Annotated in this window: 41 protein-coding genes, 3 pseudogenes and 1 riboswitch (1 of these 45 running past the window's edge); of the genes and pseudogenes, 22 read left to right on the top strand and 22 right to left on the bottom strand. The window is 70.1% G+C overall.

The window, feature by feature from the left end:
- The 9 genes and pseudogenes from ACIQRL_RS18330 to ACIQRL_RS18290 form a co-directional block, all read right to left on the bottom strand.
- Nucleotides 1-100, bottom strand: a 100-nt coding sequence (locus ACIQRL_RS18330) for a hypothetical protein (RefSeq protein ID WP_401332433.1), incomplete at its 3' end; no start/stop codon positions are given.
- A gap of 99 nt (nt 101-199) precedes the next feature.
- On the bottom strand, nt 200-883 hold the full coding sequence (locus ACIQRL_RS18325) for a response regulator (protein WP_401332383.1): 684 nt from the start codon (nt 881-883) through the stop codon (nt 200-202).
- Nucleotides 884-1,007: 124 nt separating this feature from the next.
- A complete protein-coding gene (locus tag ACIQRL_RS18320) occupies nt 1,008-1,676 on the bottom strand; it encodes a potassium-transporting ATPase subunit C (RefSeq protein ID WP_401332381.1) in 669 nt (222 codons plus the stop codon).
- 24 nt (nt 1,677-1,700) lie between these two features.
- Nucleotides 1,701-3,833, bottom strand: a complete 2,133-nt coding sequence (kdpB, locus tag ACIQRL_RS18315; RefSeq protein WP_401332379.1) for a potassium-transporting ATPase subunit KdpB — start codon at nt 3,831-3,833, stop codon at nt 1,701-1,703.
- A complete protein-coding gene (gene kdpA / locus ACIQRL_RS18310) occupies nt 3,830-5,494 on the bottom strand; it encodes a potassium-transporting ATPase subunit KdpA (RefSeq protein ID WP_401332377.1) in 1,665 nt (554 codons plus the stop codon). Before kdpA ends, kdpB begins: the two co-directional genes overlap by 4 nt.
- Before the next feature lie 8 nt (nt 5,495-5,502).
- On the bottom strand, nt 5,503-5,592 hold the full coding sequence (gene kdpF, locus ACIQRL_RS18305; RefSeq protein ID WP_033264828.1) for a K(+)-transporting ATPase subunit F: 90 nt from the start codon (nt 5,590-5,592) through the stop codon (nt 5,503-5,505).
- Entirely contained in the window at nt 5,589-5,831 is a 243-nt protein-coding gene (locus ACIQRL_RS18300; protein WP_401332375.1) for a hypothetical protein, read from the bottom strand. The genes kdpF and ACIQRL_RS18300 overlap by 4 nt, the downstream gene beginning before the upstream one ends.
- 175 nt (nt 5,832-6,006) lie before the next feature.
- Nucleotides 6,007-6,271, bottom strand: a pseudogene (locus tag ACIQRL_RS18295) (potassium transporter TrkA); the annotation flags it as partial.
- Between the two features lie 99 nt (nt 6,272-6,370).
- Complete coding sequence (locus ACIQRL_RS18290) at nt 6,371-8,872, bottom strand: ATP-binding protein (protein WP_401332431.1); 2,502 nt, start codon at nt 8,870-8,872, stop codon at nt 6,371-6,373.
- 319 nt (nt 8,873-9,191) lie between these two features.
- Here ACIQRL_RS18290 and ACIQRL_RS18285 point away from each other — a divergent pair, with 319 nt between their 5' ends.
- Nucleotides 9,192-10,784: a Na+/H+ antiporter gene (locus ACIQRL_RS18285; RefSeq protein ID WP_401332373.1), complete on the top strand. Its 1,593-nt coding sequence runs from the start codon at nt 9,192-9,194 to the stop codon at nt 10,782-10,784.
- Nucleotides 10,785-10,862: 78 nt separating this feature from the next.
- On the opposite strand, the gene ACIQRL_RS18280 is transcribed toward ACIQRL_RS18285, so the two are convergent.
- Nucleotides 10,863-12,275, bottom strand: coding sequence for a hypothetical protein (locus tag ACIQRL_RS18280; protein WP_401332371.1), 1,413 nt, complete (start codon nt 12,273-12,275; stop codon nt 10,863-10,865).
- A gap of 1,096 nt (nt 12,276-13,371) precedes the next feature.
- Between ACIQRL_RS18280 and ACIQRL_RS18275 the strand changes: the two genes are divergently transcribed.
- The 6 genes and pseudogenes from ACIQRL_RS18275 to ACIQRL_RS18250 all read left to right on the top strand — a co-directional run bounded on the left by ACIQRL_RS18275 (nt 13,372) and on the right by ACIQRL_RS18250 (nt 16,392).
- Nucleotides 13,372-14,181, top strand: a complete 810-nt coding sequence (locus ACIQRL_RS18275) for an SDR family NAD(P)-dependent oxidoreductase (RefSeq protein ID WP_401332370.1) — start codon at nt 13,372-13,374, stop codon at nt 14,179-14,181.
- Between the two features lie 25 nt (nt 14,182-14,206).
- A complete protein-coding gene (locus ACIQRL_RS18270; protein ID WP_401332429.1) occupies nt 14,207-14,290 on the top strand; it encodes a 50S ribosomal protein bL37 in 84 nt (27 codons plus the stop codon).
- Between the two features lie 73 nt (nt 14,291-14,363).
- A pseudogene (locus ACIQRL_RS18265) lies at nt 14,364-14,533 on the top strand (transposase family protein); the annotation flags it as partial.
- A 106-nt stretch (nt 14,534-14,639) separates the two neighbouring features.
- Complete coding sequence (locus tag ACIQRL_RS18260) at nt 14,640-15,638, top strand: RNA polymerase subunit sigma-70 (protein WP_401332368.1); 999 nt, start codon at nt 14,640-14,642, stop codon at nt 15,636-15,638.
- A gap of 5 nt (nt 15,639-15,643) precedes the next feature.
- On the top strand, nt 15,644-15,940 hold the full coding sequence (locus ACIQRL_RS18255) for a hypothetical protein (RefSeq protein WP_401332367.1): 297 nt from the start codon (nt 15,644-15,646) through the stop codon (nt 15,938-15,940).
- Complete coding sequence (locus tag ACIQRL_RS18250) at nt 15,937-16,392, top strand: DUF6069 family protein (protein WP_401332365.1); 456 nt, start codon at nt 15,937-15,939, stop codon at nt 16,390-16,392. Before ACIQRL_RS18255 ends, ACIQRL_RS18250 begins: the two co-directional genes overlap by 4 nt.
- Before the next feature lie 553 nt (nt 16,393-16,945).
- Here ACIQRL_RS18250 and ACIQRL_RS18245 read toward each other — a convergent pair.
- Complete coding sequence (locus ACIQRL_RS18245; RefSeq protein ID WP_401332363.1) at nt 16,946-18,082, bottom strand: FAD-dependent oxidoreductase; 1,137 nt, start codon at nt 18,080-18,082, stop codon at nt 16,946-16,948.
- A gap of 439 nt (nt 18,083-18,521) precedes the next feature.
- Between ACIQRL_RS18245 and ACIQRL_RS18240 the strand changes: the two are divergent.
- Nucleotides 18,522-19,135 (top strand): annotated as a pseudogene (locus tag ACIQRL_RS18240) (substrate-binding domain-containing protein); the annotation flags it as partial.
- 10 nt (nt 19,136-19,145) lie between these two features.
- Here the strand turns inward: ACIQRL_RS18240 and ACIQRL_RS18235 are convergent.
- Together ACIQRL_RS18235 and ACIQRL_RS18230 are read right to left on the bottom strand one after the other, a co-directional pair.
- Nucleotides 19,146-20,372: an MFS transporter gene (locus ACIQRL_RS18235; RefSeq protein WP_401332361.1), complete on the bottom strand. Its 1,227-nt coding sequence runs from the start codon at nt 20,370-20,372 to the stop codon at nt 19,146-19,148.
- 259 nt (nt 20,373-20,631) lie between these two features.
- On the bottom strand, nt 20,632-21,543 hold the full coding sequence (locus ACIQRL_RS18230) for a LysR family transcriptional regulator (RefSeq protein ID WP_401332359.1): 912 nt from the start codon (nt 21,541-21,543) through the stop codon (nt 20,632-20,634).
- A 126-nt stretch (nt 21,544-21,669) separates the two neighbouring features.
- Between ACIQRL_RS18230 and ACIQRL_RS18225 the strand changes: the two genes are divergently transcribed.
- The 8 genes from ACIQRL_RS18225 (at nt 21,670) to ACIQRL_RS18190 (ending at nt 29,132) form a co-directional block, all read left to right on the top strand.
- On the top strand, nt 21,670-22,671 hold the full coding sequence (locus ACIQRL_RS18225) for a fumarylacetoacetate hydrolase family protein (protein ID WP_401332358.1): 1,002 nt from the start codon (nt 21,670-21,672) through the stop codon (nt 22,669-22,671).
- Complete coding sequence (locus ACIQRL_RS18220) at nt 22,668-23,633, top strand: cyclase family protein (protein ID WP_401332356.1); 966 nt, start codon at nt 22,668-22,670, stop codon at nt 23,631-23,633. Before ACIQRL_RS18225 ends, ACIQRL_RS18220 begins: the two co-directional genes overlap by 4 nt.
- A gap of 23 nt (nt 23,634-23,656) precedes the next feature.
- Nucleotides 23,657-24,787: an FAD-dependent oxidoreductase gene (locus ACIQRL_RS18215; RefSeq protein WP_401332355.1), complete on the top strand. Its 1,131-nt coding sequence runs from the start codon at nt 23,657-23,659 to the stop codon at nt 24,785-24,787.
- Nucleotides 24,784-25,788, top strand: a complete 1,005-nt coding sequence (locus ACIQRL_RS18210) for an amidohydrolase family protein (RefSeq protein ID WP_401332353.1) — start codon at nt 24,784-24,786, stop codon at nt 25,786-25,788. Before ACIQRL_RS18215 ends, ACIQRL_RS18210 begins: the two co-directional genes overlap by 4 nt.
- Before the next feature lie 12 nt (nt 25,789-25,800).
- Nucleotides 25,801-26,739, top strand: coding sequence for a VOC family protein (locus ACIQRL_RS18205; RefSeq protein WP_328455748.1), 939 nt, complete (start codon nt 25,801-25,803; stop codon nt 26,737-26,739).
- A 91-nt stretch (nt 26,740-26,830) separates the two neighbouring features.
- Nucleotides 26,831-27,802 (top strand): fumarylacetoacetate hydrolase family protein, encoded by a 972-nt coding sequence (locus ACIQRL_RS18200; RefSeq protein ID WP_401332351.1) that lies wholly within the window; start codon nt 26,831-26,833, stop codon nt 27,800-27,802.
- A complete protein-coding gene (locus ACIQRL_RS18195) occupies nt 27,799-28,554 on the top strand; it encodes an SDR family NAD(P)-dependent oxidoreductase (RefSeq protein WP_401332349.1) in 756 nt (251 codons plus the stop codon). The genes ACIQRL_RS18200 and ACIQRL_RS18195 overlap by 4 nt, the downstream gene beginning before the upstream one ends.
- Nucleotides 28,551-29,132 carry an SDR family NAD(P)-dependent oxidoreductase gene (locus ACIQRL_RS18190; RefSeq protein WP_401332347.1) on the top strand — a complete coding sequence of 194 codons (582 nt, stop codon included), beginning with the start codon at nt 28,551-28,553 and terminating at the stop codon, nt 29,130-29,132. Before ACIQRL_RS18195 ends, ACIQRL_RS18190 begins: the two co-directional genes overlap by 4 nt.
- 221 nt (nt 29,133-29,353) lie before the next feature.
- Here ACIQRL_RS18190 and ACIQRL_RS18185 read toward each other — a convergent pair whose 3' ends face one another.
- The 3 genes from ACIQRL_RS18185 to ACIQRL_RS18175 all read right to left on the bottom strand — a co-directional run bounded on the left by ACIQRL_RS18185 (nt 29,354) and on the right by ACIQRL_RS18175 (nt 31,358).
- Nucleotides 29,354-29,479, bottom strand: a complete 126-nt coding sequence (locus tag ACIQRL_RS18185; RefSeq protein ID WP_401332346.1) for a hypothetical protein — start codon at nt 29,477-29,479, stop codon at nt 29,354-29,356.
- Between the two features lie 395 nt (nt 29,480-29,874).
- Nucleotides 29,875-30,483, bottom strand: a complete 609-nt coding sequence (locus tag ACIQRL_RS18180) for a hypothetical protein (protein WP_401332344.1) — start codon at nt 30,481-30,483, stop codon at nt 29,875-29,877.
- Between the two features lie 185 nt (nt 30,484-30,668).
- Nucleotides 30,669-31,358, bottom strand: coding sequence for a hypothetical protein (locus ACIQRL_RS18175; protein WP_401332342.1), 690 nt, complete (start codon nt 31,356-31,358; stop codon nt 30,669-30,671).
- Nucleotides 31,359-31,758: 400 nt separating this feature from the next.
- On the opposite strand from ACIQRL_RS18175, the gene ACIQRL_RS18170 reads away from it, so the two are divergent.
- Nucleotides 31,759-32,397 (top strand): hypothetical protein, encoded by a 639-nt coding sequence (locus ACIQRL_RS18170; RefSeq protein WP_401332340.1) that lies wholly within the window; start codon nt 31,759-31,761, stop codon nt 32,395-32,397.
- A gap of 184 nt (nt 32,398-32,581) precedes the next feature.
- Here ACIQRL_RS18170 and ACIQRL_RS18165 read toward each other — a convergent pair whose 3' ends face one another.
- From ACIQRL_RS18165 to ACIQRL_RS18155, 3 genes are all read right to left on the bottom strand, one after another.
- The gene (locus ACIQRL_RS18165; protein WP_401332428.1) at nt 32,582-33,382 is read right to left on the bottom strand and encodes an IS5 family transposase; all 801 of its coding nucleotides are present in this window, start codon (nt 33,380-33,382) and stop codon (nt 32,582-32,584) included.
- A 122-nt stretch (nt 33,383-33,504) separates the two neighbouring features.
- A complete protein-coding gene (locus ACIQRL_RS18160; RefSeq protein ID WP_401332338.1) occupies nt 33,505-34,695 on the bottom strand; it encodes an acyl-CoA dehydrogenase family protein in 1,191 nt (396 codons plus the stop codon).
- A gap of 255 nt (nt 34,696-34,950) precedes the next feature.
- Nucleotides 34,951-35,172 carry a CbtB-domain containing protein gene (locus tag ACIQRL_RS18155; RefSeq protein WP_355853992.1) on the bottom strand — a complete coding sequence of 74 codons (222 nt, stop codon included), beginning with the start codon at nt 35,170-35,172 and terminating at the stop codon, nt 34,951-34,953.
- 62 nt (nt 35,173-35,234) lie between these two features.
- Nucleotides 35,235-35,326: riboswitch (cobalamin riboswitch) on the bottom strand.
- A gap of 199 nt (nt 35,327-35,525) precedes the next feature.
- On the opposite strand from ACIQRL_RS18155, the gene ACIQRL_RS18150 reads away from it, so the two are divergent.
- Entirely contained in the window at nt 35,526-36,110 is a 585-nt protein-coding gene (locus ACIQRL_RS18150) for a histidine phosphatase family protein (RefSeq protein ID WP_401332336.1), read from the top strand.
- Nucleotides 36,111-36,440: 330 nt separating this feature from the next.
- Here the strand turns inward: ACIQRL_RS18150 and ACIQRL_RS18145 are convergent, their stop codons facing one another.
- Together ACIQRL_RS18145 and ACIQRL_RS18140 are read right to left on the bottom strand one after the other, a co-directional pair.
- Complete coding sequence (locus ACIQRL_RS18145) at nt 36,441-36,815, bottom strand: ferredoxin (RefSeq protein ID WP_401332334.1); 375 nt, start codon at nt 36,813-36,815, stop codon at nt 36,441-36,443.
- Nucleotides 36,816-36,866: 51 nt separating this feature from the next.
- Nucleotides 36,867-37,259 (bottom strand): nuclear transport factor 2 family protein, encoded by a 393-nt coding sequence (locus tag ACIQRL_RS18140; RefSeq protein WP_401332332.1) that lies wholly within the window; start codon nt 37,257-37,259, stop codon nt 36,867-36,869.
- 82 nt (nt 37,260-37,341) lie between these two features.
- Between ACIQRL_RS18140 and ACIQRL_RS18135 the strand changes: the two genes are divergently transcribed.
- From ACIQRL_RS18135 to ACIQRL_RS18125, 3 genes are all read left to right on the top strand, one after another.
- Complete coding sequence (locus ACIQRL_RS18135) at nt 37,342-37,905, top strand: PadR family transcriptional regulator (RefSeq protein ID WP_401332330.1); 564 nt, start codon at nt 37,342-37,344, stop codon at nt 37,903-37,905.
- Nucleotides 37,906-38,121: 216 nt separating this feature from the next.
- Nucleotides 38,122-38,817, top strand: coding sequence for a type 1 glutamine amidotransferase domain-containing protein (locus ACIQRL_RS18130; protein WP_401332329.1), 696 nt, complete (start codon nt 38,122-38,124; stop codon nt 38,815-38,817).
- A gap of 226 nt (nt 38,818-39,043) precedes the next feature.
- Nucleotides 39,044-40,204 (top strand): Gfo/Idh/MocA family protein, encoded by a 1,161-nt coding sequence (locus ACIQRL_RS18125; RefSeq protein WP_401332327.1) that lies wholly within the window; start codon nt 39,044-39,046, stop codon nt 40,202-40,204.
- A 23-nt stretch (nt 40,205-40,227) separates the two neighbouring features.
- Here the strand turns inward: ACIQRL_RS18125 and ACIQRL_RS18120 are convergent, their stop codons facing one another.
- Entirely contained in the window at nt 40,228-41,112 is an 885-nt protein-coding gene (locus tag ACIQRL_RS18120; protein WP_401332325.1) for a deoxyribose-phosphate aldolase, read from the bottom strand.
- A gap of 416 nt (nt 41,113-41,528) precedes the next feature.
- Between ACIQRL_RS18120 and ACIQRL_RS18115 the strand changes: the two genes are divergently transcribed.
- On the top strand, nt 41,529-42,268 hold the 5' portion of the coding sequence (locus ACIQRL_RS18115) for a sugar ABC transporter substrate-binding protein (RefSeq protein WP_401332323.1). Its footprint extends 280 nt past the window's final position; 740 of the gene's 1,020 nt are visible here — the first part of the coding sequence; the start codon lies at nt 41,529-41,531; the stop codon falls past the right edge of the window.

Raw genomic sequence — 42,268 nt, 5'->3', positions numbered from 1 at the left:
TCCCCCGCTCGACGCGGCGATGCGCCTCGGAGAGCATCGCGTACGTCTTGCCGACACCCGGTGCCGCACCGAGATAGATCCGAAGCTTGCCGCGTGCCATCTTCTCGTCTCTTCGTCTCTACGGGCGGGGCCGTAAGGTTCCGGGGGTGGTCGCGAAAGAGATCCGGTCGGGAATCCGGTCGGGATCTCAGCCAGGGACTCAGCGTTCGAAGCGGTAACCCATGCCGGGTTCGGTGATGAGGTATCGGGGGTGGGCGGGGTCCGCCTCCAGCTTGCGGCGGAGTTGGGCCATGTAGACCCGCAGGTAGTTGGTCTTGTCGCTCTGGCTGGCTCCCCACACCTCCTGCAACAGGTGCTTCTGCGTGACGAGCCGGCCGGGGTTGGTGACCAGGATCTCCATCAGATGCCACTCGGTGGGCGTGAGGCGTACGTCGTGCCCGGCGCGGGTGGCCTTTTTGGCGAGCAGGTCGAGGGTGAAGACGTCCGTCGTGACGAATGTCGTCTCGGGGGTGAGGGGAATGTCCTCGGTGCGGCGGACGGCGGCGCGCAGCCGGGCCAGCAGTTCGTCCATGCTGAACGGCTTGGTGATGTAGTCGTCGGCGCCCGCGTCGAGCGCGGCGACCTTCTCGTCGGAGGCCCGGCGCGCGGACAGCACCAGGATCGGTACGCGGGTCCAGCCGCGCAGGGCTTTGATGACGTCCGTGCCGTCCATGTCGGGCAGCCCGAGGTCGAGCAGCACCACGTCGGGCTGCCGGGCGGCGGCGATGCGCAGGGCGGTGGTGCCGTCGGGGGCCGCGTCCACTCCGTACTTGCGGGCCCGCAGGTTGATCACGAGGGCCCGGACGAGCTGAGGGTCGTCCTCCACCACCAGTACCCGGGTCATCGGTGTGCGCCTTCCCTGTGGGACGGAGGGCCGGATCCCGTGGAACCGGCCTCGTGAACGCGGGAGTCGACGAGCCGGGGTGTCTTCCCCGGTCGCCAACTCCCGCACGGTGCGCATAACGCCATCAGTTCTTCGCCACAAGCGCCTTGAGCGCGGTGTTGAGTTCGAGGACGTTGACCCGGGGTTCGCCGATGAAGCCGAGGGTCCGGCCGTCGGTGTGCTCGTCGACCAGCTTCTGCACCTGGGCGACGGGCAGGCCGTTCTTCTCCGCGATCCGGTGCACCTGGATGTCGGCGTACTTCGGGGAGATGTCCGGGTCGAGGCCGGAGCCGGAGGAGGTGACCGCCTCGGCGGGCACGTCCGCGGGCTTGACCGTGTAGCCGGGGACCGAGTTGTCCTTGATGACGGCGGCCTTGGCGTCCTTGACCCACTTGATCAGGTCGGCGTTGTCACCGGAACGGTTGGTGGCGCCGGACAGGATCAGCTTGTACTGGGTGTTGACGCTGTTGGTGCCGAGGCCGTTCTGCGGGCGGCCCTGGAACCACTTCAGGTCGGGCTCCGGGGTCTGCTGGCCCTTCTTCAGCGGCAGGTTGTAGGCCTGCCCGATGAGCGAGGAGCCGACCACCTTGCCGTCCGCCTTGATCTCCGAGCCGTTCGCCTGATGGGAGAACAGGCCCTGGGCGATACCGGTGACGGCCAGCGGGTAGATCACGCCGCACACGACGGTCAGCACGAGCAGGGCGCGCAGGCCGGCCCAGAGCAACCGGCCTGTGTTGGTTACCGAGTTGTTCATGAGGATCAGCACGCTTTCGAGGAGTTACAGGCCGGGGATGAGGGAGATGAGCAGGTCGATGATCTTGATGCCGATGAACGGGGCGACCAGGCCGCCGAGGCCGTAGATCCCGAGGTTGCGCCGCAGCAGCTTGTCGGCGCTGACCGGGCGGTAGCGCACGCCCCGCAGGGCGAGGGGCACCAGCGCGATGATGATCAGCGCGTTGAAGATGACCGCGGAGAGGATCGCGGAGTCGGGCGAGGACAGGTGCATGATGTTGAGCTTGTCCAGGCCCGGGTAGACCGCGGCGAACAGCGCCGGGATGATCGCGAAGTACTTGGCGACGTCGTTGGCGATGGAGAACGTCGTCAACGCGCCCCGGGTGATCAGCAGTTGCTTGCCGATCTCGACGATCTCGATGAGCTTGGTGGGGTTGGAGTCCAGGTCCACCATGTTCCCGGCCTCCTTGGCGGCCGAGGTGCCGGTGTTCATGGCCACGCCCACGTCCGCCTGCGCCAGCGCGGGGGCGTCGTTGGTGCCGTCGCCGGTCATCGCGACGAGCTTGCCGCCCGCCTGCTCCCGCTTGATGAGCGCCATCTTGTCCTCGGGGGTCGCCTCCGCGAGGAAGTCGTCGACGCCCGCCTCCTCGGCGATCGCCTTCGCGGTCAGCGGGTTGTCGCCCGTGATCATGATGGTCTTGATGCCCATGCGGCGCAGCTCGTCGAACCGCTCGCGCATGCCGTCCTTGACGACGTCCTTGAGGTGGATCACCCCCAGGACCCGTGCGCCGCGTGCATCCTGGACGGCGACGAGGAGCGGGGTGCCGCCCGACTCGGAGATCCGGTTGGCCAAGATGTCGGCGTCGGCGGACACCTCACCGCCCTGTTCCTGGACCCAGGTGATGACCGAACCGGCCGCGCCCTTGCGGATCTTCCGGCCGTCGACGTTCACACCCGACATGCGGGTCTGGGCGGTGAAGGTGATCCACTCGGCGTCCGCGAGTTCGCCCTGGTGGCGTTCGCGCAGCCCGTACTTCTCCTTCGCGAGGACCACGATGGAGCGGCCCTCGGGGGTCTCGTCGGCCAGCGAGGAGAGCTGGGCGGCGTCCGCGACCTCGGCCTCGGTCGTCCCGGTCACCGGTACGAACTCCGACGCCTGCCGGTTGCCCAGCGTGATGGTGCCGGTCTTGTCGAGAAGAAGGGTGGAGACGTCACCGGCGGCCTCGACGGCCCTTCCGGACATGGCCAGGACGTTGCGCTGGACCAGCCGGTCCATGCCCGCGATGCCGATCGCGGAGAGCAGGGCGCCGATGGTCGTCGGGATCAGGCAGACCAGGAGGGCCACCAGCACGACCATGGTGAGGTGCGTGCCGGCGTAGTCGGCGAACGGCGGCAGGGTGGCCACCGCGAGCAGGAAGACGATCGTGAGCGACGCGAGAAGGATGTTCAGCGCGATCTCGTTGGGCGTCTTCTGCCGGGCCGCGCCCTCGACCAGGGCGATCATCCGGTCGATGAAGGTCTCGCCGGGCTTCGTCGTGATCTTGATGACGATCCGGTCGGAGAGGACCTTCGTGCCGCCGGTGACCGCCGACCGGTCGCCGCCGGACTCCCGGATGACCGGGGCCGACTCGCCGGTGATGGCCGACTCGTCGACCGACGCGACCCCCTCGACGACGTCACCGTCGCCGGGGATGATGTCGCCCGCCTCGCAGACCACCAGGTCACCGACGCGCAGCTCGGTGCCGGGCACCTGCTCCTCGGACCTGCCGTCCTCGGAGAGCCGACGCGCGACCGTGTCCGTCTTCGCCTTCCTGAGGGTGTCCGCCTGCGCCTTGCCGCGGCCTTCGGCCACCGCCTCCGCCAGGTTGGCGAAGACGACGGTGAGCCACAGCCAGGCGCTGATCGCCCAGCCGAACCAGTCGCCCGGGTCCTTGAAGGAGAACACCGTCGTCAGAACGGAGCCGACCAGGACGACGAACATCACGGGCGACTTGACCATCACCCGCGGGTCGAGCTTGCGGACGGCGTCCGGCAGCGACCTGAGCAGCTGCCTGGCGTCGAACAGGCCCGCGCCGACCTTTCCTTCGTCCTTGTGGCCGGTCGGCACATCACTGTGCGGCGCCCGAGTGGGAACAGTCGTGGACACGGCGTCCTCTTGATTGTCTGTGCGAGTGGTCATGACGCCAGCCCCTCGGCCAGCGGGCCCAGGGCGAGGGCCGGGAAGTAGGTCAGGCCGGTGATGATCAGGATCGCGCCCACCAGCAGACCGGTGAACAGCGGTTTCTCGGTGCGCAGGGTGCCCGCGGTCGCCGGGACCGGCTGCTGCCCGGCCAGCGAACCGGCCAGCGCGAGGACGAACACCATCGGCACGAACCGGCCGAGCAGCATGACCAGCCCGATCGTGCTGTTGAACCACTGGGTGTCCGCGTTCAGACCGGCGAAGGCCGAACCGTTGTTGTTGGCGCCCGAGGTGTAGGCGTAGAGGATCTCGGAGAATCCGTGCGCGCCGGAGTTGGTCATCGAGTGGCCCGGGGTGGGCAGGGCCATCGCCGCGGCGGTGAAGACGAGCACCAGCGCCGGGGTGATCAGGATGTAGAGGGCCGCGAACTTGATCTCGCGGGTACCGATCTTCTTGCCCAGGTATTCCGGTGTACGCCCGACCATCAGACCCGCGATGAACACCGCGATGATCGCCATGATCAGCATGCCGTAGAGGCCGGAGCCGGTACCACCGGGCGCGATCTCGCCGAGCTGCATGCCCAGCATGGTGATGCCGCCGCCGAGTCCGGTGAACGAGGAGTGGAAGGAGTCCACCGCGCCCGTCGAGGTCAGCGTGGTCGCCACCGCGAAGATCGACGAGGCGCCGACACCGAAGCGGGTCTCCTTGCCCTCCATCGCCCCGCCCGCGATGTCGAACGCGGGACCGTGGTGGTGGAACTCGGTGGCCATCATCAGCGCGGTGAAACCGATCCAGATGGTGACCATCGTGGCGAGGATCGCGTAGCCCTGCCGGACGCTGCCGACCATCTGGCCGAAGGTGCGGGTCAGCGCGAACGGGATCACCAGCAGCAGGAAGATCTCGAACAGGTTCGAGAACGGCGTCGGGTTCTCGAAGGGATGCGCGGAGTTGGCGTTGAAGTAACCGCCGCCGTTCGTGCCCACCTCCTTGATCGCCTCCTGCGAGGCCACCGCACCACCGTTCCACTGCTGCGAACCACCGAAGAACTGGCCCACCTCGTGGATGCCGGCGAAGTTCTGGATGGCACCGCACGCCACCAGCACGACCGCGGCGACCACTGACAGCGGCAGCAGGATGCGGACCGTGCCGCGCACCAGGTCGGACCAGAAGTTGCCCAGCTCACCGGTGCGCGAGCGGGCGAAGCCGCGGACGAGAGCCACCGCCACCGCGATGCCGACGGCCGCCGAGACGAAGTTCTGCACGGCCAGACCGGCGGTCTGCACGACGTGGCCCATGGCCTGCTCGCCGTAGTACGACTGCCAGTTGGTGTTCGTGACGAAGGACGCGGCGGTGTTGAACGCCTGGTCCGGGTCGATCGCCGTGAAGCCCAGCGAGCCGGGCAGGTGGCCCTGCACACGCTGGAGGACGTACAGGAAGAGGACGCTGACGGCGGAGAAGGCCAGGACACCGCGCAGGTAGGCGGGCCAGCGCATCTCCGTGTCCGGGTCGGCGCCGATGCCCTTGTAGATCCACTTCTCGACCCGCAGGTGCTTGTCGGAGGAGTAGACCCGGGCCATGTAGTCGCCCAGGGGACGGTAGGCGAGTGCCAGTGCCGCTATGAGCGCGAGCAGCTGGAGCACGCCGGCGAGAACGGGACTCATGGCGAGGCTCAGAACCTCTCCGGGAAGACAAGGGCGAGGACGAGATAGCCCAGCAGGGCGACGGCCACGACCAGGCCGACGATGTTCTCGGCGGTCACAGCTTCGTCACCCCCTTGGCGACGAGAGCCACCAGCGCGAACACCGCGATCGTGGTGACGACGAAGGCCACGTCGGCCATCGGAACTCCTAGAACAGGTTCGGAATTGAACTGACGGTTAGAGGAAACCGTCTCTCTGGCCGGATCCGAGCGCCGTTGACGGCTCCCATACGGAGGCTCGGGCGCCTTTGACGGAACCCTTACGGCCGGCTCATCCATCTGCCGGAACGGATCCCCCATCCGCCTGAATCGTCGACGGCCCGCGTGCCCGCGCCATCCAGGTGCGGGCCGTCGAGGCGAGGCGTCAGAAGACGCGGAACCGCAGCCGGCGGATCACCACGCGGCGGGCTGCGGGCCGGGCTCGGCACGCTCCTCTTCCGGGTGCTAAGGACTCGGGATGCGCCATGGCGGAGCCGACGGCCAGGACCCGCCACTCGTGCTCGCGGAACGCCTCAGGGACCGAGCGTCCGTTCGGGGTGACCGGCCACATCGACCACCGTGAACAACAGCGAAACCCGCTCGACCGGCATCACTCCCAGCACGTGGCGGCCCATCATCGCGGCGAAGGAGGGCGCCGCGAGCGCCGAAACACTGCGGCTGCGGGTGGGCGCGTCGGGGCAGGAGGCGCGCAGGGTGGCGGCGAAGTCGTCGTCATACAGCCGTATCACCACCCCCGTATCGGATATCCGGTCAGCACGCCGTCCCCTCCCGCGCTCGTCACGACGACTCCGGCCCCCGTGTCCTGGCGCACACGAGTCCTGGTGTGCCGTATTCGGAGCTCATAGGCCGCCTCCTACGCTCTGCGTGTCTCCGGGTTGCTCGGCCCGCTCGGCGACGGGCAGCGACAGGACCATCGTCAGACCGCCGCCGGGAGTGTCCTCCGGAGTGAGCGTGCCGTCCATCGCCTCGGTCAGCCCCCGGGACAGGGCCAGGCCCAGCCCGAGGCCGGTGGTGTTGTCGGTGTCGCCCTGTCGCTGGAAGGGTTCGAAGAGCCGGTCGCGGTCGGTGGCCGGAAGGCCCGGCCCGCGGTCGACGACACGCACTTCGACGCGGCCCGCGTGCGCGCTGGCGGTCAGCAGCACCTGGCGGTCCACCGGGCTGTGCCGGGCGGCGTTGGCGACGAGGTTGGCGATCACCCGCTCCAGCAGGGGCGGGTCGGCCAGCACGGCCGGAACCTCCTCCAGGTCCGCCACCTCGACCTCGGGGGTGTCCGCCAGCGCGGCCGGCAGGACCTCCTCCAGCGTGGTGGCCCGCACCTTGAGGGTGAGGACGCCGGCCTGGAGGCGGCTGAGGTCGAGGAGGTTCTCCACCAGCCGGTTCAGTCTGGCCATGGACTCGTCCGCGGTGGCGAGGAGTTCGTCCCGGTCCTCGTCGGAGAAGGCGATGTCCCGGCTGCGCAGCGAGGAGACCGCGGCCCAGCCCGCCGCGAGAGGCGTACGGAGGTCGTGACCGACCGCCCGCAGCAGCGCCGTACGCATCCGGTCGGCGGCCTTGACCGGTTCGACCTCGGCGGCGGCCTCGGCGAGCCTGGCCCGTTCGACGGCCGATCCCACGTGCGCGGCGAACGCGGCGAGGACGCGCCGCTCCGACGACGGAAGGATGCGACCGCGCAGGACCAGGAAGGCGCCGGGTCCCGCGGGCACGACCGTCGCGCCGTCGTCTCCGGGCGGCTCGTCCACCAGCTCCACGGAGTCCATGCCGAAGGTCTCGCGGGTCCGTTCCACCAGCGCCGGGATCGTTGCTCCGCCCCGCACGATGCTCCCGGCGAGCGAGGACATCGTCTCCGCCTCCGCCGTGGCCCGCGCCGAGCGCCGCGACAGGCGCAGCGAGCGGTCCACGACCGTGGCCACGACGGCGGCGACCACCGCGAAGACCGCCAGGGCCAGCAGCGCGTTCGGGTCGTTCAGCGTGAACCGGCCGATGGGCGGGATGAACCAGTAGTTGAGCAGCAGGGACGCCGTGACCGAGGCGATCACCGCCGACACGACCCCGCCTATGCAGGCCACGCCGACCACGGTGAGCAGGAAGAGCAGCGCCTCGCTGGTGAGGTTGAGCCGCTCCCGGGCCGTGTCCGGATTCAGCAGGAGGGTGAGTGCCACGGGCAGCAGCAGTCCGGCGACCGGGCCCGCGATCCTGCGTACGGTCGAGAGGGTACGGCGGCGGGAAGGCAGCAGGGTGCCGCGCCCGGCGCGTTCGTGGGTGACCGTGTGGACGTCGATGTCGCCGGAGAGCTCGACGACGGTCTCGCCGGTGCCGCGTCCGGTGACGAAGCGTTCGATGCGTCCGCGGCGGCTGGTGCCGAGGACGAGCTGGGTGGCGTTCTCGGCGCGGGCGAAGTCCACCAGGGCCGTGGCGACGTCGTCGCCGACGACCGAGTGGTAGCTGCCGCCGAGGTCCTCGATCAGCCGCCGTTGCCGGGCTAGGGAGGCGTGCGAGGCACCCGCGGCGAGACCGTCGCTGCGGGTCACGTGCACGGCGAGCAGGTCACCGCCGGCCGACCTGTCCGCGATCCGTGCGGCCCGCCGGACGAGGGTGTCTCCCTCGGGCCCGCCGGTGAGTGCCACGACGACTCGTTCCCTCGTCTCCCACACCCCGCCGATGCCGTGCTCGGAGCGGTAGGACTGGAGCGCCTCGTCCACCCGGTCGGCCACCCACAGCAGGGCGAGCTGGCGCAGGGCGGTGAGGTTGCCGGGGCGGAAGTAGTTGGCGAGAGCGGCGTCGATCTTCTCTGGGGCGTAGATGTTTCCGTGCGCCATCCGGCGCCGCAGTCCCTCCGGCGGGATGTCGACGAACTCGATCTGCCGGGCCCGTCGTACGACCTCGTCGGGCACGGTCTCGCGCTGCGGCACCCGCGTGATCTTCTCGACGACGTCGTTGAGGGACTCCAGGTGCTGGATGTTCAGCGCCGTGATGACGTCGATCCCGGCGGCGAGCAGTTCCTCGATGTCCTGCCACCGCTTGGGATTGCGGCCGCCGCCCGGCACGTTGCTGTGGGCGATCTCGTCCACCAGCGCGACCTGCGGGCGACGCGCGAGGACCGCGGCCAGGTCCATCTCCTCGAAGTCCCCGCCGCGATAGGAGCAGGGCGCACGTCCGATGACCTCCAGGCCGTCGAGCATCAGCTCCGTGCCGGGGCGCCCGTGGCACTCCACGAATCCCACCACCACGTCCGCGCCGCGTGCCGCCCGGCGTCGCCCCTCGTCGAGCATGCGGTAGGTCTTGCCGACACCAGGGGCGGCGCCGAGGTAGACCTTCAGCCGTCCGGGCCGCACCTCGCCCACATCAGGGGGTACGCCCCCCGCGACGGGCCGAACCTCGCCCTCGCTGGTCCGTACGTCGCTCATACCGGTCCGTACGTCACTCATCGCAGCCGACGTGCTCCGCTCACTGGCGATCGATTCCCGGGAGGGAAGGGTTGCTTCCCCTACGGAACCGCCTGCGCGCGTCGCTCGGCGCGCTCCCTGACGCATCCTTGGCGTCGGTCACGTGGACGTTGACACCGCCTTGACGGGTGCCGGCCCGATAGGGTGAAGGCGGTGTGCCGGGAAGTCTGGTCGGCGGGGAGCCACAAGGTCTCCTCCTCATGACCAGAGGGATGCCATGCGCGCGGTAGGGACAGTTCTGGCTCTCGTGGTCCTCGCCACCGTGGTGGCCACCTTCGCTCGCCACTGGCGTATCCCCGCACCCTCCCTGCTCGTGATCGCGGGCCTGGCCGTCGCCCTGCTGCCGGGCACCCCGGAGATCCAGGTCAGCCCCGAGATCATCGGCCTCGTCGTCCTGCCGCCCCTTCTGTACGCGAGCGCCGAGGAACTGCCCTGGCGCGACCTGCGCGCCGTGTGGAAACCGGTCGGAGTCCTGTCGACGGGCCTGGTCCTGGCCTCGGCGGCCGCGGTCGGGGCGGTCGCCTCCCTGATCACGCCACTGTCGTGGCAGATGGCGTTCGTGCTGGGCGCCGTGCTGGCGAGCACCGACCCGGTGGCGGTGACCGCGCTCGGCAGACGGCTGGCGCTGCCGCCCAGGGTGCAGGTGCTGGTGCAGGCCGAGAGCCTCTTCAACGACGCGACCTCCCTCGTCCTCTTCCGGGTCGCGGTGAGCGTCGCCGTGGCTTCGGCGGCGGTCGGCTGGGGTTCGGCGGCGGGAGAGTTCGCGCTGCTGGCGGGGGGCGGCATGGTCATCGGCGCCGCGGTCGCGGGCGTGGTGACGCTGATCCGGCGCCGAACCGAGGACCCGGTCCTGGAGACCGTGATCGCCCTGGTCACGCCCTACGCGGCCTACGTCCTGGCCGAGGCCGCGCACGCCTCGGGCGTCACCTCGGTGGTGGTCGCCGGAGTCGTCCTGGGCGGCCGGGGCGACGGCCTCACCAACGCCCGTATCCGCCTCCAGCTCCACGCCGTCTACGGCACGGTGGTCTTCCTGCTGGAGAGCGTGGTGTTCGCGCTCATCGGACTGGCTCTGCCGGCCCAGGTGCGGGCCCTGTCCGACGGCAGCCAGGCCTGGCCCCTGTACGCGCTCGCCGTCGCCGCCACGCTCATCGCCATGCGCCTGTTGTGGCTGGCGCCGCTGTCCGCGGTGGTGCAGCGCAAGGGCGGGATCCAGCCGATGAACTGGCGGGTGCCGGTCGTCCTGACCTGGGCCGGCACCCGTGGTGTGGTCCCCCTGGCCGCCGCCCTGTCCATCCCGGTGACCATGGAGGACGGGTCCACGCTCTCGGAACGCCCCCTCGTCCTCGTCCTGACCACCTCGGTCGTGGTCGTCACCCTCGTCGTCCAGGGCTTCACACTGGCTCCCGTGGTCCGCCGTTCGGGCATCGCCCTCGAACCCGACCACACCGAACGCGAGGAGGCCGCGGCCCGCTGCAGCCTGGCCAACGCGGGCCTGAGCCGACTGGACGAGATATCCGAACTGGAAGCCGTCCCCGACGTCGTCCTCGACCGGCTGCGCCGCGGCTTGACGGCCCGCCTCGACGACGCGAGCGATCGCCTCGGGCAGGCCGACGGCGACGGCACTCCGACGGAATCCGCCGACCTCACCTACCGCCAGCTGCGACGCGACCTGATCACGGTGGAGGAGGCCGAACTCCAGCGCCTCTACGACCGGCACCGCATCAGCGACACGACCCGCCGCCGACTGCAACGCTCGCTGGACCTGGAGGAGGCGCGACTCGCGGACGCCCACGGACTGCCCAGCGATTGAGGCCGGGCGCCGGCAGTCGATCCCGGGGCGGCCTGCCAGGGTCGTGCCCCTACGCCGGCGCCGAACGCTCCGAGCGCCTCAGCGGAACTCGGTGAGCCGTGGCCGCAGCCCCAGGGCGGTGAGCGCGGCCACCGAGGCCAAGGCTCCCAGGGCCCCCGGCAGCAGATCCCCCAGTGAGGAGCGGCCTGCCTGGACCGAGGCGGTGAAGTGCCGGCGATTAATGTCGGTCACCTTGTCCAGCGCCGTCATCCAGGCCCCGAAGTGCGCGTTCGACGTGCCCGCCTGCCAGCCCATGCAGAACGCGACGGCCTCGCGTTCCTTGCCCAGTGCGAGCAGGGCGCGGATCTTTCCGTCGTCGCGCTGGTATACGGCGTATGTCTCGACAGTCTTCTCCGCCGCGGTCCGCTCGCCGTCGAAGGTGACGTTGTCGAGTTCGCGCCGGAACTCGCCGGTGAAGCGCAGGTCGCCGTGGTCGGAGCGGTATGCCCGCCACGTCGTGGCGAGCTCGTCGTCGTACGTGGCGGGGGTCGCGTCCTTGAGCCCGTACAGCTCCTGCGACTTGGTGAAGAAGGTCCGCGCGTACTGCTCCCGGCGCTCGGGGTCGAGGAGATGGCGGCTCTCGTCGGCGTTCGCGTCGTAGGCGATCGCGCGGGCGCGGGAGAGCGCGACGACGGAGTCGAACGCGTCACGCCGTGCTCCGCGCAGATGCTCGGCGGTGGCCGACAGCGCCTGGATACCCAGGAGGACGGCGAGCAGCGCGCAGACCGTGGCGGCCAGGACGCCCGGGTTGAGGATCCGGTGGAAACGGCGGGCCAGGTACCACTGGAGGACGCCGAGGGAGACGAGGAGCAGTACGCCGAGGACGACGGCGAGGACGAGTTGGCCGGCCAGGGCCGAACGGGCTTGTGCGTAGCGCGTGTTGAACGCGCTGTCGTTGGAGTCCACCAGCTTCCGCGCGTCCGGGAGAAGTTGATTCCGCAGCAGGTCGGTGGCCTTGCGGTAGTCCACGAGGGCGGCCGGCTTGCCCCCGGTGCGGCCGTCGTTCTCCAGGGCGCGGCCTATGAGTTCTTGGTACTCGGCGAAGTCGTCGGTCAGGGACTCGACGGTGTGCTCGTCGGTGCGGTCGCCCTGGGCGGCGACGGCGAGTGTACGCAGGTCGTGGCCGATCGTGCGGCGGGCGTCCCCGTAGAAGCCGACCGCCTTCGCGTACGGCGTCGCCAGGCGCCCTTGGCCCGCGTCACCGCTGGACAGAAGGATGTTGGCGGCCTGCGCGTCCATGTCGTTCAGGGCGAGGTCGAGGTCGGCGGCGCTGGTGGTGCGCGGCGCGTCCCGTCCCGCGACGGCGTCCCAGGTGCCGAGGGCGGCGAGCCCGGCCGACGCGAGCAGCAGGACCAGGGCGGCGGCGAGCGAGACCACGGCCATGCGCAGGAGACGCAGCCGCGCGGGCAGGGTGGCCCAGTAGCGGCGGCGCAGAACGGCCCACGCGGCCACGGCCGCGCGACGAAGCCGACGACGACCCGGGACGCCCGGACCCGGCCCCCCTCCGGGCCGCGGGCCGGGTCCACCACCGGGCCGGGCGACAGGTCCGTGCTGGGGCTGTGCGCCGGTCCCGGCCACCGCCTCCGGACTGCGCGTGGTGACGGCCATGGGAGTCCCCCTGTTCAGCGAAGCCGCAACCCTGGGGGAGGCCACAGCCCTCCGGCGTCACGCCACGGACGACCGCCCGTGTCCCCGGTGCCGCTCAGTCTGGGACCGGTCTCGGCCCCCTGCGTCGTTCGTTGACGATGTCCTGACGCTTTCTCAGGTGGCTTTGACGACGCCTTGACGCCACCCACCGGCCGGCCGTAAGAGAGGCGCAAAATCCTTGCTCGGAAGGACAGTTCAAGGGTGCGGCCGGGCTAGATTTCCCTTCGGTCGCCGGAGAGGCCTCGGACGTCAGTGGCCTGCCCGCTTCCATCCTGGAAGCACCCGCGGACGCCTTCCTCGCCCGAGGGCGTCCGAACGGCCTCCCGACGGCCGAGCACGCGGCGGCGTTGTCGTCGTCATCGCGCCGCCGCTGCCCGTGCGCAGCTCTGCGGTGCCGGGATCCAGGCACCGCAGAGCCCGGCGGCCACCAGATCCCGTGCCGGCACGCCTGCCACGGCGCAACCTGATGCTGTACGGCCTCGGCGGGCTCGTCCTGTCCTTGGTCGGCATCGACCTGATCGATCTGATCGATCTGATCGATCTCCGGGGTGCCGGGCCTTGGCCGAGCCGCGCACGCTCCCGCACCCCGGCCGTCAAGGACGTGTATGCGCACGTCAGAAGCACATCAGAGAACGGCCTTCCGGCTTGCCCGGGGCATGCGCAACCGCTTCCATGGAGTCTGTGAACAGCGCCTGGCTCCTCTTCGACCGGCCGCCGAGTCCCGCTCGGCCGCTCCGTCGTGCGCCGCGCTGCGCGGAGACGTACGCGTCCTTCTGACGCGCTCGTCCGCGAACCGAGGGGCGTCGTGATCCGATCCGACGCCCCTTTCCCTCCTCACCTGCCCGCACGTGCACCGCCCCCTCGCCGGGGCTGTGCGCGTGCTCGTACCCCTGGACGAACCATGCCCGACTCCACCCTTTTCCCCCGTACCGTCCTCGTCACCGGCGCCACCTCAGGCATCGGCTACGAGACCGCCCGGCAGCTCGCCGAACGCGGTGCCACCGTGCTGCTGCACGGCCGTACCGCCGAGGAGGCGAGCGCAGCCGCCGACCGTCTCATCGCCACGGCCGGCATCGACGCGGGCCGACTGCGCACGTACGCCGCCGACTTCACACACCTCGACGAGGTCGAGTCCCTGGCGCGCCGTGTCGTTGCCGAGCACCCGCGCCTCGACGTCCTCGTGAACAACGCGGGCATCGCGGCGCCCGAGCGGCACACCGTCACCACGGACGGCAACGAGATCGCCCTCCAGGTCAACTTCCTCGCCCACTATCTCCTGACGTGCCTGCTGGAACCGGCGCTCACCACCGACCCCGGTGGGCGGGTCGTCAACGTCTCCTCCTCCCTGCACCGCACCGCGAACATCCAGTGGAACGACCCCAACCGCGCCCGCCGCTACTCCCGGCTCGCCGCCTACGCCCAGTCGCAGCTGGCGCTCACCGTCTTCGCCGCCGACCCGCGCGTGACCGCGGTCTCCGTCCACCCCGGCATCTGTGACACGGCTCTGCTGTCCCTGTACGCGCACGAAGGCGTCACGCCGGCCGAGGGCGCGGCGAACGTGGTCCGCCTGTGTGACCCGGCCGTCGAGATCGTCAACGGCGCCTACTACGACCGTGCCGAACGCGTCGAACCGGCCTCGGCCGCCACCGAGGACCGCACGATCAAGCGCCTCAACAAACTCGCCGACCTGCTCGTCGGTCGCACCGCTTGAACCTCCCCTCCAGACAACGGAGTTGATGCCCGTGTCGAAGCGCGCCCGCAAGAAGAGGGCCCGCCGCAAGAAGAAGGCGAACCACGGCCGCAAGGCGGGTCAGCGCTGAGCCCCAGGGGCGACCCGGCACCATGCCGGGGTCGCCCCACTCCCAGTAGGCCCTCGCAGGAATCCGGCTGTAGGCCTACGTCATCCCCGACGGCACGCCGATCCCGATCGACAGCGTGCACGATCAGAAGCCGTACCACTCCGGAAAGCACCGACGGCGCGGGAGGAACGTGCAGGTAATCGCGATGCGAAAGAACGCCTGGTCCGGGCGTCGACGGCACTTCCCGGCTCGGCACACGACCTGCCTGGATGAGAAGCGCTCAGCCATGCCGCCCGACCCTGGTGATGAGTTTTCGCGCCCGTACCCGTCACACCTACGACGGGGCACGGCAAGACGGAAGGATGGCGTGATGAGTGCGGACACGCGGGTGGAGGAGCTGGGTGTGAGCGGGCTGGGCGAGGTCGACGAGGCGGCGTTCTCGGGGCTGGCGGAGCGGCACCGGCGGGAGCTGCACGTGCACTGCTACCGGATGCTCGGGTCGTTCGAGGACGCCGAGGACACCGTGCAGGAGACGTTCCTCCGTGCCTGGCGGCGGCGGGAGACCTTCGAGGGACGGTCGACGTTCCGGGCCTGGCTGTACCGGATCGCCACCAACGCCTGCCTGGATCTGCTCGCCAAGTGCCGCCCGGAGCCCGCGACCGGCGGCGAGGTGCTGTGGCTGCAGCCCTACCCGGACCGGCTGCTCGACGAGCTGCCCGCGGGCGACGCGGACGAGCCGGAGACCGTCGCCGTCGCGCGGGAGACGATCGAGCTGGCGTACCTGGTCGCAGTCCAGCACCTCGCGCCGCGCCCACGGGCCGTGCTGATCCTGCGGGACGTCCTCGGCTGGCCGGCGAGGGACGTCGCGGAGCTCCTCGGGGACTCCGTCAACTCCGTGAACAGCGCGCTGCAGCGGGCCCGCGCCGGCATGCGGAAGCACCTGCCCGCCGAGCGGCAGGACTGGACCGACGGCGAACAGGACGCCGGGACGCGCGAGCTGGTGCGCCGCTATACCGACGCCAGCGTGGCCACGGACGTCGACGGGCTCGCCGCACTGCTGCGCGACGACGTCCGCTGCTCGATGCCGCCCACGCCGGGCCTGTACGTCGGCCGCGACGCGGTGGTGAACGACTGGGTCGAGAGCGGCTTCGAGGACATGAAGGGCCTGCGCACCGTCCTCACCTCCGTGAACCGGCAGCCCGCCGTCGCCTTCTACCTCTGGCGGGAGCGGCAGGGCGCGTACCTGCCGCTGACGATCGACGTCCTGCGCGTCACCGGCGGGGCGATCACCGAGATCGTCACGTTCCACGACGACCGGTTCCCGCGGCTCGGACTGCCGGAGCGCCTGCCGGCGGACGGCACGGAGTAGTCCCGGTGTGGACGCTCGCGCTGCGCGGTGGCGCGCGCGTCGCGGTGGTCGCGGCGGAGTGGCGCGACGCGTTCGGCGTCGTCACCCGCGGGCGGGTGCAGTTGGAGCTGCGCGACGGCGAGCCCGGGCCTGTCCTCGGACGCGACGCCGGATTCTGGCTCCGCGGCACCGGCGTCCGCGCCCTGCGGAACCCCGGCCGTCGCACGGCGAGGGTGCGCATCGTCACCCCCAGGTCCAGGACCGGCACATGCCAGTCGACACACCCCGTACCCCAGTTGCCGAATGACGGAGGAACGACATGAACGGCATGAATGACACCGGGGTCGGGGCCGACCCGACATCGGGCCGGACCAGTCACGCCCACCGACTCCGCGGGCTCGCCGGCACCGGCTTCATCGCCACGCTCGCGTCGATGGCGGCCACCACCCTCGCCGCTGCGCTTGCCCAGGCCGTCGGCGTCGACTTCGAGGTCCCCGATGGTGGCGAGACGATCCCGTTGTCCGGGTTCGCCGTGGTGACCGGAATCTTCTCGGTCGTGGGCATCGTCATCGCCGTCGCTCTTCTACGTTGGAGCGCTCACCCCGCCGAGCGATTCATGTGGACGGCCGTGTCGCTGACCGCGATCTCGTGGGTCCCGCCCCTCCTCTCCGGGGCGAACACCGCCACCACCACCGCCCTCCTCGGGCTGCACCTCGTCCCTGCGACGGTGATGATCCCCACCCTGGCGCGGAGCCTCCGCACCCGGACCGTTTGACGATCCCGCAACGGGACGACACGCCCGCAACCGAGCCCTGGCACCTACGCCTGCGGGAGGCGGTCACGCCGTAGCCATTCATCCAGCCTAGGTGCCAACTAAAATGCCTGGTCACACGCGCTGTGACCAGGCTCGGTAGTTGGAACCGGGTCACGTTCGTGACCTGCACCGATGCCAAGTGGCTTGAGCGGCTGGCCGCATGAAATCAGCAAGATAGTCGGCACTTGGGTACACCGCAGGTCACAACGCGTGTCGCCGTGGCTGGACTCCATGACGATCAGCCACCCTTCCCACCGGACGCCGACACAGCCGCCGAGGGTGACCGGGCGCGCCAGGAACGGGCCGGGGCGCGCCAGGTCGATCAGTTCGACGATCTCCGGCACGTCCGCCGGGCCCAGCGCCGGGTAGCCGGCGGCGCGGGCACCGGGGCCGGCGCCCACTGCCGGCGCGGCCTGCGGACCAGTCGACACCGATCGCACCGGGTTGTCGAGCGAGAGCAGATCCTCGGTGCGCGGTGAGAATTGGTGGGGGGTGCCCCTTCTTCGGGGACGGCTCAGTGACTCGTGGGACGCGGGCGTCCGAGCGCGAACCGGCTCGGTCCGGGCTCTCCGCGTACCAGCGCGGCCGCCAGCTCGCCGATGACCGACGCGAACTTGAAGCCGTGCCCGGAGAACCCTCCCAGCACGGTGACCGGGCCCTGCCGGTCGATGACGAAGTCATGGTCGGGGGTGGTGGTGTACAGGCAGGTCACGGCCTCGGGCGCGGTGTGGTCCACGCCGGGGAGCCAGCGCTCGGCGTACGCCGCCAGCTCTTGCAGGATCGCGGCGTCCGGGGTGCGGTCGCGCCGGTCGGGGTCGACGACCGGGCCGACGCCGTGGAAGCCCGCCTTGACGCCGTCGGTGCTGCCGAGTCCGTACACCCCGTCAGCGGCGAGGCCGTCCACGGGCAGCGCGGCGCCCGGGTGGTGAATGTAGCTGGGCCAGGTGAGCGCGTCCGCCGCGGGGAAGTGCGCGGGCTGCTCCTGGGTGACACGCAGCACCGGCACGCCGCCGACCAGCGGAGCGGTACCGCCGCCCAGCATTCCGGGCGCCCAGCCGCCGACGGCGACCACGACCGCATCGGCGCGCAGTTCCTCCTCCGTGTCCGTGACCACCCGGACCTCGGCGTCGCCGTGCACCGACAGCCCGGTCACCCGGACGCCGTGCCGGACCTCCGCGCCGTGCGCCCGCGCCCCCTGCTGGAAGGCGGTGACCGCCTCGTCGGCGTGCAGGCGTCCGGCCTCCGGGTGGAAGACCGCACCGGTGTCGGCGCGCAGCCCCGGCCAGCGCTCGGCGACCTCCTCCGGGGCCAGCCGCTCGGCAGGGTGTCCGGCGACGGTCAGCGCCTCGTACAGTGCCTCGGTCGTGGCGGCCGGGCCGTGGTCGACGGCTCCGGTGAGGGTGAGCACCTGCCGTCCCGTCTCCTCCTCCAGCTGCCGCCACAGCGGCAGCGACCGCACGGCGAGACCGACGTAGAAGGGGTCCGTGTAGGCCAGCCGGAAGATCCGCGAGGTGCCGTGCGAGCTGCCCCGGTCGTGGCCGGGCGGGAAGCGCTCCAGCAGGGTGACGCGGTCACCCTGGGCAGCAAGCCGCCACGCGGCGGACGAGCCCATGACCCCGCCACCGATGACGACGACTCGACGAGAAGACACGATGCTCGATCCTTTGGTGAACGATCCGGACCGACCGGGCAACCGGACGCCCCGAGGTTGTCTGGTGCGACCTGCAACTTTCTATCAGCCGTCAGCCCGGAGCGAACCGGCCGGGTCGCCGCCGCCCGCCCTCTGTGCCCGTCGACACGCTGGACCGTGCTCCAACTCCCCTTTCCCAGGCTGGTTTGCGAGCGAACCAGGACCATTCGGACCGCAAGGCCCATACGTTGCAGCCAGGGGCTGATGTCGCGGTCGGCTCGATGTACCTCTTCGCCCCTACGATCCAGAACGCGGAGCGTTCGACGTGACATGGCAGAGGCCCGGAGAGGCGCCCGGCACGCTGGTCACTGTCGCCGAGTCGAGTCGGGTCGGGTCGGGTCGGGTAGCAAGTCGTGGGACCTGCTGGCCAACTGCCACCCCCGAGCACGGCCCACGCCCCCGCCGCAACGGGGTGCCGTTCGTCATCGCGGACCAGAACGCACCTCAGCCGGGCGCCTGTTCGGTCGGCATCGACGACGTCGCGGGAGGACAGGCCGCCGTGCGCCACCTGATCCAGCAGGGACACCGGTCGATCGGCTACGTCAGCGGACCCGACTGTCTCCAGCAGGTTCGGGACCGGCGCCGGGGAGCGGCCATCGCCGTCAACCTGGCCGGACTCCCGGCGGAGTCCCTTCGGGACCTGCCGTGTCCGGCGCTCACCGTGGGCGCCGGCAGGGACGCCGGGCACAGGATCCTCGGCCTCAGAAAGCGCCCCACCGCCGTCTTCTGCGCGAACGACCTGCTTGCACTCGGCGTGATGCAGGCACTGTACGAGGCCGGTCTGCGGGTGCCGGAAGACATCGGAGTGGTCGGGTACGACGACATCGAGTTCGCCGCGTCCGCGCTGTTGTTCCGCTCACCTCTGTGCGACGACCGACCCTCACGTTGGGCCGGGAGGCAGGCCGACTGCTGCTTGAGGACACCGCCGAACCTGCCGCGCACGAGCGCACCCACGTGGTGCTGCAGCCGGAACTGGTCGTGCGCCGGTCGACCATGCGGACGCCGGCGCGGTGACCCGAGTGAGTCAGATGCTTTCGGGAACATGCTGGGGCAGCGTCTTCGGTGATCGGCGGGTCAGGGGAAGCAGCGCGGCCGAGACCAGCATCGTGAGCAGGCCGAGCAGCACGACGGCCGAGGCCAGCGTGCCCAGCATGCCCTTCGCGGCCAGCAGGGCGAGCGGGCAGGCGAATTCACCCAGGAAGAAGGCCGCCGTCCACAGACCGGTGCCACGCCCGCGATCGGCGAAATCGAGCCGGGACAGCGCCAGCGTCAGCAGGGAGGGAAGAAGCAGCCCCGTACCGACGCAGTTGACGACGGCGCCGACGATGACAAGGGCGACGTGGTCCGTCGCCCCCATCAGCAGAAAGCCCACGGCGCACAGGAGGAAGAGGGCCGGCATACGGCGGCGTGGCCGATCGGTGAGCCTGGTGAAGAGCACCGAGCCCAGGACGGTGGCCGCGCTGGCCAGCGCCGTGACCGCACCCACCACTCCGGTGGACCGCACGCCCAGGTCGTCCATGAGATACGCCATCTCCACGGGCACGGTGTAGAAGACCACCGCGCCGAAGACGGTCAGCAGACAGATCCCCGCCATGCGCCGCAGCGGGAAGGGGTGTTGGCCGGCTGTTGCAGACTCAGCCGTCGGATTCGGAGTGGGCAGCACCCTGGCCATGGCCGGAGCGAGCAGCAGGCCGACGGCGTACAGCCAGAAGGGCGCCCTCCAGCCGATCGAGCCGAGGGCCCCGCCAAGGACGAAGAAGAGTGTGGCGGACGCCGATGCGCACATGGTCTGCAGGGCGAGGTACCGGTCACGGGTCCGTCCGCTGTAGTAGTCGCCGATCAGCGTGGTGCAGCACGTCATGATGGCCGCTTCGGCGACGCCCACCAGGACACGGCTGAGCAGGATGCCCACGAGCGAGCCCAGCCACAGTGGGGCGGTGCCGAACAGCGCGTACAGCACGGTGGCTACGACCAGCAGGCGCTTGCGGCCGAGCCGGTCGACGAGGACACCGGCGAACGGGGCGAGCACGGCCAGGGAGAGGGCCGGGACGGTGAGCACGAGCGGGACGAGAGCGGCGCTGCCCGGGACGTGTTGGAATGCGTCCTGCATGCGTGGCAGGACCGGAGCGATGAGGACAGCTCCCAGGATCGGCAGGCAGCTGCCGGCCATCAGCAGCACGGCGGGCAGCCTGCCCCAGACGGCCGGGTCCCCCGTACGTTCGTGAGCGGGCAGGGCGGCGGAAGCGGGCATGGCGGCACTCCGTGGGACGTGAGGAAGGGAGGAGCGCCGTGTAGCGGACCGGGCCGAATCGGCTGTGCAGGCGGCCCCCGCAGTCGGCTCACGGGCGCGGTGGTGTCCCACGACTATGCGTTCCGGGTCTCGGCCTGCCCACCCCTCACGTCATCCAAGTTGCCGATGCCTTCGATCCATCGTGTGGATAGTGATGTCATGGGCTGCGGCGGGCTTCAGCGACTTCCCGCCCAGTGGGCCGCTACAGCCGGCTCGCCGCTCAGCCCCGGGGGCCCAGACGGGCTCCGACGCGCGCGGCGGTCTCACGCAGCCAGATGTGTGCCGCGTCATGCGTGTGCACCGGGTGCCACCACAGTGCCTCTCTCAGCGGTACGGCTTCATAGGGCGGCTCCACCACCTTGACGGCGGCGATGGGTGCCATCAACTGGGCCATACGTGCCTGGACCAGCGCGATGCGCCGGGTGCCCGCGACCAGCAGCGGCAGCGACTGGAAGCTGTCGACGGAGACTTCGACCCGCGGTTCGATCCCCAGCATGCCGAGCTGGCGTACCGCTGGGGCGTCGTACGTTCGCTGGTACGTCACCCAGGGAAGCCGGGCAAGGTCCTTGCGGGTGAGCCGGTCGTCGACGCTCGGGTGGTCCCGCGCGACGAGAAAGACCCAGCGGTCGTCATAGAGGTCGGTGGCGGGGAAGTCGCTGATGACGCCGTGCGGCATGAACAGACCGTCGCTGGCGCTCAGCAGGGTGGCGGTGTCGTCCACCACGGTCGTCGGGGTCTGGGAGAAGCGCAGCCGGATCCCGGGAGCCTCCTCATGGATCACGCGAGCCAGCTCGGTGCCGAAGATCGCCACGGCGTAGTCGGACGCCATCAGCTTGAATTCCCGGTTCTCCTTGGCCGGGTCGAAGTAGGCCTGGCTGGCGAAGAGGCGTTCCAGCACGTCATAGGCGGTCGAGGTCCGGTCCAGAAGGACCTGCCCCAGCGCGGTCAGCTCGTAGTGGCCGCCGACGCGGACGAGCAGGTCGTCGTCGAAGTGCCGGCGCAGCCGGGAGAGGGCAGCACTCATCGCCGGCTGGCTGAGGCCGACACGCTGCCCGGCACGGGTGACGTTGCGCTCCTCCAGCAGGGCGCGCAGAGCGACGACGAGGTTGAGATCCAAGCGGGCCAGGTTCATGAAAGTCCCTCTACAGAGCGATGCCGACCCGGAGCAATCCATGACATGGATGTAGTTCATCCACGGAATCGATTTCCCTGATCGATGGTGCGGGGTCCAGATTAGTCCCACCGCAATCAGGAGGACATGTCCGTGAAACCTGAATCCGCGTCCGCACTCTTCGCCGGACCGTTCGCCCTCGCGACTCTCTCGGCCCCCGACGGGCCCCGCTTCCCCGCTCTCGTCATGCCGGACGGCAACGCTCTCGACCTTCGGTCCGCACTGGGTGACGAACAGCTGACCGTGCTGAGCCTGCTGGATCGCTGGGACAGGGCCCTGCCGCAGCTGCGTGCCCTGGCCGCCGACACCGGCGTCAGCCGCACGCCGATCACGGACTATCACGTCCATGCCCCGGTCGAACCGCGCCAGGTCTTCCAGTCGGGTGCGAACTACCGGCAGCACGTGATCGACCTGCACGTCGCCCACCGTGCCCCCGGCGACGACCGGTCCGAGGCCGAACGGCGAGCGGAAGCGGCCGAGATCATGGACCGGCGGGCTACCGAGGACCTGCCGTACGTGTTCATCGGCCTGCCCAGTGCGATCACGGGTCCCTACGACGACGTCGTGCTGCCCGCCTGGGCCGAGAAGCCGGACTGGGAACTGGAACTGGCGGTCGTGATCGGCCGCCCCGCGTACCAGGTGTCCGTCGCGGAGGCATCCGCGCACGTCGCGGGCTACACGATCGCCAACGATCTGACCGACCGGTCGACCGTCTTCCGCAGGGACATGCCGCAGATCGGCACCGACTGGCTGCGCAGCAAGAACGCGCCCGGCTTCACACCGCTCGGCCCGTGGATCGTGCCCGCCGAGTCCATCGCCGACCCTGACGACCTGCGGGTGACGCTGAAGCTCAACGGCGAGACCATGCAGGACGAGTCCACCAAGGACATGATCTTCAAGGTCGCGCGGATGGTGTCGTACGCCTCGCAGACGGCGCGTCTCCTCCCGGGTGACCTTGTACTCACGGGCAGCCCGGCCGGCAACGGCATGCACTGGGGCCGCCTCCTGCGTGACGGTGATGTGATGGAGGGCTCGGTCACCGGGCTCGGCGTCCAGAGCACCCGGTGTGTGGCGGAGGCGAAGGCATGACGGCCGTCGATCCCCGCGATCCGGAAGGCGCGATCGCGCTGGCGGCCAAGATGTACTCCAACTGGGGCCGCTGGGGCGAGGACGACCGGCTCGGCACACTGAACTTCCTGGACGAGGGGAAGCGCCGCGAAGGTGCCGGTCTCGTCCGGCGCGGGACCAGTTTCTCCCTGTCGCAGTCCTTCGACATGAACGGCCCGCAGAAGGGCTGGCGGCGGCGCACCAACCCGGTGCACACCATGCTGGACACCGGCACCGACGCCGCGCTCGGCCACCAGGGCTTCCCGCACGGCATCGGCGGCGCCGACGACGTGATCGCCATGCCGCTCCAGTGCTCCACGCAATGGGACGGGCTCGGGCACATCTTCGATCACGGCAAGGCGTGGAACGGTCGCGCGGCCGAGAAGGTCGTCACCTCCGACGGCGACCTGGTCACCGGCATCGAGCACATGGCTCCCCATGTCGCCGGACGCGGCGTGCTCCTGGACGTGGGACGGGTCGTGGGCACCGCCGGCGAGCTGCCCGACGGATTCGCCATCACCGAGGAGCACCTGGCCGCCACCGCGGAAGCTCACGGTGTGAGCGTGGGACGCGGTGACATCGTGCTGATACGCACCGGTCAACTGACCCGCGTACGCCGAGACGGGTGGGGCGACTACGCCGGCGGACCCGCGCCGGGGCTTTCCTTCACCACGGCCGGCTGGCTCCACGGCACCGAGATCGCGGCGATCGCCACGGACACCTGGGGCTTCGAGGTCCGTCCCAACGAGTTCGAGAACGCCTTCCAGCCCCTGCACCAGGTCGCGATCCCCAATATCGGCCTCCTCATCGGGGAGATGTGGGACCTGGAAGCCCTGGCCGAGGACTGCGCGGCGGACGGGGTGTACGAGTTCCTGCTCGCCGCCGCGCCCCTGCGCATCACCGGCGCCGTCGGTTCCCCCGTCAACCCGATCGCGATCAAGTGACGCGCTCAGCAAGGGAGTCCTCCATGAGCACAGCCCGCACGGTCCTGGTGATCGGTGGTGGCGCTGCCGGAAACGCCATGACGATTCTGCTGCGCCGGGCCGGTCTGACCGTTGACCTGATCGAGGCGAAGGACGACTGGAACGCCACCGCCGGTTCAGGCATCACCCTGCAGGGCAACGCCTTGCGTGTGCTGCGCGAACTGGGCGTGTGGGAGGAGGTCAGCGCGTCCGGTTTCGGTTTCGGTTCCGTCGGCATCACCGCTCCCGACGGAACGGTCCTGCACATCGCACGCGACATTCGAACCGGCGGCGACGACCTGCCCGCCACCGTCGGCATGCAGCGCCCCCGGCTGCAGCGCATCCTGATCGACGCCGTCCGTGCCAGCGGCGCATCGGTGCGCCTCGGCACCCGGGTCGAGCAGCTGGAGCAGGACGTCACAGGGGTGAGCGTGCGCTTCACCGACGGCACCGAGGGCCGCTACGACCTGGTGATCGCCGCCGACGGACTGGGTTCCACCACCCGTGCGGCCATCGGCATCACCGCCAAGCCGGAACCCACCGGCATGGCCATCTGGCGCGTCGCCGTCCCCCGGCCGGCCGGCGTCACCCGCACGGATCTCGCCTACGGCGGTCCGGCCTACATCGCCGGTTACTGTCCGACGAGCGACACCACGATCTACGCCTACGTGGTCGAGGCCCATCGCGACCGGGCGTCGATCCCGCCGGATTCCTACGCCGACGAAATGCGGGGCCTCGCCGCCGCCTACGGAGGATGCTGGCCGGAGATCACCGAGCACATCACCGATCCGGCGAAGGTCAACTACACCTGGTTCGACCGGATGCTGGTCGAGGGCTCCTGGCACCGGGGCCGTGTGGTCCTCGTCGGTGACGCCGCCCACTGCTGTCCGCCCACTCTCGCGCAGGGCGCCGCCCTGTCCCTGGAAGACGCGTGGGTGCTCTCGCGTCTGCTGACCAGCACCGAGGTCTGGGACGACGCGCTCTTCCAGGCGTACTACGACCGGCGTATCACCCGCGTCCGTCCGGTGGTCGAGGCGTCCGTGCAGATCGGGCAGTGGCAGCTCGACGGCGTACGCGACGCGGACGTACCCGGTCTGATGGGTCGCACGATGACGATGCTCAGGGAGCTGCCGTGACCTCACCGACCGTCGACATCCACGCTCACGTGCTGCTGCCCGAAGTCGAGTCCCTCGTCGACGGCCTGCCCGGACTGGCGATGGCGAGAGCGCTGGATGCCCGGCGCAACGGCCCCGCGGCCCTCGCGGTCAGCGGCCCCATGGTGCGCGAGCGCATCCCGCGGCTCACCGACCCGGCCGCACGGCTGGCCGCGATGGACGCACAGGGCGTGGACGTCCAGCTCGTCAGCCCCTCACCCTCGCACTACCACTACTGGACGGACGAGGAGACGGCCGAGAAGCTGTACCGGCTGGCCAACGAGGCGACAGCCAGGCACTGTTCAGCCGCTCCGCACAGGCTGCGCGGCCTCGGGTTGGTGCCGCTCCAGCACCCGGACCACACGGTGGGGGCGCTCGATCACGCGCTGGAGCAGGGCCTGGCCGGGGTGGAGATCTCGAGCCACGCCCCGGGCCTGGAACTGTCCGACCCGGCCTACGAGCCGTTCTGGTCGCGAGCGGAGGAAACCGGCGCCGTCATCTTCCTGCACCCCTTCGGATGCACGCTGGACGAGCGCCTGGACCAGTGGTACCTGTCCAACACCGTCGGCCAGCCCACGGAGAACGCCGTGGCACTGTCGCACCTGATCTTCTCGGGAGTGCTCGACCGTCACCCGGGGCTGAAGGTGATCGCCGCCCACGGCGGTGGCTACCTGCCGACGCACATCGGCCGCTCCGACCACGCCTGGTCCGCCCGCACCGACGCGGCCGCCGGCTGCGCTCACCCGCCCAGCAGCTATCTGAAGCGCCTGTACTTCGACTCGCTCGTCCACGACCCGTCCGTCCTGGGGGAGCTGATCCGGGTCGCCGGGCCCGACCGTGTCCTGCTCGGCTCCGACTTCCCCTTCGACATGGGCACGAAGGACCCCGTGGGCGCTCTGCGCGCCGCACGTGTCTCCGAGGCCGACTTCGAGGCCATCCGGGGCGGTACCGCCTCCGCCCTGCTCAACCTGACCCTGTCCTGAGGAGGAACCCTCATGAGCGCACGACTGCTCACCCATCTGCGGCACGTCGACCTGGCCGTGCCCGACTACGACAAGCAGCTCGACTTCTACGCGGGTGTCTGGGGTCTGACCAAGGTCGCCGAGGACTCCGGGATCTCCTTCCTCGCCGCCGAGGGCTCCCCCGAGCAGTACGTCATCAGGCTGCGCAAGGCCGAGGAGAAGCGCCTCGACCTCGTCTCCTACGGTGCCGCTTCGCCGGCTGACGTGGACACTCTCGCCGAACAACTCCTCTCCGGTGGCGTGCGGTTGATCACGCAACCGGGCAAGGTGGACACACCCGGCGGGGGTTACGGCTTCCGCTTCTTCGACGTGGACGGCCGGACCATCGAGGTCTCTGCCGACGTGGCGGTACGGCAGCACCGCAAGATCGAGGAGAAGGAGTCGATCCCGGTCAAGCTGTCCCACGTCGTGCTCAACTCCCCGGATCTGGACCGGACGAAGGAGTGGTACGAGCAGCACCTCGGCTTCCGGCTCTCCGACACCCTGAGCTCGCCGCACATGGGCGAGGTCATGCACTTCATGCGGATCTCCAACCAGCACCACTCGATGGCACTGGCGAAGGGACCGCACGCCTCCCTGCACCACGTGTCGTTCGAGATGCGCGGCATCGACGAGTACATGCGCGGCTCCGGCCGTGTGATCCGGGCCGGATTCAAGAAGATCTGGGGCCCCGGCCGCCACATGGCCGGCGACAACACCTTCACGTACTTCCTCGACCCGCACGGCAACACCGTCGAGTACACGACCGAGCTGGAATGCCTGGACGAGGACACCTGGCACCCGCACGTCTACGACTTCTCCCAGCCCGAGGTCACCGACCAGTGGGGCACCGCCAACCCGATGAACGAGCTCGTCGCCAAGGAGTCCTTCAACGACCCCGACCGCGGCTGCTTCGTCGCCCCGCCGGTCTGATCCCTCTCCGAACTCCCGGGGCGCGGCAGCCTGTCACCTGCCCAGACACACGGCGCCGCGCCCCGGGCCCAGCCCCAGCCAGGAGCTGCTCATGCGCTTCGCCGCCTACGAACACCGGCATCAACCCCGCGTCGCCGTGGTCGACGCCGATGGCGTGCTGTATCCCGTGCCCGGCCTCCGCTCGTTGACCGAGGTCATCAGCGCCGGCGGCGGTCTCCCCGCACTCCTCGATCTCGGTGCCGCCACCCTCGACGTCCCGGCCGGCCCCCACGTCTCCCAGGTACGCCTGCTGCCACCGCTTCGGCCCGCCTCCGTACGGGACTTCGTCACGTTCGAGGAGCATGTCGAAGGCGTACGACGCTCGGTGGAGGGAACAGGCGGCGTGCCCGAACAGTGGTACACCGCGCCCACCTTCTACTTCACCAACCCGCACGCGATCTACGCGTCCGGCGACGACATTCCGATGCCGCCGGGCTCCTCAGTCCTGGACTTCGAGCTGGAGGTTGCCGCGGTCATCGGCCGCGAAGGCCGTGACCTCACTCCCGACCTGGCACGCGATCACATCATCGGTTACACGGTCTTCAACGACTGGTCCGCACGGGACCTTCAGTCCGCCGAGATGAAGGTGGGTCTCGGCCCGTGCAAGGGAAAGGACACCGCCACCACCCTCGGCCCGTACCTGGTCACCGCCGACGAGCTCGAGCGGCATCGGGACGACGACGGCTTCCTGAGACTGGCCCTTACCGCCGAAGTCAACGGCGAGGTCGTCGGCAGGGATCTGCTGTCCAACATGAGCTGGACGTTCGAGGAAATGGTCGCGTACGCCTCCCGCGGCACCCGGGTCGTCCCGGGCGACGTGCTCGGCTCCGGCACCTGCGGAAACGGCGGCTGCCTCGCCGAACTGTGGGGCATACGCGGAGAACAGACCCCGCCGCCGCTCAAGCCCGGCGACACCGTCACGCTCACGGTCGAGGGCATCGGCACCGTGTCCAACACCGTCGCTCCCGGCACTGAACCCATCGCACTCCCCGCCGGCCGACGCCGCTCCCGGGAGAGGCCGTGAGCGACCCGCACCCCAAGAGGCTGCTCGGCAAGGTCGTCGTGGTCACCGGAGCGGCCCGGGGCCAGGGGGCCGCCGAGGCCGAGGCACTGGTGCGGGAGGGAGCCCGCGTCATCGCCACCGACGTCGCATCCGCCGAGGGTTGCCGTCGCCTCGACGTCACCAGTGAGAAGGACTGGGCGGATCTGGCCGCCGAGCTCAAGGAGGCGTACGGGCAGGTCCACGGCCTGGTGAACAACGCCGGCATCACCTGGCGGGCCCGCGTCGGCGACGTGCGCCCCGAAGACCTGGCACGTGTCCACGCGGTCAACGTGGGCGGCCCGCTGCTCGGCATCCAGCACCTCGCCCCACTCATGCCGCCCGGCTCATCCATCGTGAACGTGGGTTCCTCCGCCGCCCTCACCGCTCACTACCCGGTCGCCTACACGACCAGCAAATGGGCCCTGCGCGGCCTGTCGAAGACCGCGGCCACGGAACTCGGCCCGCGCGGCATCCGCGTCAACACGATCCACCCCGGCTACATCGAGACCGAGATGACCGCCTCCGCCGCACCGGCCTTCCGCGAAGCCAACATCCGCGAGACCCCGCTCGGGCGCACGGGCACCGCGGCCGAGGTGGCCCCGCTGGTCGTCTTCCTCCTGTCGAACGAATCCTCCTTCATCACCGGCGCGGAGATCGCCGTCGACGGCGGCCTGACCGCGCACGGCGGCGTGAAGTCCGTGTCGGACGCCCTCCTTGGGGAGGCCGGCGCGTGAGGCGACTCGACGGCAAGGTGGCCTTGATCTCCGGCACCGCCGACGGCCAGGGGCGAGCCGCGGCACTGCGTTTCGCCGCCGAGGGCGCGCTCGTCGTGGGAGGCGACCTGCTGCACGAGCAGGCACTCGACACGCAGCGGCTCATCGCCCGCGAAGGCGGGACCGCTCCGACCCCCGGCCCCCTGGACGTCACCAACGAGCAGTCCGTCTCCTCCTGGGTCCACGAAGCCGTGGACGCCTTCGGCGGCATCGACATCGTCTACGCCGGAGCCGATCGCTTCGGACCGGTCGACAGCCGGCTCTGCAAAGACTTCGCCTTCACCATGCGGGCCGAGCTGGACCCGGTACCTCTGGCCGTTGCCCGAGCCGCACCGCCAGCGGTGCGGCTGACCGCTCTGGCGCTCGCCGAGCCCGACGCCGGACGCGCCCACGCCGAAACCCTCACCCACCTGTGCGGCCTGTCTCAGTCCCAACTGGACTACCTCTTCGACCGGTTCATCCGTACGAAGGTCCTGGAGGCGTGGCAGTGCGACGGTGACGCTGGTGAAATCCACTGGCGGCCACGTGTTACCGAGTAGGTGGCACCTGAACTCACGTCTTCCTGCTCAACTCGCCCGAGAGCAACGCCGATGAATGCAGGACCGACTCAAACGTTCGGTGCCCCACCCCGAGCCCAGGGGGTCAGACCGGTCCGATCCGGCCAGGCGCCTCCGGTCAGCGCGTAGCACCGACCCGCCAGACCTACCCGGCAGGCCTGCCCCCAGGGCTTCGGCGTAGTCGAGTGACGTCCACTTCGTGCTCAGGCGAGGCCGAGGAGCGTGAGGGTTCGGCGGGCGTCACGCGCATTGCGGCGACGGCCGGAGGCGATGCTCTTCGCGCCGTTCAGTCGCAGGGCGCCGACCGCGAGGTTGCGCCCGGTCGCCATAGCGCGGGGTGCGCTGTCGGTCCGCCACCGCGCACGCGGTCAGGTCGAGGACGACGGCCAGCGCGTGCCGCACTCCTCGCAGCCGGATCATCTGCTACCAGCCCGAACGCCCAGCCCAGCCGCTCATCCCATGCACGAGCGTCGTCCGTATATGCACCTGTCTCTTCAGCCACGCAGGGGATCATCCCCCGGCACCGTCGGCTGGCTCCACCCGACGGTGCGCGGAGACGCAGGCCACCGAGGCGCAATGGACACGAGACAGGAACCGTCCGCTCGCGCTCCCTTCACCGCCAGTGGTCACGAAACGGACGCCCGCCGACTACGCCGAAGCCCTGCGGGTCCGGCGCATGCGTTCTCGGCGTTCTCTCAGGCCGAGACCGAGAGGTGACACCGCCTCAGATGGTCGGGGTGTCGTCAACAATCGGCCTGTGAACCTCAACGACCGGCTTCCACCCCGCGGAGAACTCGATGAAGTCCGCACGGGTGGGATAGGTGTCGATCGCGCGACGGTCACGCTTGGGGCTGTCGCCCGCTTTGCGCCCCCGGGGAATCTGCTCCTCGAAGATGTCGACCTTCACGTCGGGAACCTCCTTGAGGCCCTGGCGCCAGATCTGCACGATGTCGGCGCCGAACGCCTGCCGGGCCGCAGCGTAAAGGGCCGTGAGGGCCCCCTTGTCCCCACCAGGGACGAAAAGCGCCAGGTCCAGCACGACACCGGCGGACTGGAGGACCTCGATGGTCACCGAGCCGTTCTCGTCGGCCAAGTAGATTCCGGCTTCATTCTCGTCGTCGGGAAGGCAGGAGACCTCTTCCTGGAATACGGTTCTCGCCGTGATCGAGCCGCCCTCGAAATGCTCACCGGACTTGGTCAGAAAAGCAGGGACATAGCAGTCGGGAAGCTTGAGTTCTGCCGTATCGGCGGAAATGAAGAGCCTGTCCTTCACGCCGAGCTCCGTCACCTCTTTCAGCGAGAGGCGGCGAGCGGCAATCTTCTCCGTGTTCACGATTTCCCTTTCAGGTTGCATTGTCCCTCCGAACAAGGACGCTACCACGAAACCCCGAGGTCAACTGCCCAGTAATCTTTGGGTAAATGGCCTCCGATGACCTGCACGGGAGGATGCCGAAGCGAGTGCCACTCGGTCGGGAACACGCATCCGCCAGGCAGTGTCCCTCGTCATGGTGGTGGGGATCAACTGGCGATTGCATTTCGGTGCGTTGGGTAGCGCGAAGGAACTAAAAGAGAGTTTACGGTAGATATCACCCATATCCCCTTCGGGGAGGTGGCGGCGAGGTAAGGCGATCCATTCGTCACGCATCTCGAAGAACGCAGCGGAAACCAACCGGATGGTCCGACGACGCAACGGCAAAGACCCCCACCAGCAACATCTGGATGGAGCACGAACCGGAAGTCGCGTACTACCGCGCCCTCTTCGGTCAGGACTTCGGCGTAGTCGGCTGACACCAGTTTGCTGACGTCTCGCCATATTGGGCGGGGTGCGGCTGACGGGACGCGTTGTCGGCGCAGGAGCAGCCCTGCGGGCCGCCACAGGGTGAAGGCCAGGCCGAGGCCGAGCGGGATCTGCAGGAACTGCTGGATCACCGGGGGCCCGGGCTTGTCCCCCCGCCTGAGCGGGGCCCGGCCCTGCGGATCGACGGTCACCGTGTAAGTGCCGCCTACCACCCACTTCCAGCCCATGAGCCCGTTCTCCTCGATCGGAGCCAACGGTGGGCCGTCGAGGACGGTGACCGTGTAGAGGTGGGCGCTGTCACCCATGCCGTCGCCGGCGGACCACTGAATCTGTCGGACCCTGACGTGTTCGGTACGCCCGTGCTGGTGCAGTACCTGCTGATCCAGCTCCTTGTTCTGCAGGAACAGCACCCGAGGAGGCACACCGCACACAGCAGCCACCGGATGTCCAAGTACCAGCACGCGCACAGGAACACGCAGGCGAGGAGGAGCGCCAGCGCGCACAGCTCGTCGATCCACGGGGCGTGCGCGACGAAGGCCATGCGCACGATCAGACGGACGGCCGCCCACAGTGCCAACGCCGCGCCGGTGCTTACGGCGCCTACCAGCACCCGCCGGCCCACGCCTGTCCACCCTTTGCCTGCTTCGTCCGCGCTCACCCTCACCCCTGCTTTCGACGAAACCGCCGGCCTGGTGGTGCACGCGTTCCAATGTATGGATTGTTGAACGATCCTTCAATAGGATGGTTCAACATCCCATCGTCTGCTTCGAGGACGCGGAACGGCGGCAACCAACCGGAGGGCTGTAGGAGATGAGCCGGCATCAGTTCGAACAGGTCGACGACCACGGGCGGATCCTGTTCAGCGACGTCCCCGCGCTGCGGCTCGAGCGCGTGCTGATGGTTCTGGACACCGCGGAAGGCACGGTCACCCTCGATCACATGCAGACACGTCACATGCCCACTGCCCTCTTCGAGTTCCGTCGCGCCGTGGGCGTGGGCGACTTCGGGTTCGTCATGCCGAGGGGAGCCTCGCTCGCCGACATACCCGAGGAACCGCAGATCGAAGGCGCCATCCTGTTCGGCATGAGGCGCTTGCCGCCCGAGTTCTCCGACCTGCGCTTGATCCCTGGATGGGAGCTGCACGAGATACCCGATGAACAGCCAAAACTGGATCGGTGCCTCGGGTACACCTACTCCCGGCTGGAACTGCGGACGCCCGACGGTGAGATCTACTCCCGGACCTGGGTCGCGCACGACCCCGAGTGGGCGGCCGCCGCCCTGCGTCACGGCTACGTCGTGTGCCTGTGCGGCGTGGAACTGGGGATCCGCGCACCGTATGCGATGACCGAGGCGCAGCACACCGCGAGCATGCGCTACGAGGCCTTCCGCCGCGGATGCGCGGTGGGTCTGACAGTGGGCGGATTCGTCGCCTACGTCGACCACCGCTGACGCGCAACACCGAGCCGGCATGCATCGAGTACCAACCGGGCCGCGACGCGGTGTCCGAGCGGGCCCTTCGGACGATGTGAGGTCGACGTGCTGAAATCCCGGCTGTGAGGCTGTGCTTGCTCGACTGCTACGAGTGCGTTCTGACGCATCGAGCAGGCCATCTCCTCAAGCACATCGCCTGCCCTCACTCCCAGCAAAGTGCGGTGCGCAGTCGTCGCCGGCAGATGACGGCGCAGCCGAGGGTGACGAGCGCGTGGTGGATGTCGTCGCGGATCTCCCGGCGGGTACGCAGGCGCCGGAACCAGTGCAGCAGCGCGATCGCCCCTTCCACGACCCGGCGGTAGACGCCCAGGCCGGAGCCGTGCCCGACGCCGCGCCGGGCGGTGTGCGGGGTGATCTGGAACCGGCGAACCTTGTCCCGGTGGACCTCGTGGTCATAACCGCGGTCGGCGTAGAGGTGCTGGGGGCGGCGCAGTGGCCGGCCGCGCTTGCCGCGGATCGGCGGGACGGCCTGGATCAGCGGGATCAGTCGGGTGACGTCGTCGCGGTTGCCGCCGGTGGTGATCGTCGCGAGCGGGATGCCGTGTGCCTCGACGATCAGGTGGTGCTTGCTGCCGGTCTTGCCCCGGTCCACCGGGGACCGACCGGTAACCGGCCCGCCCTTCATCGCGCGGATGTGGCTGGAGTCGACCGCAGCCCGGGAGAAGTCCAGCAGGTCCGCGGCCCGCAGCTCACAGAGCAGCAGCTCGTGCAGGCGCTGACAGACCCCGGCCTCGTTCCAGTCCCGCAGCCGTCGCCAGCAGGTCATCCCCGAGCCGAAACCCAGCTCCTGGGGCAGGAACTCCCAGCGGATCCCGGTGTACGGCACGAACAGGATCCCGCGCAGCGCCTTGCGACCATCCAGACGCTTACGACCCGGACGCCGCGGATTGCGCGGGACAACCGGCAGCAGCGGCTCGATGCGCGCCCACAACTCGTCTTCGATCTCCCAGGGTTTGGCAGCGGTCTTCCTGGTCTCGACTGGCTCGCACCCCCTTCGGTCAGCATCAACGAGAACTGACACGCCGTCATTCCCGGAGATCCACAAGCCGCCTTTTTTAGGAGTCGTTAGCGCCGCACCCGGGGCATCCCCAGTCCGATCCACGAGATGATCTCCCGCTGGATCTCGTTGTTGCCGCCGCCGAAGGTGAAGATCACGGCCGATCGGTAGCCGCGTTCGAGTTCGCCGTGCAGGACGGCGCCGGCGGAGCCTTCCTTGAGGACACCGGGGGCCGCGACGATCTCCATCAGCCAGGCGTACGCGTCCCGGCGCGCCTCGGAGCCGTACACCTTGACGGCGGAGGCGTCCTGCGGGGTGAGCGTGCCCTCCTGGACAGCGTTCACCATCCGCCAGTTGAGGAGCTTCATGGCGTCCAGCTTGGTGTGCGTGCGGGCCAGGAGGCGGCGGACCCAGGGGAGGTCGACGACGCGGCGGCCGTCGGCGAGTTTGGTCTCCATCGCCCAGCGCTGCACGTCGTGCAGGGCGCGGATGGCCATGGTGCCGTGCGCCGCGAGGGTGACGCGCTCGTGGTTGAGCTGGTTGGTGATCAGCCGCCAGCCCTTGTTCTCCTCGCCGACCCGGCGCGTGGCGGGGACGCGGATGTTCTCGTAGTAGCTCGCGGTGGTGTCGTGCGAGGCGAGCGTGTTGATCACGGTGCACGAGTAGCCGGGGTCGGAGGTCGGCACGAGGAGCATGGTGATGCCCTTGTGGGGCGGGGCGTCCGGTTCGGTACGGACGGCGAGCCACACCCAGTCGGCCGTGTCGCCGTTGGTCGTCCAGATCTTCTGGCCATTGACCGTGTAGTGGCCGCTCTCCTCGTCGCCCTCCCGTACGGCCCTGGTCCTGAGCGCGGCGAGGTCCGTCCCGGCGTCGGGCTCGCTGTAGCCGATCGCGAAGTCGAGCTCTCCGGAGAGGATCTTCGGCAGGAAGTACGACTTCTGCTCCTCCGTGCCGAACCGCATGATCGTCGGTCCGACGGTGTTGAGCGCCATCAGCGGCAGCGGTACCCCGGCCTGGGCCGCCTCGTCGAAGAAGATGAACTGCTCCATCGGGCTCAGGCCCCGCCCGCCGTACTCCTCGGGCCAGCCGACCCCGAGCCAGCCGTCCGCGCCGAGCCGTCGGATCGTCTCGCGGTAGAAGCGCTTCTGCGCCGCCGGATCGCCGTAGCGCGCGTAGGCGTTGTCCGGCACCAACTCGGCGAAGTAGACCCGCAGTTCGGTGCGCAACCGCTGTTGCTCCGGCGTGTATTCGAGATGCACGGCGCCTCCTGCCTCCTCGAGCCCGACCTGACGGCGCACACCGTAGAACGTGTTCCAGAAATTGGGAATGCCGATGACGCCGACGTCTCCGGGAGGATGCCGGGCCGAGGGTGCGGGGCGTGGGCTGCGGATTGCGGGTGCGGGGTGCGCGGTGCGCACGAGGGGGCGGTGCCGGTCTCCCGGGCACCGCCCCCTCGTGCGGGCCGGTTTCCCGGCCCTCGCGGAATATCGTTGCTCGTACGTTCCCTGTCGCCGTCAGTGGCAGGGGAACCCGAGCAGGTGCCGGGCGTCGTGGACCCATTCGTGGACGTTCTCGCCGGAGACGAGGGAGGTGGCGCCCTGTTCGGCGCCGACGAAGTAGAGCAGGACCAGCATCAGGATGCCGAAGAAGACCGCCCAGGGGACGATCGCGCCGATCGGCAGCTTGGCGGGAACGGCGGTGGGGGTGACGGTCGGCTGGACGACGGACTGCGCCATGGGGCAGAACCTCCTGGGGAACTCGCGTCCCATCTCGGTGGTGCACAGGACGACAGCCACGGGTCTGACTTGGCCCGCCTCCACCGCCCCTGGCCGGAGCGGCACGTGCCGGGCTTACAGTGGCGCGACCGTGCCGGATTCTCACCGGGCTTCCGCCGAACCGTCGTCAATATCCACGTGACCGTACCGCGAAGCCGGTTCGGGGCCAAGGGCGCACGCCCCGACCCGTGTGCGCCCCGAGCGCCGGAAGCACGACAACTGCCCTACCGGGCTGGGGAGTTCGCCACGGGCCACGGTCCACAACGCACGAGCCCGGCGCATGAGCCCGGTCCACGACGCATGAGAGTGATGGCATGACCAGCCGAGTGATCTTGATCTCCGCGGCGATCAGCGAAGCCCTGCGCGAGGCCCGCTTCGACGACAGGAGTCCGGTGGACGCCGCGGGCCTGCGGGCCGCCCGGACGGCAGCCGGAGCGGGTGCCGTCCCGGCCGGAAGCCGGCTGTGGGTCTCCCCCACCGTGCGGTGCCGGCAGACGGCGACGGCGCTCGGGCTCGACGGAGGCGTCGAGGCGCCGGAGTTGGCCGGTCTGGACGTGGGCCGCTGGCGTGGGGCGACGCTGGCCGAGGTGAGCGCGAAGGAGCCGGAGGCGGTGGCCCGATGGCTCGCCGATCCCACCTCGGCGCCGCACGACGGGGAGTCTGTACGGGCGTTGTGCGACCGGGTGACGGAACGCCTCGACGCGGCGGGCGAGTTCGACGGCCGTACCGTCGCGGTGGTGGAGCCCGAGGTCGTACGGGCCTTGGTGGTACGGGTGTTGGGGGCGCCGGAGTCGGCGTTCTGGCGCGTGGACGTTCCGCCGCTCACCGTCACGGAGTTGAGCGGCCGCGCGGGACGCTGGAACCTCCGCGCCGGACGCCCACTCGCCGAACCGGCCTGACCGGAACGACCGATGCCCTCGCTGCACGGTCCTTCCCCGGCGGCCCTTGCTCTCACGGCAGCGTCCCGACCCGGGCGGCCGTATCGGCGCCCCGGAGTCCTGCCCAGGCTGCCCTCACCCTCACCGGGGGCCTTGCCTCGGGCCGCCTGGGGCACCCTCACCGCAGAGCCTGGCCCAACGGCCTTCCCTCACGGCAGAGTCCCGGCCCGGGCGCCTGAGCCCTCGCCGCAGAGCCCTGACCCGGGCCATCCTGGTTCATCACCGCAGCGCCTCGAGCGGGGACTCCCTCGTTCCTCACCCCTGTGCCCTGAACCGGGGCGCCCCGGTTGGTCATCGCAGCGTGGCGATGAAGTCCGCGCAGGCCTGGGCGCATTCACGGCAGGTCTGCGCCGCGGACTCGGCGCCGGGACACTCGTCGAAGGCGTCGGCGCACTCCAGACAGACGTCACGGCACCACTCCAACTGCGCGCGGATACCTCTCTCGTTCTGCCCCAGCTCGCGCGACAGCAGATTGCAGGTCGCCTCGCACACCTCCGCGCACAGGACGCCCGCCCGCCGTGCGGATTCCTGCTTCTTCGGTCCGTCGGGATCCAGGAGGCTCGCGCGCAGCGCACAGGTACGGGCACACTCGGTGCAGGCCTGGGCGCAGGTGAAGCGGTCCTCCAGGAACCGGAAGAGCTCCTGCTGTGAAGTCGTCGTCGTCACAACAGGCGGGTAGCCGGAGGAGGTCGGTTCAAACAGCGTGGGGCAGGGCCCTCACGCGCCGGCCGCTTCCCGGGAGATCTGCTCGAACTGCGCGCCCATCGCCTCGGAGAGCGCCTGCGCGGCCGTCAACGGACGCACCATCACGGTGAGTTCGTCGATACGTCCGTCCTCGTCGAAGTGCAGGAAGTCGCAGCCGTTGATCTCCTTGTCGCCCACCTTGGCCGTGAAGACCAGCGCGTGGTCGCGGCCGTCGGCCCCGGCGATCTCACGGACGTAGCGGAAGTCGCTGAAGACACGCCAGACACCGCGCAGGATGGCCGCGGTGATCGCCTTGCCCGGGTAGGGCTTGAACGCGACGGGGCTGGTGAACACGACGTCGTCGGCCAGCAGCTCCTCGACCGCGCCGAGGTCCCCGGCCTCCACGGCCTTGCGGAAGGAGTTCATTGCGCCCACCCTTCTTACTCAACTAATTGATTAGGTGCGGATAAGATTAGTCCTGCGGAGGCAGGCCGTCTAGCCTTGCGGGATGGCATTGCGCAACGCGGTACTGGCCGCGCTCCTGGAGGGCGAGGCGTCGGGCTACGACCTGGCCAAGGGGTTCGACGCCTCGGTGGCCAACTTCTGGATGGCCACCCCGCAGCAGCTCTACCGGGAACTCGACCGGATGGAGTCCGAGGGACTCATCGAGGCCCGGCTCGTGCGACAGGAACGCCGGCCCAACAAACGGGTGTTCTCCCTGACCGCGGCGGGGCTCGACGTCCTGGCCGCCTTCACCGCCGGGCCCGCGCGGCCCACGGCGATCCGCGACGAGCTGATGGTCAAGGTGTACGCCCTCGACGAGGGGGACGCCGATGCCGTCCGGGCGTCGATCGCCGAGCGCCTGGAGTCGGCGCGTGCCAAGCTGGCGCACTACGACCGGATCGGCGCCCGCCTGCTCGACGGGCGCACCGAGGACGAGTACCTCGCCGGGGCCGAGCGGGTCGGCCCGTATCTCACGCTCCTGGGGGGACGCGCCTTCGAGCAGGCGATCATCGAGTGGGCGGAACGGGCACTGCGGGTCCTGGAACAGCGCGCGTCCGTCGCCCGCTAGTCGGTCGCGGCTCACGGGCATCGCCACGGTCGACGGGTGTGCCGTGGTCCGCTCGGGTGGCCCGGCGCCGCGCGCGGGTTCCTGTTGGTCAGCCGCGTCCGGCCCGCATACGGTCGAGTACGACGCCACCCCGCCGGTCCACGCACGGAACGTCGGGGGCGTACGACCGGAATCCGCTCCAGGCCGTCAGGGCCCGCACACTCGGAGAATCGCACCATGTCGAAGATCCTTTTCGTCTTGACCGGCGCCGACCACTGGACGCTCGCCGACGGCACCGCGCATCCGACCGGCTTCTGGGCCGAGGAGGCCGCCGCCCCGTACGAGGCCTTCAAGGCGGCCGGGCACGAAGTCGTCGTCGCCACCCCGGGCGGGGTCGTCCCGACCGTGGACCAGGGGAGCCTGGCGCCCGATTTCAACGGCGGCCAGGAAGGCGCCGACAAGGTCGAGCGCACCCTCGCGTCCATGACGGAGCTGCGGCAGCCGCTCAAGCTGTCGGAGGTGAACCTCGACGACTACGCCGCCGTCTTCTACCCGGGCGGGCACGGCCCGATGGAGGACCTCTCGACCGACACCGAGTCCGGCCGGCTGCTCACCCGCGCGCTGGAGTCGGGCAAGCCGCTCGGCGTGGTGTGTCACGGTCCGGCGGCGCTGCTGGCCGCCACCGGGGAGGACGGCACCAACTCCTTCGCGGGCTACCGGGTCTCGGCGTTCACGAACGCCGAGGAGACCCAGGCCGGTTTCGCCGACAAGGCCAAGTGGCTGCTCCAGGACCGGCTCGTCGCTGCGGGCGTCGACTTCCAGGAGGGCGAGCCGTGGGTCCCGAAGGTGGTCGTCGACCGCAACCTCGTCACCGGCCAGAACCCGGCCTCCGCGGCCCCGCTCGCGGCGGAGCTGCTGAAGAAACTGGCCTGACCTGCGGCGTGCCCCGGCCCCTCGGATCCCGACCCGGTCCCGGTCCGGCCGGGCGAGGACCGGCAGGCGCGTGAAGCCCGGCCGTCCGGGCCGGCGCGTGAAGCCCCGGCCCGGACGCGACGCGCACCCGTGTGAAAAGTCCGGTGCGCAAGCGATGGGCACGCGGACGGGACGGGGCTTCACTGTGAGCCGGGAGTTCGTCGGACCGATCCGAGGAAGGGCAGTCATGGTGCGTACGCTCGGTGTCGCCGTCGTGGGGTTCGGCTGGATGGGGCGGGTGCACACTCAGGCGTACGCCCGCGTGCTCCACCACTTCCCGCACCTCGCCCTGCGTCCCGAACTCGTCGCCGTCGCCGACGAGGTGCCGGGCCGGGCCGACGAGGCCGCCGCACGGTACGGCTTCGCCACCGCCGTCCGCGGCTGGCGGGAGATCGCGACCGATCCACGCGTCGAGGCCGTGAGCATCACCGCGCCCAACTTCCTGCACCGGGAGATCGGTGTGGCCATGGCCGAGGCCGGCAAGCACATCTGGATCGAGAAGCCGGTGGGCCTGACCGCCGACGATGCCCGAGCCGTGTCGGACGCGGTGGCCAAGGCCGGTGTCCGGGGCACCGTCGGTTTCAACTACCGCAACGCCCCCGCCGTCGCGGCCGCGCGCGAGCTGATCGCCTCCGGCGGCATCGGCGACGTCACCCACGTGCGCATCCGCCTCTTCAGCGACTACGCCGCGCATCCGGAGGGCGCGCTGACCTGGCGCTACGAGCGGGAGCGGGGCGGCAGCGGGGTCCTCGGCGACCTTGCCTCGCACGGTGTCGACCTGGCCCGCTTCCTGCTGGGCGAGATCGAGGCGCTGGCGGCGGACACCGCTGTCTTCGTGCCGCTGCGCGCCCGGCCGGACGGCGCGACCGAGGGTCACACCCGCGCGACGGGCGGCGAGCCGGCGCCCGTGGAGAACGAGGACTACGTCAACTGCCTGCTGCGCTTCGCCTCCGGCGCGCGCGGCGTCCTGGAGGCGTGCCGGGTCTCGGTGGGCGAGCAGAACAACTACGGGTTCGAGATCCACGGCACCAAGGGGGCGGTGTTCTGGGACTTCCGCCGGATGGGCGAGCTCGGCGTCAGCCGGGGCACGACGTACCAGGACCAGCCGGTCAGCACCGTATACGTGGGTCCGGGGGCCGGTGACTACGCCGCCTTCCAGCCGGGCGCGGCGAACAGCATGGGCTACGACGACCTGAAGGTCGTCGAGGCGCACACCTTCCTTCGGTCCATCGCCGACAACCGGCCGTACGGCGCGACGCCGGTCGACGCGGTCCGCAGCGCGACCGCCCTGGACGCGATGGCGCGCTCCGCGGAGTCGGGCGCGTGGGTGACGATCGGCGCGGAGTGACCCGCGCGCCTTCGGGTGCGCGGTCAGAGGAGCGCGACCGCTGTGTCCACCGCCGTCTCCACCGTGCCGTCGGCCGGGTAGAGAAGTGAGCGGCCGACGACCATGCCCTGCACGGTGGGCAGCCGGAGCGCCTTGCGCCATCTCTCGTAGGTGACCTCCTGGTCCGTACCCACCTCTCCGCCGAGCAGTACGGCGGGCAGGGTGGAGGTCTCGAGGACCTCGGTCATGTCGTCGGGGTCGCTGGTGACGGGCAGTTTGAGCCAGGTGTACGCGGAGGTTCCGCCGAGGCCCGAGGCGATGGCGATGGAGCGGGTGACGGCCTCGGCGCTCAGGTCGTTGCGGACCGCGCCGGTGCCTTTCTCCCGGCGGGATATGAACGGCTCGACGAACAGGGGCAGTCGGCGTGCCGCCATGGCGTCGACGGCGCGGGCGCCGGCTTCCAGGGTCGCCAGCGAGCCGGGGTCGTCGTAGTCGATACGCAGCAGGAGTTTTCCGGCGTCTAGGCGGAAGCGCTCGATGTCCTCGGGGCGGTGGCCGGTGAAGCGGTCGTCCATCTCGAAGGAGGCGCCGGCGAGTCCGCCACGGTTCATGGAGCCCACCACGACCTTGTCCTCCAGGACGCCGAGCAGCAGCAGGTCCTCCAGGATGTCGGCGGTCGCGAGCACACCGTCGACACCGGGCCGGGACAGTGCCACGCAGAGGCGTTCGAGGAGGTCGGCGCGGTTGGCCATGGCGAGCCGGTGACCGCCCACGCCGAGCGCGCCGCGTGCCGGGTGGTCGGCGGCCACGATCATCAGACGGCCGCTGTCGCCGATCAGCGGGCGCCGGACCCGGCGGGCGGCCGCTTCGGCGACGGCCTCCGGGTGCCGGGCGCGCACCGTGACCAGATCGGGGATGCTGATGCTCAAGTCGGGCTCCGTTCAGGGGTGTTGCCGGTCGGCCCGGTCACGCGCGCGAGGGTCCGGCGGACTCGGGCAGGCGTGATGCTCCTGATGTGGGGGATGCATGGGATGCGGCGAGGGGCGAGGAGGCGCCCTGTGCCTTTCAGGTGTAGGACGCTCGACTCTGCCCTGTCAACCGTTTGTACGGACATTCGAACCTACTCCTGAAATGATGTCTTAACAAAGTATTGACAGGCGGGTGCGACAGGGACTTGTATCCGGTCCCAACGCAACCGCCGCTCCACCGGATCGCCCCCGGACCCGCCGTCCGGGGACCGCCGTCCGGACCCGTCGTCCGGACCCGCCCCGCGGACCCCGCACGGGCCCGCGCCCCCTACCGTCCCGTTCCCTCTCCCCCGGTCGCACAGTGAGGTGCTGGAAAGATGGATCGCACGTTCCACCCCCGTTCCCGGAGAATCGCCCCCCTCGTGGCCCTGGCCGCGGCGTCCGCGCTGCTCGCCGCGGGCTGCTCCAGTGGCTCGGGCGGCAAGAAGGCCGAGGAGAGCGGGAACGGTGCCGCCGCGGGAAAGGCGAACACACCGCGGATGACGGTCGCCCTGGTCACCCACCAGGCTCCCGGCGACACGTTCTGGGACATCGTCCGCAAGGGCGCCGAGGCCGCCGCCGCCAAGGACAACATCAAGCTCGTCTACTCCGCCGACCCGAACGCGGGCGGTCAGGCCAACTTCGTCCAGAACGCGATCGACCAGAAGGTCGACGGGATCGCGATCACCCTGGCCAAGCCGGACGCCATGAAGGACGTGGTGGGCAAGGCGACTTCGGCCGGCATACCCGTTGTGGGTCTCAACTCCGGTCTCAGTGACTGGAAGAAGCTGGGCCTGACGGAGTTCTTCGGCCAGGACGAGACCGTCGCGGGCGAGGCCCTCGGCAAGAAGCTGAACGCCGAAGGCGCCAAGAAGGCCGTCTGCGTGGTCCAGGAGCAGGGCAACATCGGCCTCACCCAGCGCTGCGACGGCGTGAAGAAGACCTTCGGCGGCACCACGGAGAACCTGTACGTCAACGGCACCGACATGCCCTCTGTGAAGTCCACGATCACCGCGAAGCTCAAGCAGGACCCCGCGATCGACTACGTCGTGACGCTCGGCGCCCCCTACGCCCTGAC

Origin of the sequence: Streptomyces sp. NPDC091209 (assembly GCF_044757755.1) — a bacterium.
Lineage (GTDB): Bacteria > Actinomycetota > Actinomycetes > Streptomycetales > Streptomycetaceae > Streptomyces.
The sequence above is the reverse complement of the archived record's forward strand: the minus strand, read 5'-3'. Positions and strand labels throughout refer to the sequence as shown.

Bases quoted from the DNA above. Each gene is read 5' to 3' on its own strand.
- ACIQRL_RS18215 (WP_401332355.1), top strand. From the start codon at position 23,657: ATGAGCACAGCCCGCACGGTCCTGGTGATCGGTGGTGGCGCTGCCGGA.
- ACIQRL_RS18140 (WP_401332332.1), bottom strand. From the start codon at position 37,259: ATGAACTCCTTCCGCAAGGCCGTGGAGGCCGGGGACCTCGGCGCGGTC.
- ACIQRL_RS18300 (WP_401332375.1), bottom strand. From the start codon at position 5,831: ATGGGGGATCCGTTCCGGCAGATGGATGAGCCGGCCGTAAGGGTTCCG.
- ACIQRL_RS18220 (WP_401332356.1), top strand. From the start codon at position 22,668: ATGACGGCCGTCGATCCCCGCGATCCGGAAGGCGCGATCGCGCTGGCG.
- ACIQRL_RS18270 (WP_401332429.1), top strand. From the start codon at position 14,207: ATGCCCGTGTCGAAGCGCGCCCGCAAGAAGAGGGCCCGCCGCAAGAAG.
- ACIQRL_RS18325 (WP_401332383.1), bottom strand. From the start codon at position 883: ATGACCCGGGTACTGGTGGTGGAGGACGACCCTCAGCTCGTCCGGGCC.
- ACIQRL_RS18320 (WP_401332381.1), bottom strand. From the start codon at position 1,676: ATGAACAACTCGGTAACCAACACAGGCCGGTTGCTCTGGGCCGGCCTG.
- ACIQRL_RS18225 (WP_401332358.1), top strand. From the start codon at position 21,670: ATGTCCGTGAAACCTGAATCCGCGTCCGCACTCTTCGCCGGACCGTTC.
- ACIQRL_RS18170 (WP_401332340.1), top strand. From the start codon at position 31,759: ATGAGCCGGCATCAGTTCGAACAGGTCGACGACCACGGGCGGATCCTG.
- ACIQRL_RS18260 (WP_401332368.1), top strand. From the start codon at position 14,640: ATGAGTGCGGACACGCGGGTGGAGGAGCTGGGTGTGAGCGGGCTGGGC.
- ACIQRL_RS18135 (WP_401332330.1), top strand. From the start codon at position 37,342: ATGGCATTGCGCAACGCGGTACTGGCCGCGCTCCTGGAGGGCGAGGCG.
- kdpA (WP_401332377.1), bottom strand. From the start codon at position 5,494: ATGAGTCCCGTTCTCGCCGGCGTGCTCCAGCTGCTCGCGCTCATAGCG.
- ACIQRL_RS18250 (WP_401332365.1), top strand. From the start codon at position 15,937: ATGAACGGCATGAATGACACCGGGGTCGGGGCCGACCCGACATCGGGC.
- ACIQRL_RS18230 (WP_401332359.1), bottom strand. From the start codon at position 21,543: ATGAACCTGGCCCGCTTGGATCTCAACCTCGTCGTCGCTCTGCGCGCC.
- ACIQRL_RS18235 (WP_401332361.1), bottom strand. From the start codon at position 20,372: ATGCCCGCTTCCGCCGCCCTGCCCGCTCACGAACGTACGGGGGACCCG.
- kdpB (WP_401332379.1), bottom strand. From the start codon at position 3,833: ATGACCACTCGCACAGACAATCAAGAGGACGCCGTGTCCACGACTGTT.
- ACIQRL_RS18130 (WP_401332329.1), top strand. From the start codon at position 38,122: ATGTCGAAGATCCTTTTCGTCTTGACCGGCGCCGACCACTGGACGCTC.
- ACIQRL_RS18200 (WP_401332351.1), top strand. From the start codon at position 26,831: ATGCGCTTCGCCGCCTACGAACACCGGCATCAACCCCGCGTCGCCGTG.
- ACIQRL_RS18205 (WP_328455748.1), top strand. From the start codon at position 25,801: ATGAGCGCACGACTGCTCACCCATCTGCGGCACGTCGACCTGGCCGTG.
- ACIQRL_RS18285 (WP_401332373.1), top strand. From the start codon at position 9,192: ATGCGCGCGGTAGGGACAGTTCTGGCTCTCGTGGTCCTCGCCACCGTG.
- ACIQRL_RS18275 (WP_401332370.1), top strand. From the start codon at position 13,372: ATGCCCGACTCCACCCTTTTCCCCCGTACCGTCCTCGTCACCGGCGCC.
- ACIQRL_RS18155 (WP_355853992.1), bottom strand. From the start codon at position 35,172: ATGGCGCAGTCCGTCGTCCAGCCGACCGTCACCCCCACCGCCGTTCCC.
- ACIQRL_RS18125 (WP_401332327.1), top strand. From the start codon at position 39,044: ATGGTGCGTACGCTCGGTGTCGCCGTCGTGGGGTTCGGCTGGATGGGG.
- ACIQRL_RS18185 (WP_401332346.1), bottom strand. From the start codon at position 29,479: ATGGCGACCGGGCGCAACCTCGCGGTCGGCGCCCTGCGACTGAACGGC.
- ACIQRL_RS18150 (WP_401332336.1), top strand. From the start codon at position 35,526: ATGACCAGCCGAGTGATCTTGATCTCCGCGGCGATCAGCGAAGCCCTG.